At 68.3% G+C, this 57,671-nt stretch carries 40 protein-coding genes (2 of these 40 running past the window's edge); 18 read left to right on the top strand and 22 right to left on the bottom strand.

All coding sequences use genetic code 11. The annotated features are described in order from the left end of the window. The 5 genes in view from POL67_RS26915 to POL67_RS53725 are tightly spaced (at most 58 nt apart) and all read right to left on the bottom strand, a layout consistent with a single transcriptional unit that may run on beyond the window. Nucleotides 1–138 carry the 5' end (the start) of a hypothetical protein gene (locus POL67_RS26915; RefSeq protein WP_271922079.1) on the bottom strand. Its footprint begins 300 nt before the window's first position, so only the first 138 of its 438 coding nucleotides appear in the window; it begins with the start codon at nt 136–138; its stop codon lies beyond the left edge, outside the window. Between the two features lie 58 nt (nt 139–196). Beyond that, on the bottom strand, nt 197–1,204 hold the full coding sequence (gene meaB / locus POL67_RS26910) for a methylmalonyl Co-A mutase-associated GTPase MeaB (protein WP_271922077.1): 1,008 nt from the start codon (nt 1,202–1,204) through the stop codon (nt 197–199). Next, nucleotides 1,201–3,351, bottom strand: a complete 2,151-nt coding sequence (gene scpA / locus POL67_RS26905; protein ID WP_271922075.1) for a methylmalonyl-CoA mutase — start codon at nt 3,349–3,351, stop codon at nt 1,201–1,203. The genes meaB and scpA overlap by 4 nt, the downstream gene beginning before the upstream one ends. Then, nucleotides 3,348–5,054 carry a methylmalonyl-CoA mutase family protein gene (locus tag POL67_RS26900; protein ID WP_271922073.1) on the bottom strand — a complete coding sequence of 569 codons (1,707 nt, stop codon included), beginning with the start codon at nt 5,052–5,054 and terminating at the stop codon, nt 3,348–3,350. Before POL67_RS26900 ends, scpA begins: the two co-directional genes overlap by 4 nt. 14 nt (nt 5,055–5,068) lie before the next feature. Further along, entirely contained in the window at nt 5,069–8,527 is a 3,459-nt protein-coding gene (locus POL67_RS53725) for a methylmalonyl-CoA mutase family protein (protein ID WP_271922071.1), read from the bottom strand. Nucleotides 8,528–8,751: 224 nt separating this feature from the next. On the opposite strand from POL67_RS53725, the gene POL67_RS26890 reads away from it, so the two are divergent. The 5 genes from POL67_RS26890 to POL67_RS26870 all read left to right on the top strand — a co-directional run bounded on the left by POL67_RS26890 (nt 8,752) and on the right by POL67_RS26870 (nt 14,798). Next, nucleotides 8,752–9,696, top strand: a complete 945-nt coding sequence (locus POL67_RS26890; protein WP_271922069.1) for a class I SAM-dependent methyltransferase — start codon at nt 8,752–8,754, stop codon at nt 9,694–9,696. 1 nt (nt 9,697) lies between these two features. After that, nucleotides 9,698–10,855, top strand: coding sequence for a glycosyltransferase family 4 protein (locus tag POL67_RS26885; RefSeq protein WP_271922067.1), 1,158 nt, complete (start codon nt 9,698–9,700; stop codon nt 10,853–10,855). A gap of 144 nt (nt 10,856–10,999) precedes the next feature. Further along, nucleotides 11,000–12,703: a DUF3943 domain-containing protein gene (locus tag POL67_RS26880; RefSeq protein WP_271922065.1), complete on the top strand. Its 1,704-nt coding sequence runs from the start codon at nt 11,000–11,002 to the stop codon at nt 12,701–12,703. A 208-nt stretch (nt 12,704–12,911) separates the two neighbouring features. Then, a complete protein-coding gene (locus POL67_RS26875) occupies nt 12,912–13,235 on the top strand; it encodes a four helix bundle protein (protein WP_271922063.1) in 324 nt (107 codons plus the stop codon). A gap of 486 nt (nt 13,236–13,721) precedes the next feature. Beyond that, nucleotides 13,722–14,798: a hypothetical protein gene (locus tag POL67_RS26870; protein WP_271922062.1), complete on the top strand. Its 1,077-nt coding sequence runs from the start codon at nt 13,722–13,724 to the stop codon at nt 14,796–14,798. Between the two features lie 462 nt (nt 14,799–15,260). Here POL67_RS26870 and POL67_RS26865 read toward each other — a convergent pair whose 3' ends face one another. Next, complete coding sequence (locus POL67_RS26865; RefSeq protein ID WP_271922060.1) at nt 15,261–16,097, bottom strand: lipase family protein; 837 nt, start codon at nt 16,095–16,097, stop codon at nt 15,261–15,263. Between the two features lie 150 nt (nt 16,098–16,247). On the opposite strand from POL67_RS26865, the gene POL67_RS26860 reads away from it, so the two are divergent. Genes POL67_RS26860 through POL67_RS26850 form a run of 3 tightly spaced genes read left to right on the top strand, consistent with a single transcriptional unit; the run spans nt 16,248 to nt 17,796 of the window. Then, on the top strand, nt 16,248–16,607 hold the full coding sequence (locus tag POL67_RS26860; protein ID WP_271922058.1) for a hypothetical protein: 360 nt from the start codon (nt 16,248–16,250) through the stop codon (nt 16,605–16,607). 50 nt (nt 16,608–16,657) lie between these two features. Next, on the top strand, nt 16,658–16,987 hold the full coding sequence (locus POL67_RS26855) for a hypothetical protein (RefSeq protein WP_271922057.1): 330 nt from the start codon (nt 16,658–16,660) through the stop codon (nt 16,985–16,987). 20 nt (nt 16,988–17,007) lie between these two features. Then, nucleotides 17,008–17,796, top strand: coding sequence for a tetratricopeptide repeat protein (locus POL67_RS26850; RefSeq protein ID WP_271930899.1), 789 nt, complete (start codon nt 17,008–17,010; stop codon nt 17,794–17,796). 30 nt (nt 17,797–17,826) lie between these two features. Here the strand turns inward: POL67_RS26850 and POL67_RS26845 are convergent, their stop codons facing one another. Then, on the bottom strand, nt 17,827–18,594 hold the full coding sequence (locus tag POL67_RS26845) for an AAA family ATPase (RefSeq protein ID WP_271922054.1): 768 nt from the start codon (nt 18,592–18,594) through the stop codon (nt 17,827–17,829). 227 nt (nt 18,595–18,821) lie between these two features. On the opposite strand from POL67_RS26845, the gene POL67_RS26840 reads away from it, so the two are divergent. Together POL67_RS26840 and POL67_RS26835 are read left to right on the top strand one after the other, a co-directional pair. Next, nucleotides 18,822–19,952, top strand: a complete 1,131-nt coding sequence (locus POL67_RS26840; RefSeq protein ID WP_271930896.1) for a glycosyltransferase family 4 protein — start codon at nt 18,822–18,824, stop codon at nt 19,950–19,952. A gap of 35 nt (nt 19,953–19,987) precedes the next feature. Then, entirely contained in the window at nt 19,988–21,283 is a 1,296-nt protein-coding gene (locus POL67_RS26835; RefSeq protein ID WP_271922053.1) for a glycosyltransferase, read from the top strand. An 18-nt stretch (nt 21,284–21,301) separates the two neighbouring features. Here POL67_RS26835 and POL67_RS26830 read toward each other — a convergent pair whose 3' ends face one another. The 10 genes from POL67_RS26830 to POL67_RS26785 form a co-directional block, all read right to left on the bottom strand. Further along, entirely contained in the window at nt 21,302–22,432 is a 1,131-nt protein-coding gene (locus tag POL67_RS26830) for a hypothetical protein (RefSeq protein ID WP_271922051.1), read from the bottom strand. Nucleotides 22,433–22,461: 29 nt separating this feature from the next. Then, nucleotides 22,462–23,214 carry a class I SAM-dependent methyltransferase gene (locus POL67_RS26825; RefSeq protein WP_271922048.1) on the bottom strand — a complete coding sequence of 251 codons (753 nt, stop codon included), beginning with the start codon at nt 23,212–23,214 and terminating at the stop codon, nt 22,462–22,464. Nucleotides 23,215–23,490: 276 nt separating this feature from the next. Beyond that, nucleotides 23,491–24,669 carry a lipid-transfer protein gene (locus POL67_RS26820; RefSeq protein ID WP_271922046.1) on the bottom strand — a complete coding sequence of 393 codons (1,179 nt, stop codon included), beginning with the start codon at nt 24,667–24,669 and terminating at the stop codon, nt 23,491–23,493. 77 nt (nt 24,670–24,746) lie between these two features. Further along, on the bottom strand, nt 24,747–27,788 hold the full coding sequence (locus POL67_RS26815; RefSeq protein ID WP_271922045.1) for a peroxisomal multifunctional enzyme type 2: 3,042 nt from the start codon (nt 27,786–27,788) through the stop codon (nt 24,747–24,749). Nucleotides 27,789–27,906: 118 nt separating this feature from the next. Further along, on the bottom strand, nt 27,907–28,947 hold the full coding sequence (locus tag POL67_RS26810; RefSeq protein ID WP_271922043.1) for a ferritin-like domain-containing protein: 1,041 nt from the start codon (nt 28,945–28,947) through the stop codon (nt 27,907–27,909). Between the two features lie 50 nt (nt 28,948–28,997). Beyond that, complete coding sequence (locus POL67_RS26805) at nt 28,998–29,411, bottom strand: DUF302 domain-containing protein (RefSeq protein ID WP_271922041.1); 414 nt, start codon at nt 29,409–29,411, stop codon at nt 28,998–29,000. An 84-nt stretch (nt 29,412–29,495) separates the two neighbouring features. Beyond that, nucleotides 29,496–30,188 carry a hypothetical protein gene (locus POL67_RS26800; RefSeq protein ID WP_271922039.1) on the bottom strand — a complete coding sequence of 231 codons (693 nt, stop codon included), beginning with the start codon at nt 30,186–30,188 and terminating at the stop codon, nt 29,496–29,498. Next, complete coding sequence (locus tag POL67_RS26795) at nt 30,185–30,925, bottom strand: DUF5995 family protein (RefSeq protein ID WP_271922037.1); 741 nt, start codon at nt 30,923–30,925, stop codon at nt 30,185–30,187. The genes POL67_RS26800 and POL67_RS26795 overlap by 4 nt, the downstream gene beginning before the upstream one ends. 34 nt (nt 30,926–30,959) lie before the next feature. Next, nucleotides 30,960–33,029 carry a potassium transporter Kup gene (locus POL67_RS26790; protein ID WP_271922035.1) on the bottom strand — a complete coding sequence of 690 codons (2,070 nt, stop codon included), beginning with the start codon at nt 33,027–33,029 and terminating at the stop codon, nt 30,960–30,962. 273 nt (nt 33,030–33,302) lie between these two features. Further along, nucleotides 33,303–34,505 carry a hypothetical protein gene (locus tag POL67_RS26785; protein WP_271922033.1) on the bottom strand — a complete coding sequence of 401 codons (1,203 nt, stop codon included), beginning with the start codon at nt 34,503–34,505 and terminating at the stop codon, nt 33,303–33,305. A 24-nt stretch (nt 34,506–34,529) separates the two neighbouring features. On the opposite strand from POL67_RS26785, the gene POL67_RS26780 reads away from it, so the two are divergent. Both POL67_RS26780 and POL67_RS26775 read left to right on the top strand, forming a co-directional pair. Continuing rightward, complete coding sequence (locus tag POL67_RS26780; RefSeq protein WP_271922032.1) at nt 34,530–35,540, top strand: pepsin/retropepsin-like aspartic protease family protein; 1,011 nt, start codon at nt 34,530–34,532, stop codon at nt 35,538–35,540. Between the two features lie 757 nt (nt 35,541–36,297). Next, on the top strand, nt 36,298–39,483 hold the full coding sequence (locus POL67_RS26775) for a hypothetical protein (protein ID WP_271922030.1): 3,186 nt from the start codon (nt 36,298–36,300) through the stop codon (nt 39,481–39,483). A 173-nt stretch (nt 39,484–39,656) separates the two neighbouring features. Here the strand turns inward: POL67_RS26775 and POL67_RS26770 are convergent, their stop codons facing one another. Next, nucleotides 39,657–41,120: a hypothetical protein gene (locus POL67_RS26770; protein ID WP_271922028.1), complete on the bottom strand. Its 1,464-nt coding sequence runs from the start codon at nt 41,118–41,120 to the stop codon at nt 39,657–39,659. A gap of 88 nt (nt 41,121–41,208) precedes the next feature. On the opposite strand from POL67_RS26770, the gene POL67_RS26765 reads away from it, so the two are divergent. From POL67_RS26765 to POL67_RS26740, 6 genes are all read left to right on the top strand, one after another. Further along, the gene (locus tag POL67_RS26765; RefSeq protein WP_271922026.1) at nt 41,209–43,287 is read left to right on the top strand and encodes a hypothetical protein; all 2,079 of its coding nucleotides are present in this window, start codon (nt 41,209–41,211) and stop codon (nt 43,285–43,287) included. After that, complete coding sequence (locus POL67_RS26760) at nt 43,284–45,332, top strand: hypothetical protein (RefSeq protein WP_271922024.1); 2,049 nt, start codon at nt 43,284–43,286, stop codon at nt 45,330–45,332. Before POL67_RS26765 ends, POL67_RS26760 begins: the two co-directional genes overlap by 4 nt. Further along, nucleotides 45,308–48,274 (top strand): CHAT domain-containing protein, encoded by a 2,967-nt coding sequence (locus tag POL67_RS26755; protein ID WP_271922022.1) that lies wholly within the window; start codon nt 45,308–45,310, stop codon nt 48,272–48,274. The genes POL67_RS26760 and POL67_RS26755 overlap by 25 nt, the downstream gene beginning before the upstream one ends. A gap of 19 nt (nt 48,275–48,293) precedes the next feature. Next, a complete protein-coding gene (locus tag POL67_RS26750; RefSeq protein WP_271922020.1) occupies nt 48,294–50,912 on the top strand; it encodes a caspase family protein in 2,619 nt (872 codons plus the stop codon). 110 nt (nt 50,913–51,022) lie between these two features. Further along, nucleotides 51,023–52,666: a flavin monoamine oxidase family protein gene (locus POL67_RS26745; RefSeq protein ID WP_271922018.1), complete on the top strand. Its 1,644-nt coding sequence runs from the start codon at nt 51,023–51,025 to the stop codon at nt 52,664–52,666. Between the two features lie 590 nt (nt 52,667–53,256). Further along, nucleotides 53,257–54,204, top strand: a complete 948-nt coding sequence (locus POL67_RS26740) for a hypothetical protein (RefSeq protein ID WP_271922016.1) — start codon at nt 53,257–53,259, stop codon at nt 54,202–54,204. Nucleotides 54,205–54,526: 322 nt separating this feature from the next. Here POL67_RS26740 and POL67_RS26735 read toward each other — a convergent pair whose 3' ends face one another. The 4 genes in view from POL67_RS26735 to POL67_RS26720 are tightly spaced (at most 38 nt apart) and all read right to left on the bottom strand, a layout consistent with a single transcriptional unit that may run on beyond the window. Then, nucleotides 54,527–55,318 (bottom strand): N-acetylmuramoyl-L-alanine amidase family protein, encoded by a 792-nt coding sequence (locus POL67_RS26735; protein WP_271922014.1) that lies wholly within the window; start codon nt 55,316–55,318, stop codon nt 54,527–54,529. Nucleotides 55,319–55,328: 10 nt separating this feature from the next. Further along, nucleotides 55,329–56,096 (bottom strand): hypothetical protein, encoded by a 768-nt coding sequence (locus POL67_RS26730; RefSeq protein WP_271922012.1) that lies wholly within the window; start codon nt 56,094–56,096, stop codon nt 55,329–55,331. A gap of 38 nt (nt 56,097–56,134) precedes the next feature. Continuing rightward, the gene (locus tag POL67_RS26725; RefSeq protein WP_271922010.1) at nt 56,135–57,280 is read right to left on the bottom strand and encodes a hypothetical protein; all 1,146 of its coding nucleotides are present in this window, start codon (nt 57,278–57,280) and stop codon (nt 56,135–56,137) included. Nucleotide 57,281: 1 nt separating this feature from the next. Continuing rightward, nucleotides 57,282–57,671 carry the end of a type VI secretion system Vgr family protein gene (locus tag POL67_RS26720; RefSeq protein WP_271922008.1) on the bottom strand. Its footprint extends 1,854 nt past the window's final position, so 390 of the gene's 2,244 nt are visible here — the last part of the coding sequence; its start codon lies beyond the right edge, outside the window; the stop codon is at nt 57,282–57,284.

Below are 57,671 nucleotides of genomic sequence, written 5' to 3'. Positions count from 1 at the left end.
GGAGCCCGCGACCTCCGACGAGAGGTCCCTCACCTCCGGGAAGCCGTGCTCGAACTTCGGGAAGACGTCGCAGACGTCCAGGGACGCTCCCCGGACCTCCTGCAGGAAGTCCGGGGCCTCGGAGACGACATCCCCCACCCTTCAGGCAGAGCTGCTTCCGAGCAAGCCTACCCGAGCCCCTTGCGAGGGACCTGCGTCAGGAAGGCCTGGTCGCGGCGGTGAAGGCCGCAAACAGCTCATCCGTGGCGTCCGGCGCCGTCATGCGCCCTGCCACGACATCGGCCTCGATGCGCGCGAGCCGCCGCTCGACCTCGGGGTGGGCACGGAACGCCCGGTCGAGCCGCTCGGCGATCAGCGACCACATCCAGGATCGTTGCTGCTCCGCGCGCATCGCCGCGAGTTCCCCCGAGGCTTCGAGGACACGACGGTGCTCTTCGACCACCTCCCAAAGCGCGTCGAGCCCCTCTCCCGTCAAGCCCGACACGGCGAGCGCGCGGACCTTCCAGCTCGGGCGCCTGCGCGGCAGGTAACGCAGCGCGGCCCGCAGATCATGAAGCGCTGTCCGAGCACGCAACGCGCCGTCGCCGTCGCACTTGTTGACGCCGATGGCATCCGCGAGCTCGAGGACGCCCTTCTTGATCCCCTGGAGCTCATCGCCCGCACCCGGCAACGCGAGCACCAGGAGGAAATCGACCATCTCGCAGACCGCCGTCTCGCCCTGCCCCACGCCCACGGTCTCGACGAGGATCACATCAAAGCCGGCGGCCTCGCAAAGCAGCATCGTCTCGCGCGTGCGCCGCGCGATGCCGCCGGGCGTGAGCCCGCTCGGCGAGGGCCGGATGAATGCTTCCTTTTCGAGCGAGAGCCTCGCCATGCGGGTCTTGTCGCCGAGGATCGAGCCCCCGGAGACCGAGCTCGACGGATCGATGGCGAGGACCGCGATCCTCTTGCCGCGCGACAAGAGGCGCATCCCGAGCTCGTCCAGGAACGTGCTCTTTCCGACGCCTGGCACGCCCGTCACGCCGACCCGCCGCGCCCCGCCCGTCGCGGGCAAGAGGCGGGTGAGGAGCGCTTGCGCGAGCGCGGCGTCCGTTTCGTCGCGGCTCTCGACGAGCGTGATCGCCTGGGCGAGCACGGCACGATCTCGCTCCCGAACGCCGCGCTCGTAAGCCTCCAGCGAGAGGCGCGGACGCCTTCGCGTCATGGCTCCTCGTCCATCTCCAGCCGATCGAGCAGAGCGCAGGCCGCCTCGGCGATCACGGTGCCCGGACCGAAGATCTCCGCGGCGCCCGCCGCGCGCAGCGCTGGATAGTCGTCGGGGGGAATGACACCCCCGACGACGACCAGGATGTCGGGACGGCCGAGCGCCGAAAGCGCCGCGCGCAGCTCCGGGACGAGCGTGAGGTGGCCGGCGGCGAGCGAGCTCGCGCCGATGACGTGCACGTCGTTCTCGACGGCGGCGCGCGCCGTCTCCTCGGGGGTCTGGAAGAGCGGACCGATGTCGACGTCGAACCCGAGATCGGCGAACGCCGTGGCGATCACCTTCTGGCCGCGGTCGTGCCCGTCTTGCCCCATCTTGGCGACGAGGATGCGCGGCCGCCGTCCCTCCCGTTCGAGGAACGCCTTGGTGCGCATCCGTGTCGTCGCCACCGCGGCGGAGCTCTCTCCCACCTCGCCAGCATACACGCCGGAGATGGCGCGAATCTCGGCCTGATGACGCCCGAACACCTTTTCGAGCGCCATCGACATCTCTCCGACCGTGGCGCGTGCCCGCGCGGCGGCCGTCGCCAGATCGAGCAGGTTCCCTCCGCGGCCGGCGGCGCAGGCCGTCAGCGCTTCGAGCGCGCGCTCGCATGCCGCGGGGTCGCGCTCGCGTCGCAGGCGTTCGAGCCGCTCGATCTGCGTGCGCCGGACGGCCGCGTTGTCGACCTTCAGCACGGGGACGGCCTCGTCGCTCGTCGGACGGACGCGGTTCACGCCGATGATGGCCTGCCTGCTTGCGTCGATGCGCGCCTGGGTACGCGCGGCGGCTTCTTCGATGCGGAGCTTCGGCACGCCGGCCTCGATGGCCTTGACCATGCCGCCCAGCGCTTCGACCTCGTCGATGTGCTGCCGCGCGCGCGCGGCGAGCTCGTGCGTGAGACGCTCGACGTAGTAGCTGCCGCCCCAGGGATCGACGGGCCTGCACGTGCCCGATTCGAGCTGGAGCTGGAGCTGGGTGTTCCGCGCGATGCGCGCCGAGAAGTTCGTCGGGAGCGCGAGCGCCTCGTCGAGCGAGTTCGTGTGCAGGCTCTGCGTATGACCTTGGGTCGCCGCCATGGCCTCGATGCACGTGCGGATCACGTTGTTGTAGACGTCCTGCGCCGTGAGCGACCAGCCCGAGGTCTGGCAATGCGTGCGGAGCGCGAGGCACTTGTCGCTCTTCGGCGAGAACCGCGACATGAGCTCGGCCCAGAGGAGCCGGGCGGCGCGGAGCTTCGCGACCTCCATGAAGAAGTTCATCCCGATCGCGAAGAAGAACGAGAGGCGCGGCGCGAATGCGTCCACGCTCATCCCCGCGGCGATGCCGGTGCGCACGTATTCGAGCCCGTCGGCGAGCGTGTATCCGAGCTCGAGATCCGCGGTCGCGCCGGCCTCCTGCATGTGATAGCCGGAGATGGAGATGGAGTTGAACTTCGGCATCTTCTGCGAGGTGAACGCGAAGATGTCGGCGATGATCCGCATCGAGGGCGCGGGCGGATAGATGTACGTGTTCCGCACCATGAACTCTTTGAGGATGTCGTTCTGGATGGTGCCGGCGAGGCTCGAAGGCGGGACGCCCTGCTCTTCGGCGGCGACGATGTAAAGCGCGAGGATCGGCAAGACCGCGCCGTTCATCGTCATCGAGACGCTCATCTTGTCGAGCGGGATGCCGTCGAAGAGCAGGCGCATGTCGAGGATGGAGTCGATGGCCACGCCCGCCATGCCGACATCCCCCGTGACCCGCGGATGGTCGCTGTCGTATCCGCGATGCGTGGCGAGGTCGAAGGCGATCGAGAGGCCCATCTGCCCCGCGGCGAGGTTCTTGCGGTAAAACGCGTTGGACTCCTCGGCCGTCGAAAACCCCGCATACTGACGCACGGTCCAGGGCTTCTGGACGTACATCGTCGGATACGGGCCGCGCACGAAGGGCGGAAAGCCGGGGAGCGTGCCGAGGTGCCCGAGGCCAACGAGGTCGTCGGCCGTGTAGATTCGCCGGTGGGGAATCCCTTCCGGCGTGTCCCACATATCCGCGGGCATCGCGGCCGGCGGGGAACCGTCCGCCTGCACTGCGTCGAAGTCGAGCTCAGCGAAGTTGGGGAGACGGCTCATGACGGGACGCCGAGGAGTTCGGAGAGGAGGGTCACTGCGTCGCAACCGACGAAAATGAAGCCGTCGACGCCGGCCTCGCGCAGCGGCGCATCGAGCCGGGAAGGACGCCCGGCGACGAGGACACGCTTGCAGCCGGCGGCCTTGAGCGCACGCGCGCGCGGCGCCGCCTCGGTCGCGTAACGCTCGTCGGTGCCGCAGAGGCAAACGATGGGGGCGGTCTCGTCCGTCGTGCTCTCCCGCGTGCGAATGCCGCCCGCGGCGAAGAAACCGGCGGCGAAGCCAGCGCGTGGGCGTGACTCGGCGAAGGGGCCGAGCGTGACCAGCAGCGCTTCGGGCGGGGTCTCCGTGGCCTCCGCGCGCGCGCGGAGCGCCTCGAACGCCGCTGCGTCGCGATCGGCTGCGAGCGCGTGCGCGACGCGTGGAGGCGCCTCTGCCCCCGGCGCGGGGCGCGGGAGCGTCTCGTCGAGGTTGGCGAACTCGGACACGCCGAGAAGGGGGACCTTGCGTTTCGCGATGCGCTCGCGCCACGTGCGCGAGACGGCCTCGAGCCTCGCCGCGAGGCTGCCGCTCTCCAGCGCGGATGGGATGCCCCCCTCTCGTTCGAGAGCCCGGAACCGCTGCCAAGCTTCACGCGCGAGCGCGTCCGTGAGCGTCTCGAAGGCATACGAGCCGCCGGCAGGATCGGCGACCTTGCCGAGGAAGCTCTCCTCGCGAAGGACGAGCCCCGTGTTCCGCGCGACGCGACGAGCAAGCGCGGAGGGGACGCCGAAGGCCTGATCAAATGCGTTGGGCGTGACGAGATCGGCGCCGCCGAGGATCGCGGAAAACATCTGGGTCGTGACGCGCAACATGTTCACCCAGGGATCACGCGTCGTGAGCGTCCGTGAGGAGCACACGGCGTGGACGCATGTGCGCGGCGCGCTGGCCACGCCGACGGCCGCGAGGAGCTTCCGCCAGCACGTCCGCAGCGCGCGGACTTTGCACAATTCGACGAACGTGTCCCGACCGACCGCGATTTGCACGGCGATCTGGCGCGCGGCCCGCTCCGGCGAGAGCCCCGCTTCGAGCAGCGCATCCAGGTACCGCGCGCCGGTGGAGAGCGCGACGGCAATCTCGTCCGCGGCGTCCGCGCCGGCGTCGTGGTACGGCAGCGTCGAGACGAGCACCGAGGTCGCCTCCGGCGCGCGTGCTTCGACGAATTGCGCGACGCCCCCGAGCGTCGCGAGATCCTCGGCGAGGGTCGCGAACGGCGCGGCGCCACGCGCGCGGTCGGCGAGCGGGTCCATGCTCAGGGCGAAGCGCGACGCGACCACGGGCGCGAGGGCGGTGACGTTGCGCTCCACGGCCTCCATCGAGGAGGCCTCCTCCCTGTCGAAGACAAAGAACGTCTGCGCGAAATCCGCGGGGGCGAGCGCAGCGGCGCACGCGTCTTCGAGCCTGAGCCAAAGCGCGTCGGCGCCCCCTTCGACATCGGCCACGAGATCGGCGGCCGCCGCGCCGCGCTCCTGACGCATGCAGATCCGGAACGGCGGCGCGGAGAGATCACGCGTGGCGCGCGCGGAGGCCGGAGCCTCGGTGTAGAGCGGCGCGATCAGGATCCGCTCCATCGCCTCGTGGACGAGGGAGGCCTCGAACGAGCGGCCTCCAAGCTCTTTTTCGACTTGGGCGCGCCACGCGGCGACCGTGACAGACGGGAACTCCATGGCCGGCTTCTCCTTCACATGTTGCGCCGGTACTGGCCGCCGACCTGATAAAGCGCATGCGAGAGCTGGCCGAGCGTGCAGACCTTGCACGCCTCCACGAGCGCGTCGAAGATGTTGCCGCCGTCGAGCGCGGCGTGCTTCACGGCCTCCAGGGCGGCCGGCGCCACGGCCGCGTTTCGCTTCCAGAAGGCGTCGCGCGCCTCGATCGCATACTCCTTCTCCTCCTTGCTCGCGCGGATGACCTCGGGCGGCGACACCGTCGGGGAGCCCTTGGGATCGAGGAACGTATTGACCCCGATGATGGGCAAGGCTCCATTGTGCTTCAGCGTCTCGTAGTAGAGCGACTCCTCCTGGATCTTGGAGCGCTGGTACATGCGCTCCATCGCCCCGAGCACGCCGCCGCGCTCCGAGATCGAGCGGAACTCGTGGAGCACGGCCGCCTCGACGAGATCCGTCAGCTCCTCGACGATGAACGAGCCTTGCGTCGGGTTCTCGTTCTTGGCCAGGCCGAACTCCTTGGTGATGATGAGCTGAATCGCGAGCGCGCGCCGGACGCTCTCCTCGGTCGGCGTCGTGATCGCCTCGTCATACGCGTTCGTGTGGAGCGAGTTGCAATTGTCCTGGAGCGCGAGGAGGGCTTGCAGGGTCGTCCGGATGTCGTTGAACGCGATCTCCTGGGCGTGAAGTGAGCGTCCCGAGGTCTGGATGTGGTACTTGAGCTTCTGCGAGCGCTCGTTGCCGCCGTACTTGTCGCGCATCGTCTTCGCCCAGATACGCCGCGCCACGCGCCCGATGACGGTGTATTCGGGATCCATGCCGTTCGAGAAGAAGAACGACAGGTTCGGGGCGAAGTCGTCGATGTGCATCCCGCGCGAGAGGTAATATTCGACGAACGTGAAGCCGTTCGACAGCGTGAATGCGAGCTGCGATATCGGGTTCGCCCCGGCCTCGGCGATGTGGTAGCCGGAGATCGAAACCGAATAGAAGTTCCGGACCTTCTTGTCGATGAAGTATTGCTGGATGTCTCCCATCAGCCGTAGCGCGAACTCGGTCGAGAAGATGCACGTATTCTGGGCCTGATCTTCCTTGAGAATGTCGGCCTGTACCGTGCCGCGGACCGCCGAGAGCGTCGCCGCCCGGATCTTCTCGTAGACCTCGCGGGGCAAGACCTCGTCGCCGGAGACGCCGAGGAGCATGAGCCCGAGGCCGTCGTTGCCGGCCGGCAAGGCCCCCTGATAACTCGGGCGCGGGACACCACGCTGCGCAAAAATCTCGGTGATCCTCTGCTCGACCTCCGCGACCTTCCCCTGGCTCCGGATCCACTTCTCGCAGCCCTGGTCAATCGCGGCATTGAGGAAGAAGCCCAGCAACATCGGCGCCGGGCCATTGATGGTCATCGACACGGATGTCGTCGGATCGGACAGATCGAAGCCCGAGTAAAGCTTCTTGGCGTCGTCGACATTGGCGATCGAGACGCCGGAGTTGCCGACCTTGCCGTAAATGTCGGGCCGATGATCCGGATCCTCGCCGTAGAGCGTGACGGAGTCGAACGCCGTCGAGAGCCGCTTGGCCGGCAGGCCACGCGACACATAGTGAAACCGCCTGTTCGTGCGCTCCGGGCCGCCTTCGCCCGCGAACATGCGCGCCGGATCCTCGTTCTCCCGCTTGAGCGGGAAGACGCCCGCCGTGAACGGGAACTGCCCCGGCGGCGCCTCGCGAAGGAGCCAGGTCAGGAGATCACCCCAGTCCTCGTATTTCGGCAGCGAGACCTTCGGGATCCGGAGGTGCGAGAGCGACTCGGACACGAGGTCGAGCTCGATGACCTTGTCTCGGACCTGGAACTGGTACTTGGCCGCCGCATAACGTCGCTTGGTGGCGGGCCACTCGTCGAGGAGCTTCTTGCATTCGGGCGCGAGACGTGACTCGAGGTCCCGATAAAGCTCCACGAGCTCGCCGAGGAAGGGCGGCTCTCCCTCGATGCGCTGCGTGACCAGCACGGTATCGGCCGGGCCGGTCGGCTCCACGATCTCGAGGTGCTTCTTGCCGACGTTGGCGCGGAGGGCCTCGATGGTGCCGCGGAGCTGGTACATCCTCCGGGCGATCGCCGCCTGGGCGCGCGTGAAAGCGTCGTAGGCCTCGCACGTCTCGACGATCTCGGCGAGGTATCGCGTGCGTTCGGGGGGGATGACCCAGCGCTTCTCGCTCATTCCAGCCGTGAGTTCGAGCCGCGATTCGAGCGGCGCCTTGGTCTTCGCGGCGAGGGTCTCCACGATCGTCCGGTAGAGCCTGTTCATCCCCGGATCGTTGAACTGCGAGGCGATCGTCCCATACACCGGGACGTCCTCGTCGGCGACGTCGAAGGCGTTGTGGTTGCGTCTCCACTGCTTCTTGACGTCGCGCAGCGCGTCGAGCGAGCCGCGCTTGTCGAACTTGTTGATGGCGATGATGTCGGCGAAATCGAGCATGTCGATCTTTTCGAGCTGCGTCGCCGCGCCGTACTCGGCCGTCATGAGGTACAACGAGACGTCGGCATACTCGGTGATCTCCGTGTCGGATTGCCCGATGCCCGACGTCTCGACCACGATGAGATCGAAGCCGGCCGCGCGGCACACCTCGATCGACTCGCCCACGTGCTTCGAGAGCGCGAGGTTCGATTGGCGCGTCGCGAGAGACCGCATGTAAATGCGTGGATCGTCGATCGCGTTCATGCGGATGCGGTCGCCGAGCAGCGCGCCGCCCGATTTGCGCTTCGAGGGATCGACCGAGAGCACGGCGAGCGTCTTGTCCTTGCTATCGGCGAGGAAGCGGCGCACGAACTCGTCGACGAGGCTCGACTTGCCGGCGCCGCCGGTGCCCGTGATGCCGAGCACGGGCGCCCGTTTCGACCGCGCGGGGAGCGCGGCGAGCGCAGCACGCAGCCTGTCGCCGGCCTCGGGGAAATTCTCGGCGATGGTGATGAGCGAGGCGAGCGTGGCCGGCCCTCGCTCGGAGAGGCGCGCGAGGTACGGCTCGAATTCTGCGCTGCGCTTCTCGAAGTCGCATCGCTCGATCAGATCGTTGATCATCCCCTGAAGGCCCATCGCCCGGCCGTCGTCGGGCGAATAAATGCGGGCGACGCCGTACGCGTGGAGCTCCTCGATCTCGGAGGGCAGGATGGTCCCGCCGCCTCCGCCGAAGACCTCGATGCGAGCGCCCGCGCGCCGCAGGAGATCGATCATGTACTTGAAGTACTCGACGTGCCCGCCTTGGTAGGACGTGATGGCGATCCCCTGCACGTCTTCCTGAATGGCGCAGTTGACGATCTCGGCGACCGAGCGGTTGTGCCCGAGATGCACGACCTCGGCGCCGGAGGCCTGCATCAGGCGGCGCATGACGTTGATCGCAGCGTCATGGCCATCGAAGAGCGAGGCCGCGGTGACGATGCGAACGTGGTGGCGTGGCTTGTAAGGGATGACGGCGGTGCGGGGGTGCACGAGATGGAACCTTCCTCAGTTGCCCGTGGCGCCGACGGGGGCGAAGTTCGGCGGGTGCGGAACGCCGCGGGGGACCACGCGGAGGGCGACGAGCAGCGCAGGCAGCATACGGTTCCCCTTCTAGGCGAAACCTCTCATCGAGACAACCGCCTCCCCTCGCCCCCCACGGCGCCCCCCCACGTCGGTTTGACGCGCTTCTCCGTTGCTGATACGTCGCCGCCCGCATGGAGGCCGTTTCCTGCATCTTCTGCGGTGACCGAGGGACGCGCCCGTACCACGCCGAGAACGGCTACGAGGCCGTCGCCTGTGACGGCTGTGGCCTCGTCTTCGTCACGCCGCGGCCCACCGAAGGCGAGATGAAGCGCCTCTACGAGGGCCAGGAGACCAAGGTCGACCTCGGCCGCCAGATCCGCAACGTCGAGCGCGCCGTCTACGAGGCGCGCCGCGCCCTCGACCTCATCGGCCGCCACGCCGCCTCCGGCCGCCTCCTCGAAATCGGCAGCGCCGCCGGGTATTTCCTCCGCGAGGCCCGCGCCCGCGGCTTCTCGCCCACCGGGATCGACATCACCGGGCCCTTCGTCCGCTACGCGACCGAGGTCCTCGGCGTCGACGTCCACGAGGGCACGCTCGGGTCGGTCGAGCTCCCGCCGGGCAGCTTCGACGTCGTCTACCACCGGAACGTCCTCTCGCACCTCGCCTACCCGCTCGACGCGTTCCGCCAGATGCACGCGCTCCTCCGCCCCGGCGGCTTGCTCGTCTTCCAGACCGGCAACGTCGCCGAGCTGCCGGGCGCGCGCTGGGCCGGCACGAACGAGCTCGATCTGCCCGATCACCTCTACCACTTCGGCGAGAAGCAGCTCCGCTTGCTCGCCGAGCGCACCGGCTTCGAGATCCTCGACGTGCAGCGTTACGCCCTCCTCCTGCACGAGCCCGCCCCGCGCGCGGCCCTGCTCCGCCTCCAGTCGCTCTTCCGCACGAAGGGCAAGCCCGCGGCGAAGGCGAAGAAGGACAAGGCCGCGCCTTTTGTCGTGCCGACCGAGGTCCCGCCGGCGCGGCTGCTCCAGGCCCTCGAGGTCTTCGTGGACGGGTACATCACCTACGACCTCGGTGCCGTGGCCGCCAAGGAGGGCCGCCGCGCCACGCTCGTCGTCGTCGCCCGGGCCCGCTGACGTGCGCCCCGCCGCGCCTCCCCGCATCGTCCTCGACGCCCGCGTCCTCCGCGGCGCGCCCGGCGGCGTCGCCACCGTCGTCGCCGCGCTCGTGGAGCACCTCCCTGCCCTCGCGCCCGACGTCCCCTTCGTCCTGCTCCGCCACCCCGACGCGCGGGGCCCGCTCTCCCGCGCCCCGAACGTCACCGAGTGGCTCGTCTCCGGCGACCCGAACCACCCGGACTCCCTGCTCCGCCTCGGCGCGTGGCTGAAAAAGCGCCTCGGCCCGGACGATCTGTTCCACGCGCCGTACCGCGTCCTGCCGCTCGGGGCGCCCCAAAAGAGCGTGCTCACGATGCACGACGTCATGCAGATCGTGTGTCCCGAGCTCGTCTTCCCGAACCCCGTGCTCCGCGTGCTCCTCGCGCCGTACTGGTCCGCCGCGATTCGCTCCTCGATCCGCCGCGCCGGCCTCATCCTCGCCGTCAGCGAGCACAGCAAAGACGACACGATCCGCGTCGATCCCTCCTCCGCGCCGCGCGTCCGCGTCACGCCCCTCGGCGTCGATCCCGTCTTCGCGCCGCTCGACGCCTCCGAAGCCCTCGCGCGCACGGAACAGCTCGTTCCCGCGGGTCGCCGGTTTTTCCTGGTCCTCGGCGGCGGCTACCCCAACAAGAACCACGCGGCCGCCGTGCTCGCGTTCGCCCGCGCCTTCACGACCGCCGACGACCTGCACCTCGTCATCATCCAGCGCGAGCGCACGTTCCCCGCGGATCTCGAATCGGCGTTGCGCGAGACGGGCCTGCTCTCGCGGGTGCACGTCCAGAGCCGTGTCGACCTTTCGGCCCTCGTGGGCCTCTACGCCCGCGCCGAGGCGTTGATCTTCCCCTCGCTGTACGAAGGTTTTGGTTTGCCCGTGCTCGAAGCCATGGCGTGTGGCTGCCCGGTCGTCTGTTCGAGCCTCACGTCGGTGCCCGAGGTCGCGGGGGATGCCGCGCTCATCCGGGATCCGCGTGATCTCGACGCGCTCGCCGGCGCGCTCCGCGCCGTCGCCAAGGACGAGGCCCTCCGGCAGGATCTCAAGGCCCGCGGCCTCTCGCGCGCGGCGCGGTTCCGCTGGGAGGACACCACCCAGCGCACGCTCGACGCCTACCGCGAGATCGCGCCCTGGATCCCCTGACGAGCGAGCTCCGCTGACCGGCCCGCGTCTTGCACTCCTCCCGTGCGAGGCGTCTTGGAGACCGACGCACGAGCGAGGCACGGGAGCAGGCAGGCGGCCGCGCGCCGTTGTCGTCGTCTTCGCGGCGCTCGCGCGCCCGCGCTCGTGACTGCGCTCGTGACGCTGCTCGCGTCGATCGTGCAGGCGGCCGACCCCGAGCCTCCGCCGCCGCTTCAGCTCGATCCGATCCCGGATCCCGTGTTCGACCCCTTCGCGAACGCCGTGCGGGTCGACCGCGCGCCTTCGCTTGGCCCTCCGCCGTTTCGGCTCTGGTTCTCGCCGGACGTCCCCTTCGGCGCGCGTGTCTTCCCGGGCCCGGGGAACACGCCTCCGCTCGTGCTCCCGGGCGCGGGTTTTTCCTGGGAGCTCGATCCCCACCCGTGGCGCGTCATGCGCGCGCCGTGCTTCCGGTATCGCCTGGCGGCAGGCGCCACGATCCTCGCCCTGATGACCTACGGCCTCACCGATTACTGGGTCCACATGAGCGACAACGTCGTCGATTGGGAGCTCTCGTGGTCGACGCCGAGTTTTTACAAGAAAGCCTGGACCCTCGAAGCCGTGCGGTTCGACACGAACAAATTCGAGACGAACACCTACACGCACCCGGCTGCGGGCACGATGACGTACCTCGCCGCGCGCGGGGCCGGGCTCGGCGCGGGCGAGTCGTTCCTGTTCTCGTTCGCGGGCTCGGTCTTGTGGGAGTACCTCGGCGAGTATCGCGAGAAGGTCAGCTTGAACGACCTCATCCTCACGCCCCAGGGTGGCTTTGCCGTCGGCGAGCCGCTCCACCAGCTCGGCCTTTTCTTCGAGCGCGGCGAGGACAACCTCGCGAACAACGTCCTTTCGCTCGTCTTTTCGCCGTTCCGGTACCTCCACCGGCGCCTCGAACCTGGGCACGCCGCGCGCGCCCAGGCGCGGGGTGATCTCGGCTTGCCCGCGGACACCTGGCATCGCTTCGACGTGCTCGTCGGCGTGAGCGCGGAGGCCGGACGGGACGGCCTGCGCTTCTCGCAACGCCGCATCGGGGTGAGCACGGAGATCATCGACGTCCCGGCGTTCGACCACCCCGGCGTGAGGACGAAGCGGCTCGATGCTGGTGACGTCACGAGCGTCCGGCTCGTCGGATCCGTCGATGATCAGGGCGTGCAGCAGCTCGACTTCGTCACGCGTGTCCTGCTCGGCGGCGTTTACGACCAGAAAGTCGCGCCCGACGGGCGCGGCGGCCGCCGCGGATACGCGATCTTTGCGGGCCCCTCCAGCGGCTTCAATTACGCGAAGCACCGGCAAGAGGGCATGGCGGAGGACAAGCTCGGCGTCGCGAACGCGCTCGGCGCCACGGTCGACCTCACGCTGCACCACGGGGACGCCCGCGCCCGCGCCAGCGTGGACGTGTACGCCGATTTCGGCGCTGTGCATTCGATGGCCGCGTCCGCGTACATCAAGGGGCGTGGCGACGCGGGCTTGAAGACCGTGGTTGCGGATAAACGTTATTACTTCGCGCTCGGCGGGACCGTCCGCCCCACGCTCTCGCTCGCATATCGACGCTTCGAGCTCGGCGCGCAGCTCACGTACGATTTTTTCGAGTCGATCGAGGGGCTGGATCGGTACCAGGAGCGGGTCACGAATGACGTTCACCTCCGGGACCGGCGCGCCGGCGAGCGCGTTTGGCTTTCGTATACGCTGCCGGGTGACAAGCAGCGGCTCGCGTGGGTCGAGGTCGAGCATCTCGATCGGTGGGGCCGTATGGGCGCGTTTCGGGCGTCGCACGCGAGCACGAAGTTTCGCGCGGGGATTACGTTTCGGTTTTGATGGGGCGCGCGGGGGCTTCCGCTTCCGCTTCCGCTTCCGCTTCCGCTTCCGCTTCCGCTTCCGCTTCCGCTTCCGCTTCCGCTTCCGCTTCCGCTTCCGCTTCCGCAGCGGGTGGGACGCGTATGCAATGGGCCTCGTCCGGGGTCGGCTAGCTTGCCCGCGTGCTCGGGCCCGGGACAAGGGTCCCCGGTCGGGGAAGGAGGAAGCAATGGCTCTCAGAATCTACAGCGTGACGATCGAAATGCTGCGGCGGTTGCGGCCGATCATCGAGAAGATCGGCAGGAAGGATGCGAATCTCGCGGAACAGCTAAGGCGCGCAGCGACCAGCGTGCCGCTCAATCTGCACGAAGGGGCGTATTCGCAGGGGCGAAACGAGCGCGCGCGGTGGCATACGGCCATGGGCTCGGCAGCAGAGGTGCGCGCGTGCTTGGATGTTGCAGAAGCGCTGGGGTACGTCGAAACAGTGGATGATGGACTGCGCGATTCGCTCGACCCTATCATCGCCACGTTGCATCGGCTGGCGCGGCGGTGAGGCGCACAGCGGGCCGTCCCTCGGTGGGCGGCCCGCGCGGGCCGCACGAATTGGATTCGGTCGTTCCTGACGTCTACCTCCTCCCGGAACACGGCTGGGATTTCCGCGGAACCTCCTCCAAGCTGCGTTGTCCGCATGCGGCCGATGAGCCGCTTCCCATTGATGTTCGCTCCGCTGGTCGTGTCCCTCGTCTGGTCCTGCGCACACGCGGACACGAACGGTTCGCAGGCCATCCTGCCCACGGCATCGAGCCCCCCCTCTTCCTCCGCGCCCCCGTCGCCTCCGAGCCCGTCGAATGCGCCGAGGGACGCGCTCGAGATCACACCCGTCGATCCAAACAGTCCCACGCAGTGGCGGATCACGAACCGGACCGACACCCCGTTGCGCCTGCACCTCGAGGGCCTCGGCTCGCTTCGCAGCCACGGATGTCACCGTCCTTTCGAGCAACAGGGAATCGACGGTCGTTGGCGCTGCATGCCAGCGAGCTTGCGTACGCAGGCGTCCGCGCGCCCGGTGCTCCAGCCCGGAGCGAACCTCACGCTCCGGATCGAGATGGATGTCTCCCAGAGGGGGACGGACGTCGTGCTGCCGCAGGGTCGCTACCGGTTCGCCGTCACCGCCGATCCGGTCGACCCGAAGGGGGCATCGTCAGGTGCGGAGACCGTGAGCCGGGCGGTCTTCACGCTCGATGGGCTCTCGGAGCAGGATGCGCGCGAGCTGGGGCGACGAGTCAGGTTCGCACAGGAGAACAACTGCACGCAAGGGACGGAACTCGCTCAGCGTGCACTCGCGTGGACAGCGCCCGCGAGCATCGCGCTCGCAGCGATGAAGTTGCCCGGCGCACCCTTGCTCCGAGCGAGATACTGGCGGCTCGTGACCGAGCGACCCGAATCGATCGACCTCGTGCGCGACGCGCTCTCCGCGACGAAGCATCAGGACTGGAGCGTCGCGGGAATCGCGGCGCACACGCTGTTGCAACGGAACGGCGAGGTGACGCACGACGTGCGCGAGGCGGCCCTCACCACGCTGGCGAACGTGCTGCGCGACGCCCGCAAGATCGATCCGGTGATCCAGGATGCGGTCGGGCTGAGCGACTGGAATCCTTCGCTCTTGGCCCATGTCCAGACGCGGATCGCACGTGGGAGTTCCACGGAACTCGCTGGGTGGGCGACGGCGCTCGCGTGCCCTCGTGTACCCTACGGACAAGAGCGAGCGCTCGCTCTCCTGGTATTCGCGATGCGCCAGCGGGCGCAGGGTCAGAGTCGCGAATTGGCTCAGTCTCTCCGGCAACGGGCCAATGACCTGGAGACGTTCCTTCGAGGCCGTCGGGACGCGATCGATCGTGATCTCGTCGTCGCGCGCTCGGGGCCGCCTCTGGAGACCGGGGAGGTGAGTCGTGCCCAGGGTTGCGGCCGCATCGGTATCGCGGAGCGACCCGATCCCATCTGTCGCGACGTGCCGATCGACGAACACGATCCACTGCTGAGGTTTCTTCACGCGCCGATGGTGTTCCGATTCGAGGCTCCCCCGTCCTCGCAGGCGCCATCGCCTCAGGGCCCGTAACCGCGCAGGCGAGACAGCATCTGCACCGAGAGCAGATTCCGCACGTTGACCTCCGCGCGGGGATCGCCTTCCGGTTTTGATTCCACCCCCCTCTCCTGTCGGAGGTGGAAGCACCTCCTGTCGGAGGTCGATCCACCTCCGACAGGAGGTGCTTCATCGACTCCCGGAGGCCCTCGTCTGCCTTGGGGAGGTCTCTCACCTCCGGGAAGACATCCACCACCTCCGACGAGAGGTCCCTCACCTCCGGAAAGAAGCCCGCAACCTCCGACGAGAGGTCCCTCACCTCCGGGAAGAAGTCCGCGACCTCCGACGAGAGGTCCCTCACCTCCGGGAAGCCGCGCTCGAACTTCGGGAAGACGTCGCAGACGTCCAGGGACGCGCCCCGGACCTCCTGCAGGAAGTCCGGGGCCTCGACGAGGAAACGCGGCTACGCGTCCTCGGCCTGCTCGCTGCTAGCAGCCTTCAACCCGACATGCACGCGTCGACATTGGGGTTGATCGGTGCCTTGGGATTGAAGATGGCGTACGAGTAGGAGCAGCAGGCGTTGTGCATGTTCGCTTCTTTCCCGTCGTACACCGCGGTGAAGTCGACCTCGGTACCCACGTGCACATAGGACCCCGCAGGGCTCTTGGGGACCGAGTCGGCGGTATTGACGAGCCGGTACGTGGTGATCTTCAGGTCCTTGTAATACCAGGCGAACGCCGCGTTTCCCACGCGAGGGCTGGCCTGGTTGTACATCTGGACCGATAGACCGAGCGAGCTTGCCAGCGGCACCGCGAGCGTAGCCAGCGCCGAGCCGAGGCTGTGGCCGGTCACCGTGAGCGTCCCCTTCAAGGACGCGAGCTCGCCTTTCAAGCTCTCGAGCAGGCCGTTATACACCGCGTAAAAACCGGCCTCGACCTGCAGGCCGCTCGAAGTGGGCGGGGTCGGCGCGGCATAGTCCGTGAGCTTGCACTCGCCGTCCATGCCGAAATCGGCCCCCGACTGAGAGCCCCGGAAGACGAGGTACTTCTTGCCCTTGTAGGTGGCAACGAAACAGAAGGGCTCCGTCTGACTGCCGCCGTACTTGAAGGTGCTCCAAATGAGCTCGCCGAACTCGACGTCCTCCACCTTGTAGAGATCGCGCGTCACGGGGCACGCGTTGTGCGGCTTCCACTTGAAATCGGCGGGCGCGGGTTTCTTCGCGGCGATCCACTGCGCACACATATCGGAGGCGACGTTGATGAGGAACGAGCAGACCTGGGCGGTCGTCAGGTCGTAGCCGTCGGGCAGGTGGATGGCGTTGTCGGACGCGGACATATTTCTTTCTCCTCTTTGGGTGAATCGGAGAGAAATTTTCGTCCACGAGGGCGGGCTGGGCCAACTACCCCGCCCGTCCGCCCGCGTCACCCCTCTTCCACCCCACCCCGACGGCCAGGTATCCTCCTCCGCAAGCGAGGGGGTGAGCTCATGAGCACGCGGGGGCGGCGGCTTGCGGGGGCGACGTTGTTCGCTACCTGCATGGCGGTGTGCGTGGTGCCGATGGGATGCGGGGCGAGCGACGAGTACGCCGCCGTGCCCGAGCCCCTGACGGAGGGGTCGCTGCCTGCGAGCACGGTCCGCGCGCTTCAAGCGTGCGTCGAGGAGCGAGCGGGGCGGCTCCAGCGCCACGCGTACGAGATCGAGTTCCAGGTGGTGCTGCGGGGCGACCGGGTCTCCGAGGTGACGCCCAAGGGCCCGCGCCTCGACGACGCCGGCCTCGAGCGGTGCATGATGGCTGCGCTGCGGACGATGGCGGACGCGGGCTACACGCCAAACCCGACGAGCTGATCTCGCGCGGCGGCTCCCTGCCAACACGAGGCCTGCTGGCGAACGTCTCGGTGATCTCGCAGTTGATCCGGCTCGTCCCGGTGGTCGTCTCGGCGTCCGGCGTGACGATCGTCGTGGGCGTCGCGGTCCTCGTCGTGGCGGCGGCCGTGTCCTTGCCGAAGGAGAGAAAGCCGACCAAGAGGGAGTGCGACAAGGAGTGGGAAGAGGCAAGGAAGAATTGCAGGGAGCAGCTGAAGCTCCCGGGCCGCAAATGGGGACGCGGCATGACGGGAGGCTACACGGACGTGGAGGAGTGTGCGAGAGGCCTCGTCTCCGAGCCTTGCAAGGGTAACGAAGTCGATCATGGAAACAACATCCCTCGGCCGGGAAGGAGATACTGATGCGTCAAGATTTGGACCGTGTGATCAGGAATATAAAATATCGTATTCGCAAGAGCGATCCGACAGGATTCGAGGATGCAGTCAGGCTCGTCGAGCAGTATCCCGAGGACCCGCACGTTTGGGACACGCTCGCGTACGCCCACAGCAGCAGCGACGACTACGTCGCCGCGATCGCAGCCATCTCGCGGGCGATAGAGCTCAACCCCAAGGACCCCGCGCTGTTCTTCGATCGAGGTGAATACGCGCTCCAAACAGGCGACCACGAGCGCGCCGTGGCCGACTTCGGCCAAGGGCTCGTCCTCTGTGACGAGCCCAGATGGGAATACTTGCGCGAGGTACTCCACTTCCTGCGCGCCGAGGCCTTCGTCCACTTGGGCAAAAAGGCCGAAGCGCTGGCCGACCTTTCGCACGTGCGGGATGATTATAGGTATTGGACGACCGAGCTCCGGTCGAAAGCAGACCTCTTGGTGATGTGCGGGGAAAGCGTTCCGCCGCTCAAAGAGAAGGAGGAGGCGCCTCTATCGTCGCCCATGCCCGAGTCTCCCGACGAAGAGGAGATCGCGCTCGGGAAGGAGCTCGGGGAGGCCGGCCTCGCGGCGGTCGACGCGGCGCTGCTCAAACAGATGACCCATCGGTACCTGAAGGCGGCGCGCATCATCGTCGATGCGCTCGACTTTGGAAGTTATCCGCTCGACGACACCCACGTCCGTCTCTTTGCCCGCCGGCTCATCGCCCTCGCGGAGGCCGGGACCATCGAAGCGCGGGGAAACCTCCTCAACCCGCGGCGCAGCGAGGTGTGCCTTCCCTAGAAGCCCTGACCCCGCCCGCCCGCCACCCGCCTACCCCTCTTCCTTGTCTTCCTCGAACAACGCCCGAAAGAACCGCTCCCGATGGAGCAAAAACTCCTTCGTGAGCCGATAATGCTCCGTCTCCTCGTACGCGACCGTCGCAATGCCGTTCTCCGAGAGCTCGTAGAGCAGCGCCTTCGGGTAGGCGAGCAGGATCGGCGAATGCGTCGCGATGATGAACTGCGCCCCTGCCTGGGCCAGGACATGCAGATGCCCGAGGAAGCGGAGCTGCCTCCCCGGCGAGAGCGCGGCTTCCGGTTCGTCGAGCAGGTACAGGCCGTCGGGGCGAAACTTCTCTTCGACGAGCGTCAGAAATGCCTCGCCATGGGATCGCTCGTGGAGCGAGCGGCCGCCGTACCACGCCTCGATGCCCAGGTGCTCGATGTGGGTGGCCACATTAAACGTGCTCTCGGCGCGGAGAAAAAATCCGTGCCGCTCGCGGCGCGCGCTCCGGACCGGACGCAAGGCCCGGTGCAGCTCGGACTCCGAGCTCTGCGTGGCGAATCGAAAGTTCTTCGAGCCCCCTTCCGCATTGAACCCGAGCAAGAGCGCGACAGCTTCGAGGATCGTGGACTTGCCCGACCCGTTCTCCCCGACGAGGAACGTCACCCTCGGATCAAACGCGAGGGTGTCGAGCGAACGAACGGCCGGGATGGTAAACGGGTAGACGTTCGTGTCCTCCACGCGGTCGCGGATCAGCGTGATCGCTCGAAGAAAACCTTCCGAAGGAGGGAGCTTGGTGGGCTTCGAGCGCTTCATGCGAACACCGGCGTAGCAGCGCGCACGGGGGAAAAACAAGCGTCCGTCGCGCACGCCGGAGGAGGACGGCGCAAGAGACCGTCCGCGTCGAACTTGCTTCGCCCTCCGCCGCGCTGGTACCGTCCCCGCGCGATGAGCCTCCTCCTGGCGCACCGGCGCGCTGTTCGTGCCGTCCGCAGGCGCATGCGCGGCGGCCTCGGGGGGCCCGAGCTCTCCGCCGGTTCGTGATGCACGTCGCCGTCGATGCCCGGTACATCTGCAAGCGGCCGAGCGGCATCGGCGCCTACGTGCGCGCCCTCGTCGACCGCCTCCCCGCCCTCGCCCCCGGAGACCGCTTCACCTTCTGGCGCCACACGAGCGTCGAGGGCCGCCTCTCGACCGCGCCGAACATCGACGAGCACCGCGCGATCGGCACCCCGAACGAGCCCTTCTCCCTGCTCTTCCCGCGCCTCTTCGGCCCCACCGACGGCGACGTTTTCCACGCGCCGCACAACATCCTCGGCCGCGGCATCCGCTCGGCCGTCGTCACCACGATCCACGACATCATGTGGCTCGACGCCCCGCACTTCGCCGAAGGATCCGCCTTCCGCCGCACCTTCCGCGTGCCCTTCTTCCGCGCGGGCCTCCACGCCTCGCTGCGCCGCTCGACCCGCATCCTCACCGTCTCGCGCGCCTCCGCCGACGCCATCGTCCGCTACGACCCCTCCGCGAAGGGCCGCGTCGTCGTCACGCACAACGCCGCCGATCCCTGGTTCGCCCCGCCGAAGGACCGGGACGCCGCCCGCGCCCGCGCCGCCCACGTGCTCGGCACAGACGCGCCCTACTTCGTCCTCGTCGGCCAAAACGCCCCCTACAAGGGGCACGCCCTCGCCCTCGAGGCCTTCGCCGCTGCCGCCACGCGCGGCGAGCGCCTCGTCCTCGTCCAGCGCCTCGACACCGGCCGCGGCCTCGACGCCCTCGCGCAGAGGCTCGGCATCAAGGGCCGCCTCGTCATCCGCCCCACGCTCCCGCGCGACGACCTCGTGGCGCTCCTCCACGGCGCCCTCGCCCTGCTCCAGCCCTCGTTCGCCGAGGGGTTCGGCATGCCCGCCCTCGAAGCGATGGCCGCAGGCTGCCCCGTGATCACCAGCGACATCGCCCCCCTCGTCGAGGTCACGGGCGACGCCGGCCTGCATTTCCCCCGCGGATCGGTCGAGGGGCTCGCGGCCGCGATGCGCCGCGTGGCGAGCGACCCCGTCCTCCGCGCCGAGCTCGCCGCCCGCGGCCCCGAGCGCGGAAAGACATTTTCGTGGGACACGACGGCCCGGACGACCCTCGACGTCTACCGCGAGGCCGCCGCACTCGGCCCCCGCCCTTGACAAGACGCCCCCGCTTCGGAGAAAGCCGTCTTCGCGTGCGCTCGTTCCTCCTCCTCGCCCCGTACTTCGCGCCCCAGGCGGCCGTCGGCGCCTATCGCTGGGTCAAGCTCGCTCGGACCCTCGTTCGTCGCGGCTTTCGCCCCGTCGTCGTCACCGGCACCTTCCCCGACGCCGCCCGTGATCCCGACCTCCTCGCCGCCGTCCCGCCCGAGGTGTCGGTGCACGACGTGTACCTCGATCCGCGCTTGCTCCAGGCGACGGACGCGCTCCGCGCCCTCTCGGCGCGCCTGCCCCGACCGAAGAAGTCCCCCGGGCCGCTCCGCCCCATCGAGGGCCTCCGGCCCTTCCAGTCCGTGACCGACCACTGGACGATCCACGCGCTTCACGGCGCTCGCGAGGCCAAGCGGATCGCCCGCCAGGAGGGCGTCTCCGCGGTCGTCGTCACAGCCGGCCCCTTCTCGGCCGTCCCTTCCGGCGTCTCGGTCGCCCGCGCGCTCGGCCTACCCCTCGTGCTCGACTTTCGCGACCCCTGGGGCCTGCACGAGTCCGGCGCCGCGCCGCCGCAGGGCGCCGCCGAGTGGGGCCGCCACCAGCTCGTCGCCGCCCTCGAACGCCGCATCCTCGCGCGCGCCGACCACGTCGTCCTGAACACGCGCCGCGCCCTCGCCGCATACCAGGAGCGTTATCCGTTCCTCGTCGGCAAATCGTCATTCGTCCGGAACCATTTCGACGCGTCGCTCTACGACCCCGCCCCCGCGTCGCCCGAGCCGCCCTCGCGGTTCACGATCCTGCACACCGGCACCTTGCGCGCCGAGACACGCGTCGACGACATCGGCCAGGCGCTCCGCCGCATCATCGACCGGGAAAAGCTCACGCCCGCGGATCTCGTCCTGCGGCAGATCGGCCGCGCCACGGCGTACGAGCACGCCGAGGTGGCTCGCATGGGGCTCTCGGACTTCGTCGAATTCGCCCCGCCCATCCCGCAGCGCGCCCTGCTCGGCGAGCTCCGCTGCGCCCACGTGCTGCTTTCCATGGTGGATCCGCGCGTCATGTTGCGGATCGCGGCGAAGACGTACGATTACATCGCCTCGGGCATGCCGATCGTCTCCATCACGGAAAACCCCGAGGTCGACGAATTGCTCGCGCACCGGCCCGACAACAAGCGCATCCGCCCCGGCGACATCGACGCGCTCGTCGCGTCCCTCTCGGCGCATTTCGAGCGATTCCGCGCGACACGCGCCCTGCCCTCCCCCGTCCCGGCGCCGAGCGAGTTCTCCTCGGAGACGGCGGCCGACAGGTTCGCCGCGGTGTTCGAGCGCCTCATGCGGTAGGCCACGCGGCCCGTTTCCTCAGAATCGACCGCCCAGGTGCGCGCCGCCGCCCGCGACGTGCCCGTGGTGCCCCACGAAGGCCGCGATCGTCGCATGGGCCCCGACGTAGGCCGTTCCCAGGTTCAGGTCGAGGCCGGACGAAGCGAAGAATTGCAAATCCGGCTCGGTCGCGTGGAGCTTGACGAAGCCGTTGTACGAGGTGTGAAGCATCGTCCCCATTCCTGCGCGGAGCCAGGGATCGAGGAGGGCGTCCGTCGACCCGTGGACCTCGGCGAAATGGATCAAGCCGAAGGAGTTGTACGTGCAATCCTCCGAGCTGTCGTCGCCGGTCGTGTAACACGTGTGGCCCGGCCGGGCGACGAACGGCAACACCACAGACCCGCCCAGCCGGAAATGCGGGACCACTTCGTACGAAACATCGACGCCGTAGGTGAACGTGGACCCGTCGCCCGCGAGCGTCCTTCGGTATTCGACGAAGGGGCCCACCTTCCACCGCTGGGGGCGGGGGCGGTGCGCGAGAGGGTAACGTTCGTCCTCGGTCTCCGGGGTCTTCGCGGGCGAACGTTTGGGGCCGTCGAACTGACCACCGATGCGCGCGCCGCCGCCCGCGAGCTGGGCCTGCTCGCCGGCGAACGCGGACGCCTCGACGTAGCCGCTCAGGAACACCGGGCCCACGTTGATGTCGAGGCCGGCGGAGGCGAAGGCCGCGATGTCGGGCAGGGTGAATTTGATCTCCAGGCCGTCGTACCGCGAGGTGTGGACGAGATGTCCGATGCCAGCGCGAATCCACGGATCGATGTTGAACCCAGGAACCGCGTGGAGCTCCGCGAAGCCGCGGAGCCCGTACGAGTTGTAGCTGCATTCGCCGAACCCGTACGAGGGGACGAAGCAATAGTCAGGCGCGGACGCCCATACCGGGAGCACCAAGGCGCCGCCGATCCGGAGGTGCGTCTTCGCCGCGTACGAGAACTCGACGCCGTGCACCATGGTGCCGCCGTTGTTCTCGAAGGCGCCTGAGAGGGTCCCAAAATGGGCGACTCGAAAGCGGGGAACGTGTGTCTTTCTGGTGGCCCGCGGCGGTTCGGCCGACGCCGCCGAGGTGATCGCCCCGGCGGCGAGGAACCCAAAGAGAAAGACGACGCTTCGCATGGCATGCCCCCGTGGAGGTCTTCACATTGTCAGATCCTCCGCGCCTCGGCCAGGAGCGTCAGCCCGCTGTCCGGTCGCCGCGCATGATCCTCGGCGAAATCCGAGATGATCTTGCCGAGCGTCCCGAGTGCCGCATACCCGATCCCGTGCAGCGGCATGAGGAAAGGCGGCAGATCGTCGAGCTTCCACGAGAGCCGCGCCAGCGCGAGCGTGAGCGGCGTCGTGAGGATGTAATGGTACCGCTCGAGCTCGAGCCCGGCCCGGCCGAGTTTTTCGCGCAGGTGGTCCACGGTATAAAAGTTGTTCACCGCGTACCTGCGCCGATGCGCCTCGCGCTCCGCGTCCGTGACCTCGGGGTTCGACAGGCTGTCGGCCGAGAGAAAAAGCCTGCCGCCGGGCCGGAGGACGCGGTTCACGTGTTCGAGCACGCGGTCCTCGTTCCGGAAATGCTCGATGACGCAGAACGAGATCACCTTGTCGAACGAGTCGCGCTCGAAGCCGAGCTCCTCGGCGTCCATGAATTGGTAGTCCGTCCGCTCGCTCCGGTGCTTGCGTTGCGCCTTGGCCAGACGTTTTTCGTGGATGTCCACGCCCACCACGTGCGCGCCCCGCGCCGCGATGCGGGCGTCGTAATACCCGTCGCCGCAGCCGATGTCGAGGACCCGCTCCCCGGGCTGCGGATCCAGCCATTGAAGCAGCGTCGAGCACTCCTCGATGCGGCGGAAATGCCAGTGGGAGAGCGTCTCCATCATCGATACCATGGGGGTCGTCGTTTCGTTCATCTCGACCTTCATGCAGAGCAAGATGGATGCCGGATGGCTGAAACTGCGCAATTCCCCTGGAATCGTGCGCCTCGCCGTCCACGCGCGCGGGCAGCACCCTGCTTTGGTGTCGCGCGCACGCCACGGCGCGTCTGTCCTGGTGTCGCCATTTCTCGACAGGGGCGCTCGGGTCCGGGTGTCGTCTCCCCGCCACAGGGGGCGCGCCGGGCCTTCGAAACGACGAAGGCCGCGCCCTTTCGAGCGCGGCCTCCTTCGTCCCGGATGGTTTCGGGTCGGTCAGTCCTTGCGGTACATCGTCACGACGCAGGCCCCGCCGAGGCCCAGGTTGTGCTGGAGTGCGACCTTCGCCCCCTCGACCTGGCGCGCGTCGGCCGTGCCGCGGAGCTGCCAGACGAGCTCGGTGCATTGCGCGAGACCGGTCGCCCCGAGCGGATGGCCCTTCGAGAGCAGGCCGCCCGACGGGTTCGTCACGTACTTGCCGCCGTACGTGTTGTTCCCTTCCTCGATGAACTTCTCCGCCTCGCCCTCCTTGCAGAGGCCGAGCGCCTCGTACGTCACGACCTCGTTCGCCGTGAAGCAGTCGTGCAGCTCCACCACCTGCACGTCCTCGGGCCCGAGCCCCGATTTCGCGTAGACCTGGTCGGCGGCCGCCTTCGCCATGTCGTAGCCGATCATCTTGATCATGCTGTCGCCGAAGCTCGACGCGTAATCCGTCGTCATCGACTGCGCCGCGATGTAGATGGAGCCGGAAATGCCCTTCTTCCGGGCGAAGTCCTCCGAGCAGAGGATCGCCGCCGCCGCGCCGCACGTGGGCGGGCAGCACTGGAAACGCGTCAGCGGGTCGAAGACCTCGGGCGAGGCCATGATCTGCTCGAGCGAGAGCACCTCGTTGAACAGGGCAAACGGGTTCTTGCTCGCGTGCTTGCGGGCCTTCTCCGCGACCTTGCCGAACGTCTCGCGCTTCGCGCCGTACTTCCAGCGGTACTCACGCCCCGCGCCGCCGAACATCTGCGCCGTCGGCGGCGACTGGTTGAAGCCCTGCACGCGGTTCATCACGTCCGCGTGTTTGTCCATCGGGCTCGTCCGATCGCCCCACTTCGAGCCGAGCGCGCCCTTCTCCATCTGCTCGAACCCGACGACGAGCACACACTCGGCCAGGCCCCCCTCGATGGCCTGCCGGCCGAGGTAGAGCGCCGTCGAGCCCGTCGAGCAGTTGTTGTTCACGTTGATGACGGGAATGCCCGTCAGGCCGACCTCGTAGACCGCCCGCTGCCCGCACGTGCTGTCGCCGAAGACGTACCCCGCGTACGCCTGCTCGACGTCCTTGTAATCGACGCCCGCGTCCGCGAGGGCCGTGCGCGCGGCCTTCGCGGCCATCACGTTGTATTCTTCGCTGGCGCCGGGCTTCTGGAACTTCACCATTCCGACGCCGATGACGTTGACTCGCCTGCCCATTTGAGCCTCCTTCTGCGAACGCGCGTAGTCTTCGATGGGGGCGTAGCTCGGACAAGCCGAGCTACGCCCCAAGCCCCTTAACCCAAGAGCCCCTTCAAGAAATGCAACCGGTTCGAGGCGACCCGCACGTCGCCGTCGACCCGCAGGCGGCCCGTCTGGAAGAGCCGCGCATCCTGCTCCTTGCCCGCCACGAACGCGACGAAGTCCTCCGTCGAGAGCGTGAGCACCGCCGCCGGATTCGTCGCCCGACCGATCGCCACCGTCGTCTTGCCACCCGTGAAGTCGACGTGCCAGTCGCCCTCCGTCAGCCGGAATTCGATGACGGCGTCGACCTCCTTCGCGAGCTCGGGCGACTTCGCCAGACGCTCCTTCAGCGCATCAAAGACCGCCGCAGCGCCCGGCCCCTTCGGCGCCGCAGCCGCCTGCGGAGCCGCCGCGGCCTTCACCTCGCCGCTCGCGGCCTTCGCCTTGTGCGCGGCGATGGCAGCCTTGGCCTGCTCGGGATCGATCTTCTTCATGAAGCCGAGCTTCTGCGAGGCCATCACGTTGCCCGAGATCTTGAGCTTGCCCTCGAAGTAGAGCTTCTGCGGATCGGCTTGCCCCGTGGCCATCGCGAGCCAATCCGACGACGCGATCTCCAGCACCGTATCGGCCTTGTCCGCGCCCGCGCCCTGGAAGACCGCGCCCTTGCCGTTCTTCAGGTCGATCGTCCACGTCGCGTCCGGGCCCTTGAGCTCGAACTGGAAGATGGTCTTCACCTTCTCGACGACCGCCGGGTTTTTCTCGACGTAATCGCGGATCCCGATGAACACGTCGCCGGCCAGATCCTCGGCCGCCTTCGCGGGCGCCGCCGCCGCCGGAGCCGCCACCGAGCCGCCGGCGGCCTTCGCCTTGTGCGCGGCGATGGCAGCCTTGGCCTGCTCGGGATCGATCTTCTTCATGAAGCCGAGCTTCTGCGAGGCCATCACGTTGCCCGAGATCTTGAGCTTGCCCTCGAAGTAGAGCTTCTGCGGATCGGCTTGCCCCGTGGCCATCGCGAGCCAATCCGACGACGCGATCTCCAGCACCGTGTCGGCCTTGTCCGCGCCCGCGCCCTGGAAGACCGCGCCCTTGCCGTTCTTCAGATCGATCGTCCAGGTCGCGTCCGGGCCCTTGAGCTCGAACTGGAAGATGGTCTTCACCTTCTCGACGACCGCCGGGTTTTTCTCGACGTAATCGCGGATCCCGATGAACACGTCGCCGGCCGGATCCTCGGCCGCCTTCGCGGGCGCTGCCGCAGCCGCCGCCGCCGCGGGCTTCGCCTTCGGCTGCGGAATCTCCTTCCAGAGCGTGATCGCCGCGTTCGAGATGACGACCTTGTCGCGCTCCTTGACCTTGCAACGGAACACGATGCGCTCGTCGTTCTCCTTCCACATCTCGGTCACCACGGTCTCGCCCGGGAACACGCTGTCCGCGAAGCGCACCTTGATGCTCTTGAACTTGCGCGCGTCGCCGCCCGCGAAGCTGTGGATCACGTGCCGCGCGGCGTAGCCGAACGTGCAGAGCCCGTGCAGGATCGGCTTCGAGAAGCCGAACGCCGTGGCGAAGCTCGGGTCGGCGTGGAGCGGGTTCCAGTCGCCGGAGAGGCGATACAAAAGCGCCTGGTTCTCGGGGATCTTCTGCTCGATCGTCGCGTCCGGCGCGCGCTCCGGCGGGACGTTGATGTCCGACGAAGGCCCGCGCTCGCCGCCCCAGCCGCCCGCGCCGCGGATGACGGCCGTGCTCTCGTTGCGCACGATCTCCTCGCCCGACTCGTCCGTGCTGCGGATCTCCGTGACGACCAGCGCGTTCTTGCCCTTGTCCCAGATCTCCTTGATCTTGGCCTTGTGCGTGAGCTTCGCGTGCGCCGGCAGCGGGCGCGTGAGCTCCAGGTACTGCTCGCCGTGCAGCAGCCGATCGAGCCCGTAGTTCATGCCCGGCGCGGTCTTGCCTTGCTTCGCGAGATCCATCAGCGCCTTGAGCGCAGGCACCACGCCATACGTCGGCAGCGGGGCGAACCCCTGCCCGTGTAGCTCGTAGACGTAGCGCAGCTCCTTGTCGTCGAGCGGGTTCTCCGCCGCGCCGACGCCGAGCGCGTAGATCGAGAGATCCCGCTCGTCGTAGCTCGAATGAACCGCCGGATACTCGTAGCCGAGCGCCTGATCGACGTCGATGAGGTCATTGCCGCCCTTGGCCGGGCCGGCCTGCACGTTCGCCATGACCGGGCCCATCGACTGGTTGATCTCGGCCGGGTGCGTGGTCTTGTCGAAGCCGGCGATCGCGCCCCAGCTCTTCTGGATGTCCTCGAGCTTGATCTCGCGCCCGAGCCGCACCGTCTTGCCCTCGGCGCGCTCCCAGCGCAGCTTCGCGAAGAAGCCGCCGCCGACCTCGAAGAGCCCGCCCGTCTCCGTCGAGCTCTCGTGACACAGGTAGGCCACGAGCGGGCTCACGTACTCGGGCTTGAGCGCGTCGATGAGCTCCTTCGGCAGCACCGTCTCCGTCAGGCGCGAGCCGGCGAGCGGCGCGATCGTGTTGACGAGGACGTTCTTCTTCTTGCCTTCGAGCGCCAGCGTGTTCGAGAGGCCGACGAGGCCGAGCTTGGCCATCGAATAGTTCGCCTGCCCGAAGTTGCCGTAGATGCCGGCCGCCGACGACGTGAAGATGATGCGGCCGTAGCCCTGGTCGCGCATGTGCGGCCACGCCGCGTGCGCGACGCGGAAGCTGCCGAGCACGTGCACGCGGTAGATGAGCTCCCAGTCCTCCTCGGTCATCTTGTGGAACGTGACGTCCCGCAGGATGCCGGCGTTGTTGATCACGATGTCGATGCGGCCGAACGCGTCGATCGCGCTCTGCACGATCTTGCCGCCGTTCTCCACCGAATCGTAGTTCGCGACGGCCTCGCCGCCGGCCGCCTTGATCTCGGCGACGACCTTGTCCGCCGCCTCGGAGCTCGTGCCTCCGCCGTGCCGGCCGCCGCCGAGATCGTTGACCACGACCTTGGCCCCGCGGCTCGCGAGCAGGAGCGCGTGCGCACGCCCGAGCCCATTGCCCGCACCGGTGACGATCGCCACTTTTCCATCGAAACGAAGCTCGTTCGCCATGAGCTGGATCCCTCGCGCGAGAAAGTTTCGCGTACGAAGTATCCGACTTTGGGAGCGTCGTCAATGGTTGTGTGGACGAGAACGTGCGAAGGACGTTCGCCAGGGTCGGAGCGCTCGGTCAGCGCGCGGCGTCGGAGCTGTCGAGGGGCTGGAACGCGGGCACGCCCCCGGCGGCCCAGACGGCGACGATCTTGCCGGGCAGGTCCCACATCGGGCCGAGGTCGAGGTCGGCGCCTCCAGCGAAGCCCTTCTCCAGCGCGTACAAGAGGGCCGTGTAGGTCTCGTTCAGCGCCTTCTGCGCGGCGTCGAGGTCCGCGCCCCCGCTCGTCGGGTACGTCTTGAACGCGCCGCCCGCGTTCAGCATCACCTGCACCATGCGGAAGCGGCCGAAATGGCTGAAGCGGTCCTGGACGTCGGATCCGTCCTCGGGCCGCAGGTCCGGCTCGATGAAGGGGCCGATGCTCCCCTCCCCCTGGTCGACGATCGCCTTGATCGCCTTGTCCGCCTGGGCCCGCGCCGTCTGGCTATCGCCGCCGATCGTCGCGGAGAAGCCCGTGTAATCGTCGCCCGGGTATTTCGGATCGGCGAACTCGCTCTTTTGCCGGTGATCGGCGTTCGGATCGTAGAGGCTGCTCCAGAGCTGCTCCACGCCCTGATCGATGGCCTTGTAAAACTGGCCGATGGAGTCGTAGACGTCTTCGGGCCCGTTCGCGGGCCCGTCCGATTTCGGCTCCGGGGTCTCGATCGCCGTCATCAAACGAAGCTGCGCGTCGTTCACCGGCCCGAGCTGCACCGGCACCTTCCCCCCGATCCAGGGCGGGAACCCCCGATCGTACCGCGGCGCCCACGGGCCCGTGAACTTCGGCGAATCCCCCTTCCCGGCGAAGAGCGCATTGTAGAGGTTCGCGGCGATCTCGAGGTGCAGCATCTCCTGCACCACGACCGAATAGATGTCGTTGAACGCGAGCTGCTCGCGGCTCCGGTTCGGGTTCTTCGGGCTGCGCACGGGCGTGAGCGTCGGCGGGGTCGAGGCGGAAGTGCCCGGCACCTGCAACGAATACGCAGCCGTGAGGTAGATCGGGATGGTCCACAGCTCCAGGTACACGGCCTTCTGGAGGTGGTCCCGGAGGGCGTCCGCGGTCCAGGTCCTGCTCGTCATGAAAGAAAGCTCCTTTCGGCGCCGAAGGTACCGGCCGAAAGAAGCTCCCGTCAAGCGGCCCGGCGGCTCACCTTCGCGAGGCAATAAAGCAAGTGGTTGAGCTTCGTCCGCGCTTCGGCCGCGACCTCGCGCAGCGCCGCCTCCTCGTCGTCGGCGAGCGATTCCAGCGGATCCATGATCACCACGATCGTCCGGGCGTCGTCTTCCTCGTACACGGCGAGATTGCAAGGCAGGAGAATGCCGACATCTGGATCGGCGAGCAGCGCCCGATGCGCGAGCACGGGGTTACACGCGCCGAAGATCGTGTACCGCCGGAAAGGCACGCCGAGCCGGGCGCGCAGCGCCTCGTCGATGTCGATCCGCGTGAGGACGCCGAATCCGACGTCCTTCAGGAGCTGGGGGATTTTCGCCAGCGCCTCGTCGTACGGGAGGTCGAGTGAAGCGCGGAGATTCGTCCTGGCCATGGGCTCCCCCTCTCCCCGGAACGTGGCGCGCCGCGCCGGCGATCGAAAGGGGACGTACGGCCCATTCGAGGACGCGCTCGCTCGTCAAGCGCCCCGCGCCCGCGCGATCGTCTCCCGAGCAGCCGCGACGAAGCGCGGCGGGAACCTCGCCGGGTCGAGGAAAAACGCCTCGATGCTCGGCACCGCGTTCGGCATGCCCGCCCGCTCGTCGGCCACCGCCGCGACGAGGAGGTGCCCCGTCCCCCGCGCGCGCCACGTGTTCGGCAGCCCCGCGGCCGCCGGGAACGCCTCCGCGATGGGCCTGCCCGCGCTCTCCGGCAAGAGCCCCACCCGCCGCGCGCGCAGCCCATCCGCCGCCACGAAGAGCGCGCGATAAAAGTCACGTTTCTCCGGCACGGCCCGCGAGAGCTCCCGGCCGAGCACCCGCAGGTGCTGTTCGAGCAGGAGGCTCGGCATCCCGCGGTTCGAGAGCACCCCGGCGAGCCACTCGACCTGCCGCTGGATCGTGGCCTCCTGGTGCTCGGGCAACGTCGCGAGGAACGCGCTGTCGCTGCGCGTGAACCGGACGCCCCGCTCGCCGTACCGAAACCCGTAATAGGGCGTGAGCCGCAGGGAAAGCTTCCCGGCCCGGAGCGCTGCGTCGACCTCGCGCGGATCGGTCGGCATCGGCGTCATCCCGGCCTCGGGGTTCAGCGGATGCAACCAGGTGGTCTCGGCCGCCTCCCGCCGGCCCCCGCGCGCCTTGCCCCCACGTGTCCCCATGCCTTCCGTGTTCACGTCCCTGGTTCTCCCCCGAGACCCCGCGGAAGCAAGAGCCCCCGACCGGCAAACCCCGCCATGCGGTCGATCGTCTGGAGGAAGCCCTCGTAGAGCAGATCGTTGCCGCGGATGGCCCAGAGCACCTCGGCGTTCGCCCACGCGGCGTCCCGCGCCTTCCGCACGCTCCATATCGCCATCATGTTGTCCACCCGGCCGAGGGCCTCCTCGACCTCCCGCAGGACGCCCGTCGCGAGTTTTTTCGTCGCGACCTTCTCCGCGTCCTCCAGGATCTCGTTGATGACGAGGTAATCATCAAAAAACCCCGTCCCGCGCCGCGGCTCGATGCTCTTGCGGGTGCACGTCTCCACCACGGCGATCGCGAGGTCGTGGTTGATGTGCGCGTTCATGCCGCAGAGGGCGTGCTGGAGCCGGGCGATCGAGCGCTCGTGCCGGGCCTCGAAGAGCGGCTGCCAGGCGCGCGGCGACGAGCCCGGGGCGCGGAGCTCGGCGACGAACGCGTCGAAGTAGAGGGCCGCGAACACCACGTCGAGCTCCTCCAGCAGCACGGGCGTCGAGAACCGCCCCCGATCGAGCTCCTGCCGGATGCGGTCCGTCACGAAGGAATAGAGCTCGTTGAAGGCGTGGACGCCGTCGGAGCTCGGCAGGGCGCCGTCGATCATCTCCATCACGGCGAGCACGTCGTGGATGGAGCGCAGAGGGCGGGACAGGATTCGTTCGGCGAGGGATTCGCTCATGTCCCCCGAGGTTACCCCAGGGGACACGCGGGCATCAAAGATCGAGCTGCATGCCGAGCTCGACGACGCGCTCGGGCGGCAGGTTGAAGAAGTTCGTCGCCCCGGTCGCGTTGCGCGACAGGAAACCGAAGACGGTCTCCGACACCTTGTCCATCTTCCCCCGGCCCGTGGCGAGCAGGGTCTCCCGGCCGAGGTAGTACGTCGTCTCGTCGGGCTCGATCCGCAGGCCGAGCTTGGCCTTGGCCACGGCGAGCAGCACCGGCACGTTCGTGTCTTCCATGAAACCGGAGCGGAAGATGATCCGGTAGAAATCGTCGGCGATGAGCGAGGCCTCGACCCGCTGCTCCGGCGGCACGCGCGGGATCCGCTCGGGGATCACGGTCACGAGCAGGACGACCTTCTGGAGCGCCTTGCTGCGGCTGACGTGGTGGAGCAGGACGGGCGGCGCCTCCTCGGCGCTCGACGAGAGGAAGACCGCGGCGCCGTCCACGCGGGCGGCCGTCTTGCCGGTGCGCAGCTCCTCCAGCACCTCGGAGAGCGGCCGGGTGCGCTTCTTGAACTCCTGGCCGAGCAGCGTGCGGCCCTTCCGCCAGATCGCCATGCAGACGAAGATCATCGAGGCGATGAGGAACGGCACGTAACCGCCATCGAAGAACTTGAGGAGGTTCGCGCCCAGGAACGCGAGATCAAACGTGAGGAAGAGCAAGAGCAGGGGCAGCGCCTTCGCGAGCGACCAGTGCCAGCGCTCCCGCACGACGACGAAAAAGACGATCGACGTGATGGTCATGGAGCCAGTCACGGCGAGGCCGTACGCCGAGGCGAGCTTCGACGACTCCCGGAAGGAGAGGACGAGCACCATACACGCGGCGAACAGGGCCCAGTTCACCTCGGGGATGTAGATCTGCCCCTCGGTCTCCGAGGAGGTGTGCTTGACCTGGACACGCGGGAGGAAGCCGAGCTGGACGCCCTGCCGCGTGAGGGAGTAGGCGCCGGAGATCATGGCCTGCGAGGCGATGACGGCAGCCGCCGTGGCGAGGGCGACGAGCGCATACGTGGCCGGGCCCTTGGGGACGAGGGAGAAAAACGGGTTCGCGGCGGCCTCCGGGTGCTGGAGGAGGAGCGCGCCCTGGCCGAAGTAGTTCAAGGCCAGCGACGGCATGACCATGCCGTACCAGGCATACGTGATCGGCTTGCGGCCGAAATGCCCCATGTCCGCGTAGAGCGCCTCGCCGCCGGTCACGCAGAGGACGACGGAGCCGAGGATGACGAACGCATGCCACTTGTTGGTGAGGAAAAACGTGACGGCGTACGCGGGGTTCATGGCCGCGAGGACGGCGGGGTTCTTGACGACGTAATACGCCCCGAGGCCCCCGAGCGTGAGGAACCAGAGGATCATGATCGGCCCGAAGACCTTGCCGATCCCGGCGGTGCCGCGCTTCTGGACCCAGAAGAGGCCGAGCAAGATGACGACGGAGATCGGCAAGACCGCCGGCTTGAGGGAGCTCGCGCCGACCGCGAGGCCCTCGACCGCGCTGAGGACGCTGATGGCCGGGGTGATGACGCCGTCGCCGTAGAGGAGCGAGGCCCCAAAGAGCACGAGGCCCGCGATCCACCCGATGTGCGTCTTGTTCTTCGGCCGAAGCTTCTCGGGCACGAGCGCAAGCAGCGCCATGGTCCCGCCCTCGCCCTCGTTGTCCGCCCGGAGGACGAAGGTGAGATATTTCACCGCGACCACCATGGAGAGGGACCAGAACATGAGGGAGAGGAGGCCAAGCACGTTCTCGGCGCTGGCCTGGACCCCATGGGGCGCGGTGACGCACTCCTTGACAGCGTAGAGGGGGCTCGTGCCGATGTCGCCAAAGACGACGCCGAGCGCCGCGAGGACGAGCCCGGGGAGCGCGCCCGGCGCATGTCCGTGTCCATGTCCATGTCCGTGTCCGTGGCCATCCCCGCCGTGCGCGTGTCCGTCGGCATGGGCACCGGGCGCAGCCGCGCCGGGGGCCGCAGCCGCGGCTGCGGCGTCCGCGGCAGCATCGGCCGCAGCCATGGCCGCAGCCTCGGCGTGGACCTGGAAGGCACCGACGATGCTTGGCTCGTCAGCCATGGCATGAGGCGGCTCGGAAGCGGCAGGCAAGGCTGCTTTTGGGGCTGGAGTCTGATCGTCGTTCATCGCGGGAGGCGACGCTACACCCAAGCGGGCGGGGGCGGAAGCGGGGGCCGCCTGTGACGTCGCGCCGGGGCGCTGCCCCGGGCCCCGCGGGGGCTGTCCGCCCCTCGACCCGGACCAGGCACGGCCTGGACCGAAGGTGGAAGAACTGCGCAGCGCGCAGTTCTTCCAACGGGCCGGTGGCAAGACCTTGGAGGTGGATGTCTCGAATTAGGGCTTGATGGCGTAGAGCTTGCCGTTCCCCAGGGTGCGCAGCCCGCCCGCGTTGTCCGAGCGGATACGCGTGATCCAGAGCGGCTCGTTGCTGCAAAAGTCGGTCGTCGTGTCTTTCAGGAAGACACCGGACGCCGAATAGCCCCGCAAGAAGCTGCGAGGAACCTCGAGCGTTCCCGCCGCCCACACGTCCCCCGAGGGGAGCACGCCGAGGCCGACCAACGTATTGTCCGTTGGGTCGTCATCGGGGTACGAAAACGCCTGCTCCCAGAGATGCGCGCCGTTCGGGGAGACGCGATCGAGCCAGAACATTCCGCCACTCGCCACGCCGGCGCTGTGGAGAGAATCGTCGGGCCCCAGCTCGAAGGCGCGCAAGTCGTGCCAGTTCGCGTCGGGGAACGGCAAATCGAGCGACCAGAGCTGCGAGCCGTTCGCGTCGAGCTGGAGCATGCAGTTCGCAGGGCAATGTGTGCCGAGAGAGACGCGGTTGTGCGAATCGCACCGCAGGAAGACCTGCCATTCGTCAACGATGTTCGGGGCGGGCGCGGTCCAGAGGGGCGTGTTGGTGTCCGTCACAGCCGTCACGGAGCTATCGCCGTAGTTGACGAGATGGCCGTTCGGGCAGATGGCGGTGTGGACCGGCACGAACGGAGGAGCCTCCCTCCACAGCTCCTTCACGGGGTTCGCCGGATCCCCGGTCTCCTCGAGCAGGACCCGTCTTGGAGAGCAGCTCGAGGGGTCGTCGACGGCGCATTGCACGCCGGTCACCATGATCTTGCCCGGAGGGCCGACGAAGAGATGATACCAGCCCTCGGCGCCCTCGCCCCACGACGGCACGGACCATACGAGCTCGCCAGCCGCGCTGTATTTGCGGACGAACACCCCATCACCGGTCACGTACGTGTTGCTGCTTGAATCGACGGCGATGTCGTAGGGAAGAAAGTCCGTGAGCTTGATCCCCCAGAGCACCTGAAAAGGCGCATCCGGCGCTTGAGGACAATCGATCCCGACGCTACCGCCGCCGCTTCCGCCCCCGCCCCCGCCGCTTCCGCCGACGCCTACGGTCACGCTGCCGGAAGGATTTCCGCCGCCACTGCCTGCCCCCGTGACGCTCGCGGTCTCACCGCCCGGCGCATCGGCGCACCCGCAGAACAAGAGGACCGAAGCGACCGAAGCGCCCCAACAGGCTCGGCGATTCATGCAGCCGATACTACACTCTCCCGTGTGGATCTTCGCCTCGCTTCGTTGCTGCTCCTCTCCTCTGCGACCGCCTGCGCCCCGGCCGCCCCCGCGCCTCCCTCGCCCAGCGCCCCCCCTTCGCCACCTGCGCTCCCCTCGCCCGGCAGACCGCTCCCGCTCCCCACGCGCTTCGTGGCCGACCGGTTTTTCGTGGAGCCCATCACCCCGAGCGGCGCCCGACTGCTCCTCTACACCGATACCGGCGGCGGACTCTTCCTCACCCGCAGCGCCGTCGAGCGGCTCGGCCTCCCGACCGAGCAGATCGCAAGCGACGAGGGGCTGGCCGAGGGCGTCCGGCTCCCGCCCTTCAAGCCTGAAGCTTCGATTCCCCCGGTGACCGTGCTGGGGGGGCACCTCGGCGTGGCCTCGAAGGACAAGGCTGCTTGTGAACGTGAGAGCAGCGACGGCATGCTCGGCCAAGCCTGGTTCCAGGGCCGCACGTGGACGTTCGATTACCCGGGCCGCCAGCTCCTCCTCCGCGCCACGGGTGATCTGCCGGCGCACGACGCGGCGCACCGGGTCGCGCTCGGCTTTCCCGTGAACGAAGCCGGCGAGCGGGCGACGAACTTCCCGCGCATCCAGGCGCAGATCGACGGCCAGACCGTGGATCTCCTCTTCGACACGGGCGCGACGGTGAACCTCACGGATCAGGCGGCAGCGGCGCTCGCGGACAGCGGGCCTCCGGTGCGCGCCACGAGCTTCATCGTGCAGTCCACCTTCGACCGGTGGCGCCAGGATCACCCGGCATGGCGTGTGATCGAGGGCGCCGACCTTTGCGTCCGCGGGGAGCCGATGATCGAAGTGCCGCGGATCACGGTCGCGGGCCACGAGGTCGGGCCGGTCTGGTTCGTCCGGCGGCAGGACAAGAATTTCCACGAATGGATGTCGCAGTGGATGGATAAACGGGTGGACGGCGCGCTGGGCGGGTCCGCGCTTCACCCCTTCCGGGTGACCGTCGACTACCCGAGCGCGGTCGCCGTGTTCGAGCGGCCCTGACGAAGCCCGCGCCGATGGCCGAGCACGTCAGCAAGGTTCCGAGCACGCCGACCTGTCGCCGCGCCCGTTCCAAGCTCACCTCCCCGTTCGCCGACCTGTCGCCGCGCCCCGTCCAAGGTGACCTTCCCGTTTGCGGACCTGTCGCCGCGCCCGTTCCAAGGCAACCTCCCCGCTTGCCGACCTGTCGTCGCACCCGTTCCAAGGCAACCTCCCCGCTTGCCGACCTGTCGCTGCGCCCGTTCCAAGCTCACCTCCCCGTTCGCCGACCTGTCGCCGCACCCGTTCCAAGGCGACCTCCGCGCTTGCCGACCTGTCGTCGCGCCCCTTCCGAGGCGACCTCCGCGTTTGCGGACCTATCGTCGCGCCCCTTCCGAGGCGACCTCCCCGCTCACCGACCCCTCGTGGCGCCCCCTCCGCAGGCGCGCCGCTTCCTTTCGGATCGCCCCAACTCCGCGCCCCCACGAAGCAGCGCAGAATCCAGGTCAACCGTGATAGTCCTTCTACGATGCGCCAACCTCTCCAAGTTCGCCGTCTTTGCCGTCGTACCTGCCTTGATCTCGTGCTGCTTGGCGTAGCTGCTGCGACGCTGGGGGCTTGCGGGAACGGCTCGGCTCCTTCCTCGTCTGTGTTGCCTCGGAAGGCTGAGGGGCCTGCGCGTGTGTCTGCGCCGATCGATCTCGATGCGGGCCTGAGAGCGTCTCGACTTGCGTTCAAGCATGAGGGATCCTCGTTCGTCGGTGCGGGCTCGGCGCACCGCGTGACGGCGACGCCGGGTGGGTTCGAGATCGTGCCGGTCGTGCCGGATGCGTCTGCGCGTGCGGGGGCGCCGCTGCGTGTTGGGAATACGTCGATCAGGCGTGGTGGGAAGCGGATTGATTTGCCGGCGCGGGAGGCGCGGATCGCGGCGGATGGGACTGTGGTGGTGCCGCGTGGGGATGTGGCCGAGCACATCGAGAATCGCGCGGGGGGCGTGGAGGTCTCGTATGCTTTTGTGCGTGCGCCGGAGGGTGCGGGGGATGTGCTCGTCTCGCTCGACATCACGGGGCAGTCGTTTGTTGGCGAGACGCGAGGCGGGCTTCATTATGTGGATCCGGTGACGAACCTTGGCATGAAGTTCGGCCAGGCTACGTGGATTGATGCGGAAGGAAAACGGACGCCTGTGCCTGTGATGGCGGAGGGCGGCCACCTCGTGATGCGCGTGCCGGGCGACGTTGTTGCGGCGTCGGCGTATCCGGCGGTGCTTGATCCGCTGATCTCGCCGGAGTTTGGGGTGGACATGCCGATCGCCGGGTATGGCGCGGGCTACCGGGCGCGGCCTGCGGTGGCTTGGAATGGCTCCCATTACCTCGTCGCTTGGCACTCGAGTGATGGCATCTTCGGGGGGCGCGTCGCGGCGGATGGCACTTCGATCGATCCCGCTGCGCGCCCGCTCTCCACGATCCCGAATGCGATCAAGCCGGCGATTGCGAGCCATGGCTCCGGGTTTTTGCTGACGTACCAGAAGGGATATACGTGGCAGCTCAACAGCGACGGCCTCTATGGGCAGCTCCTCGACGCGAGCGGGCAGCCCGTGGGGATGCCGATGCAGCTCTCGACGAGCCAGACGATCCAGCGCTGGAGCCGCGTGGCGTTCGACGGCATGAATTACGTCGCTGCGTGGACCGACGGCAGCGATTGTTACCACGCGCGCGTCACACCTGCGGGCGTCGTGCTCGATCCTGCGGGCGTGAAGACGTCGAGCTGTAGCGACATGGACGTCGCGTCGAACGGCAAGGGCTCGCTGCTCACGTGGAGCACGTCCACGGGCATGCTCTACGCGCGGCTCGATCAGCAGGGCAATTCCCTCGATCCCGCGGCGGGCCTGCCGGTCCTCCCGACGAACCCGGACACGAGCGCGGGCAATGCGGCTTGGGACGGGCAGAACTACGTCATCGCGTATTCGCTCGATTCTGGCTCGCGGATTGGCGCGACGCGCCTCGACCCGCAGACGGGCTCGATCCTCGATCCCATGGGCATCATGCTCTCGAACGCCGGCTCGGAGCTCTACCAGATCGACGTCGGGAGCGACGGCACGCAGGCGATCGTGACGTGGAGCCAGGTGAACCCGGATGGTTCCGGGTATCCGGTGCGCCGCGGGCGTGTCTCGAAGCAAGGAACGGCGCTCGATCCGGGCGGCATCGTCGTCACGCAGCACGGCGCGCGTTCGGCCGTGGCCTCGAATGGCGCCGATACGTTCATCGTGTGGGAACGGACCATCGGAGACGACTTCTTCCCCGATGGAATCCACCTCGAAGCGCAACGCTTCGCTTCCACGGGCGCGAAGCTCGACATGGTCCCGTTCTATCCGGCTCCGGGGAGCAACGAGCAGACGGCGCCCGGCGTCGCCTGGAATGGCCAGGACTTCGTGGTCGGCTGGCTCGACGATCGTGATGTCGTCGCGGTCCGGCAAGAGAACATCTACGCGGCGCGCGTCTCGCCGATGGGCGTCTCGCTCGATCCCACGGCGATCCGCGTGGAGAATGGCCGGTATCGAGCCAGGGACCCGTACGTCCTCTTCGATGGAAGCCATACGGTCTTCGTCTGGTCCGAGGACGCCGCGCTTTATGATGCGTACATCGGCGCCGTGAAGGCGGCGCGCTTGAGCGGCGCGGGCGTCCTGCTCGACAGCACCGCGATCGCGGTGGGTACCTCGCAGGATGGTTTCCCTTCCTTCACCGCGTCCGCCGGGATGGGCAATACGTTCGTCGCGACGACGAATTTTGACTTTGATGCGGGCGAGACGACCGCCCTCTCGATCATGTTGAGCTCGTCCGGGGTGCCGTCGGCGCCCCAGGCGCTCTTCCCTCACGATTTTGAGCGGCGCGCGAGCGCGTCTTTCGACGGACAGAACCACCTCTTCACGTTCCCGTCCGGCGGCAGCATCGTGGCGCAGCGGGTCGACGCGCTCGGCGCGCCTGTCGACATGGCGCCGTTCCCGATCGGCACGGCGGGCACGGTCGAGGGCCTCACGGCCGTCTTCGATGGGACGAACCATCTCGTCTTGTGGGTCGATGCCGCGGCGAAGGCCCTCGTCGGCGTGCGGGTGAGCCCGGCCGGCGTGGTGCTCGACGCGGCGAGGGTCGTGATCGTCTCGCAGAGCGGATGCAACTTGCTCTCGCTCGACAAGCGCGGCGCGACGGTCGATGGCGGCCGGGCGATGGTGGCGTATCGAACGTGCGGGGCCGTCAACGGCGAGGTCGAGATCGCGGTCCTGGACAGCGCGCTCTCCGTGCTCGCGACGATCCCGATCACGGCGGACAACCAGCGGAAGTCCGCGGCCGCGCTCGCTTCGACGAACATGGGCAAGGTGTTCGTGGGGTATGCGGCGTACCAGGCGTCGCCCCTCGGCGCATACCGCGTGCGCGGGCGGATCGTCGATTTCACGTCGTGCACCACGGACGAGGATTGCAGCGGCGGGCAATGCGTCAGCGGGTTCTGCGTGAATGAAACGACGTCGGGCGCGGGCGGGAGCGCAGGCGGCGGCGGAGGCGGAGGCGGCGGCGGAAGCGGCGGCGGCGGCGGAAGCGGCGGCGGCGGCGGAAGCGGCGGCGGAGGCGGAAGCGGCGGCGGCGGCGGAAGTGGCGGCGGAGGCGGAAGCGGAGGCGGAAGCGGCGGCGGAAGCGGCGGTGGCGGCGGAAGTGGCGGTAGTGGCGGGCTTGGCGGCGCCGGGGGGAATGGCGGCGCAGCGGGCGCGGGGGGCGCGTCGAGCTCTTCCGGCGTAGGTGGCCAGGGCGGGACGGGTGATCCGCCGGTCGTCACCGGCGATGGCTGCGATTGCCGCGTCTCTCCGGGGGAATCGAAGCCGCTTTGGCGCCTGGGCGCCGCGGCTTCCCTCCTCCTCCTCGCGCGCCTTCGCCGCACGACGCGCCGATCCTCCAAGCGCGTTCGGTCGCGTCCATCCTGACGCGTCAGCACGACGTCGCTGACGCGACTCCAACGCGTCAATTCCCGTGGGGCGCGGTTTCACGCGCTGGAACGCTCGCGCTCCTCGGGCACGGCGCCTGCAAGGCAGGCTCGTGACCCGATGCCCATGCACACGACGCCGCGCGACACCTGGCAACGATCCCCTGCGGATCGTTACGAGAAGAGCTCCGGCCGCAACCGCGCTGCCGGATCGCCGAGCAACACGTATCCCTGCGCGTCATTGCGCTCGATGAACGCGCTCGCGAGCTCCTCGTCGGAGATTCCCGTCGGAGCGCTCGTCGCGCCGCGGCGTCGCTCGTCCACGATGCCGAGCAGATGCGAAGAGAGCGTGGCGTACCGACGGCTGAAATCGGTCGTCGCGAGGCCCACGGGCAGCCCCGACAGGATGGCACGGAGGCTCGCGCGAAACGGCTGGATCTGGGCGCTCGTATCCGCCGGCTTGATGGAATACCGCCACGCGCGGTCGATGTGGCCGATCACGGCCAAGGCCCCTCCGCCAGGGTGCGAAAGCAATCGTCGCGGCAGAGGCGACACGAAGGGACGCTCGGCCAGAGACGACGCAGCGCCGGCTCCGGGGAAGAGAAAGCTGTCCTTCTGGGGGGTGCCAGCGGTGAAACAGCCGAAGAAAAACGCGACGAGCCCGTGCAGGCGGGCGTCCGCGCCGATATCGTCGGCGAGGAAGCAGTGCTCCAGCCGGATGGGCGAGCCGATCGGCCAGTCCTGGCAAAGAAGCGCGCCCTGCGCCCTTGCTTGCCGCGGGTGTCCTTTGGACCAGCAAACGCCGTGAGAGGCCGTGAACAACATCGCCGGCGGGCGCCGATCGGGCCCGCGATGCAACGTCTGGAGCAAGTTTGCCTTGGTCCCCCCGGCGTCTACGTGGGCCGTCACGCGAAACGAGGGGGAACGGCCCCGCCTCGTCCCCCGCCTCCCTTCATGGCTCGGTCCCGGCGATCCGCCTTCGGATGCAAGGGGCCCGAGCAGCATGTCGGCGCTGAGCTCCGTCGCCGGATCCTGCCGAGGACCCCATAACACCACCTCGCCCTCCTGGAGAGGCTCCCCTGCGCGCTCGTACGCGAGAAGCGAACGCGCGTAGCTCGCGTAGTCCGCGGGGGTCGGGAGGTCGAGCCGGCCGACGGCATGGTCGATGTCGAGGAGGTACTGGAACTCGAAGGGAATGGCGGACGGGTCCCCGACGAGGAGCAGGTAAAACGGGACCTTGGACTCGTCAAAATGGCCCGGCGCGAGGTCGTGTCGCGCGAGCCATCGGCGGAAGGAGTCCGTCGCGGGATCAAACGTGAACTCCTTGAACAGGTCGCCGGCTTGTTCGCGGCGAAGCGCGAGCAGAGGTTCGAGGGCCGACCGGACCTCGGGAGAGGTGTCTTTCGCGAAGATGACGCCCCAGCCCATCTCGGCGAGGTCCGCCAGAATGGGCGCGAAGCGGGGATCGGAGGGGCTGCGCGCCGAAGCGCCCGGCCCCGGGACGCCCGGGAGCATCAAACTCTGCCGGGCCACCCGGGCGATCTCGGCGATCGTCGGGGGCGGATCGAGCGCGTAGGCCCCGGTCTCCCCATCGATCCCATTGCAGAAGAGGTGCTCGTCACCGGGTTCGGTCGTCATGGGCATTGCTCTTGCACGTTCGCGCTGTCGAGCGCCTCGGGCCGGGGTTCTTCCTCTCGGGGTCCTCAACCAGCTTGAGGTGTGCCGCATGGACCATTACGCTGATCAGATGGGAAAAGCAACGCAGCGCGACGTGGACGACGACGCTGCTGGGGGTGCGTGGCCGATCTTTTTCGCGCCCAGCGTCGGCTTCATCCAGTGCTTGGACCCCTACACGATCCTCGGGATCGCCGAGGATACGCCCCAGCACGAACTCGAGGCGCAGTTCCCCCACGCAGACGCCCGTCGGGAGGCGGTCAGCATCGACCACGCGGCGATGTGGATCCTTTCGGATTCCGCGCGGCGCCTCGCCTGGCATCTCCTCCGGTGCCCCAAGAAGCCCCCCAGCGCATGGGCGTTCGTGTGGGCCCGCTTCAACGGCCGCGCGCGGCGAGCCACAGCGGCCTACCTGCTCGACGAGGCGGTATGGCGCGAACTCAACGGCTTCCACGAGGAGGAGCTCGACGCGCTCTGGTCCAAGGTGCACCGCGCATTCGACGTCCTCGAGGTGAGGGCCGACGTGGAGGCCGATCTCTGCGCCCTCGCGGCACGGCTCGGAATGGACAACCCCGCGGCGCTTGCCCAGCGCGTCGTTCGTGCGCTTTCGGACTTCCTCCCCAGCATGCATGCGCTGCTCGCCGCCCTGTCGAAAAACGAGGTCCGGCAAGCCCTTCATACGTGGCATATTGCGGCAAACAAGAGGGGGTTGCCGTTCGTCTCGGCGTCCCTCGGGCACATCGCGTATCTCCGGCGTGCTCCGCTCCGGGCCGCGCTCGGCCGCGCGCGCGCGGCGGCCAAGCGCAAGCAGATCGTGACGGCCCTCCAGGGGTATTTGCAGGTCGCGCGGGGCCTCCATCCCGCCGAACACGCAGCGCGGCGCCGCCTCGCGTTCGAGGTCGGCGAGCGAGGGATGAAGCTTCGGCCCTTGATCACGTCGCTTCCGCCATCTCGAGCGTTCGAAGCGCTCGAGCTCGTGCGTGCCCTCGGGGAAACCACGGCCTTCGACGCCAGGATGTTGTCCCTCGTGGGCACGATCCATGCGTACCTTGCTCATCACGCGTCGCGCCTCGAAGACCTCGACCGCGCGACCCTCCATTTTCTGAGCGCGGGTGTATGCGACCCCGACAACCCCTTTTTGGCGGAGCTCGATGATGATCAGGTCCTGCACTTGACCGCAGCAGGGCTCACGTGGTCGGTCTCCGGCCCCCACGGGCCTCACTTCCTGCAGATGCTCGACCAGGCGAGCGCGGTCCTCGCGCACGACGAAACGAATCACCCCGCCGCGATCGACCGGTACCACCGCGACTGGGCCGACTGCGTCGACCTCGTCATCCGCCTCGACCTGGATCTACCCATCCGACCGGCCCTCGCTGCGGCCTTGACGCTCGGGAAGGAGCTGCGAGAGGGGCGCGAGCGTGGTCAGGCATTCTCGATCACCCGCTGCTGCATCCAGGGCAACCATCCCGAGCTCGTCGACGTGCCCTGGTCGCACATCGAGGTGGCGATGGCCACGGACGCGCCGCTCACGGTCGCGTCGCTCGCCGCCGCGCTGCCGGCCCCCCCGCCGCCGCTCGAAAGCCTGGATCCTGGCGCGGCGATGGTTGCCCTCGCCGGCGAGCGGCTCCGCGATCGTGCGACGAACCATCCCCATCGTTTTCGCATGGCCACGTCCCTTCGGCTCCTCGGAGGCGCGACGAGCCGTCGCCGCCGGGTGTACAAGACCCTCTCCGCAGGGGTCGGCGAGTTATCGCTCGAATACAAGGCGTACCTCGTGATCTGCATGGTTTTGTGCCTGGCGTGCCTCGGGCGCGCCTCGTACATGGCCGTTCGAGGGGTTCTGCGGGATGCGGCGTACGAGGACCTCTGCATGGCCGCCACGGCGGAAGACACCGCGGCCATGGGAGACGCAGCGCGGACATTCCTCGATGACACGCCACAGGACGTCTTCGACTACCGGACCCTCGACGTCCTCGAACTGCACGCGCGCGTCCTGCTCCGCGAGATTTCGCGCGCCGCCCGCGAGCATCGGCAGGCCGACGTCGAGCGGCTCACGGCCGAAGCCAGGGCGCTCGAAGCGCGGGCCAGCGTCGAGGCGAGCGCGTGGAGCTCTTTCGGAGGTGGACAATGAGCGAAACCAAGGACAAGTGCGAGGGGCTCCTTCTTCGCGTCGTTCTGTTCGGGGCTATCATCAGCGCCTGTTTCTCCTCGTGCTGGGGCGCGTCCTTCGCTCGCCCCGAGCCGCCCGAGGTCCGAGCCATTCCTGCGACAGAGATCGACACGCTCGTCGTGGATATCGACGACGCCGTTCATCACCTGCGCGGGCAGCCGACCGAGATTGCCAAGGACACGCTGCGGGATTGGGCCGTGTACGGCACGTTGATCCAGATGCGGCTCGACCCGAGCGCAGTCGCCCGGGCCAGCCGCGGGATCTTGCCGGCGCGGCCCCGCGCCGCCGCCGAATCCAAGGACCTCGCGCATGGATCGGGGCGCGTCGCTGTCGTGAGCGACGTGGAGGCGCTCGTCTTCGTCGACGAGAGTGATCCCGATGCGGCCCGCACGGAGCAGCGCTTGAGGGGCGAGATCCCGCACGGGCCGGGGGGCAAGCCGGTGACGGTGCACGCCTTCCGGATCTCCGCGGACGTGGCTGCCGCCGAGATTCGCGTCGAAAGGATCTCCTCGGAGCTCATGAAGCCCGACGCAGGCCCGGACGCGCATCACGCGTCCGTCCTGGAAGACGGTGTGCGCGACTTGCTTCGCGGGATCGCCGAGGAGCCGACCGTGGCCCTCGCCAAATTTGGCCGCGGTCGCTCCGGGGGGCGTTCCTCGGGGCATTCCACGGGGCATTCCACACAAGGCTCGAGTCACTCGACCTATGATGGATCGACGCACACCTCGACGTCGAACGTGAGCTCGGCGCCGAAGGTCCCCTGGAGGAACTGGACGGCCCCCACGCGCCCGCGCCACCCGCAGCCGGTGTCCGTGGACGTCGATACGAAGCTCGAGGATGAAACCTCGGAATCGAGCAAGACAAAGGTATCCATCGAGGCCCTCCCCGGAGAGCGGCTTCGGGTGACCCAGGACCGCCGGCGCGCGGGCGCCGCCGTGGCCGAGGAGAACGTCGCGATCCTCTCGGGCGGCCGCGCGAAGGGAGATCGCGTCAAGCTGCGGCTCACGCGCGCCGCGGGCGACACGAACCACACGAAGCCGGCCGAAGCGACGACCGTGGCCGTGCACGTCCTGACCCCTGAAGACGGGACCGCGTCCGTGAAGCCGCCGTCGGTCGATCCCGAGCTGCAAAAGGCGCTCGACAGCATCCAGAAGGACGACGGACGAGGGGCGCTGAAATCGATGCTCCAGGCCGTCGGAAAGGATCCCGTCCAGACGGCCGCCGTCGCGGAAGCCTTCCATGCCCAGGTGGTCGCGCGCGCCGATCAGCACCTGGCGCACGGTGCAGGTCCCGAGGCGGGATCCCTCTACGATCTCGCGGCCGAGATCGAGGACGGTGATTCGACGGAGTTCGAGCTCGGCCGCGCCTTGGCCGACATCCAGTCCGGTCGAGCCCAGCGCGGCCTTTCCCGCCTGGGGGACCTCGAGCGCCTGTCCCCAGAGGACCTTGCGAGGATCGAGGGCACGCCGATGCTCGGCGACCTCTCCGGGTACCTCGCGGCACGACAGGATCCCGCGCGCGAGATCCTCGGGGTCCCGGCTCGGGAGCTGACGCTCGTCGTCGACGGCACGGAGGTACGGAGCGCCCTCAAGATCACTCGTTTCCCCGCGGGCCAGCAAATCCAGATGGAGGACCGCGCCCGGATCGCGGCCTCCCCCGGGGACACGGTGTTTTACATCGACGATCGTATCTCTCTGAACCGGCACGACCTCGAGACGAGCGGGCACGGCAGCCTTGCCGAGATCGCGGTCTCGCCGGACGTGCAATGGGAGGACGTCGTCATGGCCGGGGAGCTCCACCTGCCCGGAATGCTGATCGATACGAGTGACGGAAAGCGCTACCGCCAGGTGACGCTGGGCGCGACGTCCACGGGAGATGGCCCGAGGTCGAGGCGACACGTCAGGATCCATTCCACGCACCCTCCTCACAAGGACTGCGACGCGGATGGGAATGGTCTCGTTTCCGAGGCGGAGCGCACGTCATGCCCCCCGTCGAGGGTCCTGTGACGGAGTACACGGGGCGGGCGCTGCCCGATCAGGCGCTCGGGGAGCTCTTCCGACACGCGGACGAACGCGAGCGCGCGCAGGATTTCGAGGCTGCGCTCGAGGCCTATGCCGCGATGTTGCAAAGCTTGCTCGATGGGGGGCGGATTGTCCCGGAGCACCTCTGCGATCGCATCGCGCGGTGCTGCTCGCGGCTCGGGCAGCCCAGGACCGCGGTGCGCCTGCTCGTGACCACGCGCAAGCGAATGCAGGCGCTGGGGCACGCGTATGGCGTCTTCCACGCGAACCTGAGGCTCGCGGAGACGTGCATCGAGGCTGTCGAACTCGCGAGCGCCGAGAAGTTCTTGGCCGATGCCGTCCTCGGACGACCCGAGCCGCTCGAGTCCCAAGGCCGGACCCCGGCCGCCTTGATCGAGCAGATCCACGCGCTGACATGGCCAGGTACGAGCGCGGAGGAGACCACGAAGGCGCACGTCGAGGCCTGGCTCGTGGTTGCAAGGTACTGGGCGGCCATCGGTCACTTCGCGCCGGCCATCGAGGCGACGAAGCGCGCCCGGGGGGCGGTTCGGCAAGCTCGTTTGCCGGGCAAGTTTTTCTCGGCGCCGGACATCGACGTATCGCTCGTCGAGCTTTGTCTGGACCGTGGGGATGTCGCGGCGGCCGAGGAAATCGAAGAAGAGGCACGGGCACACCCTTTCAAGGGCACAGGTCCCCACCCCGACGAGACGCCGTGGCTCGCGCTCGCAGCGCGGCGAGCGGGCCTCCAGGGGCGGCTCAGCGACGCGCGCCGGAGCCTCGACCGGCTCGTGGACCAACGCCGAGGTCCGCCGACCCGGCGCGACGCATGGATCACGCTCTTCCACGCAGGCCTCCTCGCCCAGCTCAACCGCCTCGCCGAAGCCGAGCGTGTCCTCGACGATTTCGAGGCACGCCTCGACGGCGGTCCCGTGCACGCCGCCCTCCGGCGCGAGGTCGCATCCCGCCGCCAGGCCATCCAGGACAAGCGCTCGGACGCATCCCAGGAGGAGGGGTTACCGTTCGTGCCGGAGCAGGTGCTCGAGGGCGAGGAGGAGGCGCCGCACGCCGAGCCGGGCCAAACGCGCCCCGCGGCCACGTCGCTCGGGGGGACGACCGCTCGGCAGAAAGAGCGCTTCACGGACGAATGGGCGCTCGGGGCCAATCGTGTCCTCGTCGCGCTCGCGGCCGGACGCCTCGAAGAGGCCTTCGATCGCCTGTCCGCGCTCGAAGACCTCGCGGCGGGCACGGACGCGCCACGCATCCGCACACGCACGCGTTATTATCGGGCGCTCTTCGACCACGCGCGTGGTGCATACGCCACCGCCCGCGACGCGCTCCTCCCATGCATCGACGAAGCCGCGGCGCAGGGCTTGCCGCTCGACAGGCTCCAGTATCTCGAGCGCCTCATGTGGACGTTCGCCCGCCTCGGCGCGGCCGGGGAATACGCGGGCCGTGCCGCGGAGGCGAAGGCGCTCCTCGATACCCTCACGTCGACGCTCGACCATGACGACCGTGTCTTCTGGATGCTCAACCGGATGTCGCGGCAGGACGAGTTCGTCGCCGCGCGCATCACCTCCTTGTCGTCCATCCAGCCTCCTTCGAGCCCGCTCCTCCCGATCGGCGCGATGCTGCATCGCTTTCGGCTCCGACGCGAGACGCTCGCGCGTTATCGTGAAGTGGCCTGCCTCAGCGGTTGGTCCATCGACCGCACGCTCTCGGCGTCGACGGAGGCACCTGCGCCCGTGCTTTCGGCCGTACCTCCGGAGCTCGCCACGGAGAGCCACCAGATCGAAGCCTGGGTCCGAGCACAGCTCGAACTCTCCCGCCGAACCACGGGGGCGAGGACGACCCGCACGGTGTTCCTCGATCGCTTCCTGCCTCTTCGACGGATCCCCCGGAAGGTCGCCATCGTGCATTATTATGCAGTGGCCGATCGGCTCTTCGTGTTCGTGCTCTCGCGGGGGCACATCTCGGTCACGATACTGCCCACGACGCGCGTGGAGCTCTACGAGGCCGTACGGGACGTGCTCTCCGAGATCGTCCAGCAATGGCAGGCACGGATCGGCGACCGACGTGTCCTCCAGGCGCTTCGCCGCCTCTCGAAAGGCATGGGCGTCGACCAGATCCTGGGTCCTCTCGCCGGATCCATCGAACACGTGATCCTGGTCCCTCACGACGTCCTCATCCATGCGCCGTTCGCCGCGCTCCTGTGCGGGGAACAGCGTCTTTGCGAGCTGTTCACGTTGAGCATCGCGCCCGGCGTCGGGTTCGTCGACCTCGCGAACGTACCGGGGCGGCGTCGGGCGCTCCCGGGGCGTTTCCTCGGCGTCGCCGTGCGCGAATACCCGGGCACGTCCTGGAAGCCCCTGCCCGGCGCGATCGCCGAGGTCGAGCGTGTGGCCGCGCTGGTCCCGGGCAGCGGCGCCGCGACCCTTCTCACGGGAGCTGCCGCGCAGCCGAAGGCGATCCTGGACGCCCTCGACGAGGCGGAGATCGTCCACTGGGCATGTCATGGAATGTTCGATAGAGACCAACCCCACCGTTCACGTCTCCTCGTGTCCGGCCCGGAGGGGACGACGGGAGAGGTCACGCTCGCCGATATCCAGGTCCGTGGGCTCCACAGGCTCGAACTCGTCATTCTCGCCTGCTGCTGGACCGCGAGCGCCGCCGTCCTGCCGGGCCACGAGGTGGTTTGTCTGCCGGCCGCGTTCCTGCGCGCTGGCGCGGGTGCAGCGATCGCGCCGCTCTGGGAGGTCGACGACGCCATGAGCGGCGAGTTCATGGTGGACCTCTATCGGGCGGCTGCGCGTTGGCCTTCGGCGCGCGCGCTCGCCGAGGTGCAAAGGAGCTGGCTCAAGGAAGATGCGCGGGGCCGCGGGATGGCCTTCCATTGGGCTGCGCATGTCCACTATGGCCAGGGAGCCTGATCCGCGTGTAGAGAGAAGAATGACCGCGAGCCGACGAGAGATGCTGGAGGACGAGGACGAGGTGCCGGAAGCGCCCGTTCGTTCGCCCGGATCGGGGCAGGACTATGCGCTCGTCATCGGGGTGAACCATTACCCAAAGCTTCGTGCTCTCCAGGGAGCCGTCGCCGACGCGAAGGCGTTCGCGGCGTGGTTGGTCGAGCCCGACGGCGGCCGCCTTTCGCCGGAGAACGTACGCACGGTCCTTTCGATGCCGGATCCGCTGTCGCCCATCGGACACGAGATCAACGACGCGCTCGAAGACCTCCTCGAATGCGCGGCCACGAGCGGCGGACGTCGCTTTTATTTCTACTTCGGCGGGCACGGATGCGTGGGCGACCGGGCCGCGGACATCACCCTTTGCATGGCCAACTGGTCGGAGCTCCGGCGCCGCGCGGCGCTCAGCTCGGAAGCGTGGCTCGACGTCGTGGTCCGCTCGGGGGCGTTCGACGAGGTCGCGTTTTTCCTGGATTGCTGCCGCATCTGGGCGATGCGGGCCGTGGGCCTGCCGCCGCACATCGATTTCGTACGGCCTGTCGAGCGCGCGCAGGCGACGCGTGTCTTCGTGGCGTACGCGACGGAGTTCCAGCGACCGGCGCTGGAGGTCTCGATGGACACGTCGGCCGAGGCGCGTGGCATTTTCACGCAGGTGCTCCTCGCCGGTCTCCGCGGGGAAGCCGCGCGCGCGGGGGGGGTGGTGACGGCTGTATCGCTGAAGGATCATCTCGAAGCGAGCGTCGCCGAGAGTGCAAAAAGCAAACGGCTCTCCCAGCGCGCGGAGGTCGTGAACGGCCTCGAAGTGGCGACGCGCTTCGGGTTCGCCCTGCGTCCGCCGAGGCTGAAGGTCGTCTTCATCGAGGCATGGACGTCAGACGTATACGAGGTCGTGCTGCTCGGGCCTGACGACGAGGTCGTGATGCGGGGAGATCCGCGGCATGGTCCCTGGGAGCTCGATGTTCCGGCAGGCGATTACGAGCTCCACGCGGGGAAGAACCGGTGGTGCTTCCATTATGCGCGGGAAGGTGGAATCACGCCGCAGGTCGTCCGGCTCGGCGGCATGGGCCGTAGAGTCACGCTGGGCTCGTTCTCCCCTCGTGACCCATCGAGGTCCATCGGGAGCTTGAGCTGGCCTCTCGAGGCATGGTTGCCCGCGCATCCGACGCATCGGATTCATCACGAGATCGCCGTGTGCACCGCATGGCTGGATCCCCTTCCCAAGATCACGGCGCGTGCAGCGGACATCGTCGACGCTCCGAGCATGCTGTTCGTCGTGTTGCTCGATGCGGAGATGCCGCCCTGGTCCGTGCGGCTCGGCGCCGGGTGGTCGATCCATGGGGAAAACGTGACCGTCGAGCTCGATCGTGAAAACACGTGGGACGACACGCGTGGCTGGTCCGTGTTCTCCGCGCGGCTCATGCCCGGTTCGTACTGCCTGCGCTGGGCGGGAAAGCGCGACATCGCGGTCCGCCTGTTCCCAGGGTTCACGACGCAGATCGTGATCGATCATGCCGCGTGGAAGCCACGGTTCGAATCCCCGCGGATGTTCCTGGTTCCCACCGATCGGGACGTGCATCGTCCTCCTCCCTTCGACGTCGCCAGCGCGGTGGAGAGCGGGCTCGGCCAGCTCGCTTCTGCGCCCGGCGAACTGCCGCCGCCTCTCGCCAAGGTCATGACGGGCGCGTCGTTCGACGATCCCATGCTCGGCCTCCTGGGAGCCCACCTCTTGGCCCGCGAAAAGACGCCCGATCCGACGCGTATCGAGGCCCTCGCGGATCACGTGGCGTCTTTGCTCGGGCCCTGCCCCGACGTCCATGCCTTGCGATTGCGTGTCGCCCTGCTCCGTGGGGCGGACCTGCCGCGAGGGACATGGTCCGAGCCGCCCCTCCTGCGCGAGGGGCTGATCACGTTCGTCGAGGCGAGCCATGAGGTTCCGGAGCTGATCGCGGCGGGCAGCCTTCTCGAACATGCGTGCGTGGAACGTCTCGTCGATTCCGCCTTGTCGAGCTGGCCGACGCGACGTGAGTCCGGCGCCAACGAGGACGATTGGCTCACCGCAGCCATTGCCGATGCGGAGAGAGAGCGCGCCCTTCCGGGGGCGGCTCTCGACGCGCAGACCCTCGCAAAAGAGCTGGGCGTGCCCACGCTGGCCGTACGAGCGAGGCTTGCTGCGCTCAGGAGCGGGGGCCTCACGCCCGCCGCGGATGCGCCGAACGACGAGCGAACCTCGCCCGACTACTTCACGGCGGCACGCCTCAAGGAGGCGGGCAAACGCTGCTGGGACGGCGACTTCAAGGGGGCGCTCGCGCTCGCCGAGGCCATCCTCGCCGCCGACCCCGAAAACCTCACCGCGCGCCATTACGCCGAGATCTCTTGCGAGAAGCTGCAACGAACAACCTTCCTGGTTCCCCGGCTCGTGGGTTCGTCGGATGCCGCCGCCCGTATGGGCACCGACGACCGTGCGGCTTGCGTCATCGACGCCATCGATGGCGAACTTCCCCTCGGGGACGTCGTCGACATCTCCGGATTGCCGCCCCTCGACGCACTACGAATCATCCAGGAGCTCGTCGTCGCTGGCGTGATCGAAATGACCCGCGTGGGATGAACCGGTTCTTGGCTCTCCCTTGCTGTTGTTCCTAGAGCCTCCATGCCGTCACGCGCAAGCCCGTGACATGACCCCGCCCGGACGCCAGCTATGCCGCTGGGAGGGCGCGTATGGCACGGACACCACTCTTGCGATCGCTGGAGAAGCTGGCCTCGGAGCACCACGCGGCGCGCGCGCGAGGGCTCACCCCCGCCGCGCTGCGCGAGGCGCGCATGGCCGCTCGCGAAAAGGAGGCCCGCCGTGGAGTATCCCTCGATCGCCGCCGCTTCCTCGGCGCTACAGCCGCGGGGGCGTTGACCCTCGCGCTGCCGCGCGCGCTCCGCGCCGCGGAACAGCCCACCATCGCCATCGTCGGCGCCGGCATCGCCGGCCTGACCTGCGCCCTCGCGCTGCGCGATCGCGGCCTCTCGGCCACGGTGTACGAGGCCTCCGGCCGCATCGGCGGGCGCATGTTCTCGAACACCACGTCCTGGGACGCAGGGCAAGTCAGCGAGTGGTGCGGGGAGCTCATCGATAGCAACCACCGCACCCTGTTCGCCCTCGCGCGCCGGTTCGGCCTGACCATGGACAGCCTGGAGGGCGAAAAGCCGTCCGGCCTGGAGAACACGTACTTCTTCGACGGCCGTTATTACCGGGTCGCCGACGCCGAGCGCGATTTCGCGCGCATGTACCCCGCGCTCCTTTCGGATCTGCTCGCCGCGGGCGCGACCACCACGTACGACCACGCGACCCCCGCGGGGCGCGCGCTCGATCAAATGAGCGTATTCGACTGGATCGCCTCGCGGGTCCCCGGCGGGCACGCCTCGCCGCTGGGGAAGCTCCTCGACGTGGCCTACGTCATCGAGTGGGGCGCCGATTCACGAGATCAGTCGGCCCTGAACCTCGTCTACCTGCTCGGCCACCAGCCCGAGCCCGACCATTTCTCCATGTTCGGCGAGTCCGACGAGGCCCATCACATCAAAGGCGGCAACCAGCAGATCCCCCTCGCCATCGCCAAGGCGCTCGGTCCGGACGTGATCCAGCGTGGGCACCGGCTCCTCCGCCTGCGCGAGAGCCCGGCGGGGAGGCAGATCCTCACCTTTCAGCGAGGGCCCGGCACGATCGACGTCGTGGCCGACTGGGTCGTCCTCGCCCTCCCGTTCGCCGTCTTGCGCACCCTCGACCTGCGGGACGCCCATTTCGATGCGCGCAAACGCCTCGCCATCGAGGAGCTTGGCCGGGCGCACAACGGCAAGCTTCACCTCCAGTTTTCGCGCCGCTACTGGCGCGAGGAGGGCCCCTGGCCCGGCAGGAGTGATGGATCCACCTATGCCGATACCGGCTACCAGAACACCTGGGAGGTCAGCCGCGCCCAGCCCGGCGAGCCCGGGATCCTCGTCCTGTACACCGGCGGGGCCGTGACGGACGCGATGTCGACACGAAAGCCTTTCGCCACCGTCAAGGACGCGGGTGTCCTCGCGGACGCGCATGCGGGGCTCGGATGGCTGGAGAAGGTCTTGCCAGGAGGCAAGACGCACTGGAACGGGAGAGCGACGCAATCGATGCCACACCTGAACCCGCTCTACGAGGCGTCGTATTCGTATTATCGCGTGGGGCAGCGGATCCTGTTCGGCGGTCACGAGGCGGCGCGCCAGGGCGGTGTGCTCTTCTGCGGCGAGCACACATCGCTCGATTTCCAGGGGCACATGGAGGGCGCCGCCTCCCAGGGCGCACGGGCGGCGGAGGAGGTCGCGCAGCTCATGAAGGGAGGGTGATTCATTTGGAGGCGCCGCGCTGGGGCTTTGCCCCAGGCCCCACCGGGGCTATCCGCCCCTGGACCCGGACCAGCGAGGCGCTGGACCCAGGACGATGAACTTCGCTCCGCGCAGTTCATCGAACAGCCAGGGTCAAGACCGGCGACGATCCTGCCAACGACCACGGCAGCGCTGCAGGTTCAACGGGCCACGTGCCCGTCGCCAGCTCGAGACCCCCCTCCATGGTCTTGCCACCGGCCCGTTGGAAGAGCTGCGCATCGCGCAGTTCTTCCACCTTCGGTCCAGGCCGTGCCTGGTTCGGGCCTTTGGGCGAACAGCCCCCGCGGGGTCCGGGGCAGCGCCCCGGCGCGGTACCCGAAGCTCCCCGTCCGCACGTAGGAGACCGGTGAACGCCCGCATTCCCCCATCGACGTGCGCCGTCGCCCCTGTTGCCATCGATGGGGGCGACCTTGGCGACCCGGGCGACGGGTCGAGCGCGGAGGCGACTCCGCGTCCGTGATGCGCGCGGAGACCGAGCGCGGATCGTGAGAGGATGAGGCTCGTTTTGCCCTTTCCACGAGCGCCTTTCCCCATGTACGCTCCGGGGAGCCATGCAAACGCACCTGGAGAAGATCGAGGGACTCGAGAACTGGCAAGCGTGGGCCGGCGCGGGCGTGGGCCATTTCATCCGGGTCCGGCACGGGGAGCACCGCGAGGTGATGCTCTCGCGCTGGGACGTGCACACGATGCTCGAGAGCGCGACGGAAACTGCGTTTTCGACGCCGGGCACCGGCGGGCGGACGACGTACGTGCGTGGCTTCTCCGTGGCTCGTGGAATCACCGGCACGGGGCCCGTGGAGCTCGTCGTGCGGAAGCCGGCGGGGGCTGGGGAATGGATGCAGGAGCTGATCGCGCTCGGCGAGACCGGGACGGAGAAGCTCTTCCAGGTCGGGACGTGGGTCGTGCGCGTGGGGCCCCCAGATTATTATGCGCACATCGTGGCCTCGACGGACGAGGCGGCTGCTTCGTCGTACCGCGCGGGCGGAGACGATTACAAGGCCATGTACCTCGGCTCCTCGGGCTGCAAGGACAAGACCGCGGCGCTCCTCGGCTTCTTGCAGGGCGAGCCTCTGGTCGGAACGCCCCCCGAAATGGCGCGGCTTTGCGTGGCGATGTGCGTGTCGGAGGCGGCGCGCAACCATCGGACGTGGGGGATCAACCTGATGCTCCTCGACCTCTTGCGTCAGAACGCGGTGCCCGGCGGCTTCGGGGCCGTGATCCAGAATGAAATGCACCCGATGTCGAAGGGCGGGACGTACCAGCCGGGCAAGGTCGGGATGAAGGGCGGCCGCAAGTCCCGGGAGACGTGGGCGCACGAGACGGGGATCACGATGCTCTGGTTATCGACGTTCGCGGGCGTCCGCGCGGACATGGTGGACGGCAGCGAGCGCCGGTGGAGGGATCCCGTGAAGGGCGAGGCGTTCAGCGGGGTCGTGCGGGGGCGGCTCACGGACGCGCTGGTCGCGCGGTTCCGCAAGGTGGGCTGGGCCTGGGAGTGAATTCGCTGGGGCGTTGCCCCAGGCCCCAGCAGGGGCTATCCGCCCCTGCACCCGGACCAGCCAGGGGCTGGACCCAAGCTCGATGAACTGCGCTCCGCGCAGCTCATCGAACAGGCCCGGTCAAGACCAGCAGCGACGTGACCCACCAAGACAGCCGCGCTGCTGGTTCTGCTGGCAACTCGGCTTCTTCGTCGGCCTGTTTGAAAAACTGCGCGGAGCGCAGTTTTTCAACCCTGGGTCCAGCCCCTGGCTGGTCCGGGGTCGAGGGGGCGGACAGCCCCCCGCGGGGTCCGGGGCAGCGCCCCGGCGCGGCGGCTCCCCGTCACAGCGAATTTGCGAGGGCGCGTGCGACGGCGAGCATGAGCGTGCTGCGGTTTGCCGAGGCGCCGCCCCCGCTCACGAGCAGCGCGTCCACCTGGTGGTTGGAGATGAACTCCACCTCGATCAGAACCGATCGACACATCTTGCCGCTGTAACCGATGCCGGGGTCCCTCAGGATGCCCAGGCTCTTGTGCTTGGTGTCCGTGTCGGGCTTGATTTTTCGGTCCTTCGCGCCTGCGTCGATCCGCTTCATGGCACCGAAGAGCGCGGTCTGGACGGTCTGCGCGAGGGCCGTGTCCTCGCCCAGGTTCGCGTTGCCGTTGGAGCCGGCCTTGTAGAACGTCTCCGTCCCTCGCGCCGCCGCCGCGCCGCCGTTGAAATGGATGCTGAGGAAGATGTCGGCCTTGTTCGTTTTCGCGACGTTGACCCGCGCGCTCAGCCCTACATTGTTGTCCGAGGTGCGCGTCAAGATGACCTGCACGTCGGAATACCCTCGACCTCGGAAAATGGCCTTGCACGCCTCGCCGTCGAGGTGCTGCTTGAGGGTCTGCGCATACTGGAGCGTCAGGACCTTCTCCTTGACGCCTGATACGGCCGTCGCGTTGTTCGGGCTGCTCCCGCCTACCATGGCGGTCCCGCCATGACCGGGATCGATGACGATGACCCGCTTGTCCTTGCACGTGCTGCACGACTGCGCGGCCGGCTGGTTCGCGTCGGGGACGGTGGACGGCGAGGCAGGCGAATCTGCGTTCGAGACCGAGGCGGGCGTGGCGGGGGGTCTTGCTTGTGTCATCGACTTTCCCTTAGGCGAGCTCGTTCTCCAGGACCGCTTCGAACCAGACGGTGGCGCGACGTTCGAGCTTCTCGGCGACGACGTCCGGGCCGTCCTCGTCACGCCGCGCGAGCGTTTTGCTGATCCACGGAAACAGCGGATCGTCGTCGCACCGATGACCAAAGGCGACCATGAGCACGGCCATCAGCGCCACCGAACGGGGCTGCGTGAAGCCGTACGTGTCGCGGGCGCGCCCGATGGCGTCGCTGACGAGGAGCTGCATCGTCTCCGGGCCGCCATACGAGAGCTTTTCCGGCCAGACGTGCGCGAGGAGGCGCAGGATGTCTTGCTCGATCGTGTCTTGATGGAGCGGCAGATCGTTCGTTTGCGCGAGACGGAGGAGCCTCCGGAGCGCGCCGCGCATGTAACGGCTGTCCGCGCCGCCGACCTCGCGGAGGTACTCGCATACCTTCTCGTGCAAGGCGTCGGCCTTGAGCATCTCCTCGGCGAAATCGTCGCGCACGAGGATCTCGGCCATCCATGGGTATTGAGGGTCGGTCGGGAAGCCGCTGCCGAAGAGCAGCATGCAGTCGATGTAGAAATGCACCGGGCCGCGACGCGTGAGCCCGTACCGCCCCGCGCGCTCGATCCCCTGCTGGAGCGCGTAGCGCACTTGCTCCGGGGTGAGCGTCTTGCAGAGGTTCGGAGAGAACTCCTTGCAATGCACGATCATCTCGTCCTCGAAGGACTTCATCGCCGACTTCTGGAAGGCGTCCAGGGAGGCTTGGCGGATGATCATGATGGCTCCTCGGTTCCTCGCGTCGCGAAGTTACGCCCTCAAGCGATGATGACCCCATCCCGCGCGGTGATGTGCAGGTGGTTGCCGTGCAACTTCGAGTTTCCGTCGTTCTGCCGGTTCGGCGTCGCCGCCTGGTTGTCCCTCGTGTTGCTATCCATCTCCCACGGATCGAAGCATTGCTTGACCCCGGGGTTCTGCTGGAGCGACCTCCGGAAGCCCTGCACGTGGAGCGGTTGGTTCTTGTCGCGCTCCGCCTCGTACGCCGCCTTGTTCGCGTCGGTCTGCTTCGCCTGGTAGGCCTGCAGGAGCCGCACCTCCGTGGCATTGGCGCCCGCGGTTCGGAACATCCGCGTGCCGCCCACGTTGTTCACGTCCACGCCGAGCCCGGCGCGATGCGCGATCGAGCCGAGACAGGGACGCCAGTTCGAACTCATCGAGATGGCCGTCACGCTCGAATCCACGGCCGCCTTCAGGATCGCCGCGAACCCCGCGGGATGAACGCGCGGCAGGCCGTCCGTGGTGAGGCTGAAGCTCGTGATGTTGTCCCTCGGGTTTTCGGCGTCCGCGAACGTGAGCGTGGTCGTGAACGCGGCCTGGGTGCCCGACGCCGGGATCGTCATCGTCAACGTATTGCCCGTGAGGCCCCCGTACAGGGTCCGCAGGGCTGCGATGATCTCCGCGCGTGTCCCGGCCGGGACTGCGGCGTCGACATCCGCGGCGGTGAACTTGTGCGTCACCTTCATCCAGATGTCGCCCGTCAGCGGGGCATTGTATTTCTCGAGGTTTCTCTCGGTGGCCACCAGCACCGGCGTGTCGGGGTCGTTGTGTTTGCCCTTTTTCTCCCGGACCGTCACCCGGACGTTCCGATCCTTGGGCGTCACCGCGTACACGGCGTTCTTGCGCCGCCCGGGAGCGGCGTCGCTGTTCAGGAACAGGCTCACCTTCTGGCCGGAATTGACGGTGACGTTGATCGCGCCGTCCCCGCCGCTGACACGCGCGACCGAATTCCGGTATGCGGCCTGCACCTCGTCGTCGACGGCGACCGCGTAGGGAATGCTGAGCGTGCTCGATGTGGCCGAGGTGTTGAAGATGTAGGTCACGGTCCGCCGCGCGGCGACCCGATCCTCGGTCGCGGCCGGGTTGTTCTGCCGCGTGGTCGATACCTTGGGGTCTCCTGTCGCCATGTCAGCACCCCTCATCCATCGGAGCATCCGGGCCCGAGGGGAGATCGCCTCCCCATGTGACCTTCACCTGCTGCTCCTTCAACGTCCCGACGCGGATCGTATACCCCTCGTCGTCCGTACGACCCGTGTAGACGGTGCCGTCCTCGAGCTCGATCCGATAAGGCAGATCCGGGACCGGCTCCTCCGACCGCTCGTCGATCGCCCGGAAGCACTCCGTGTAATGATCGAGCTCGGGATCCTCGGGCTTCTCCGGCTTGGTTCCTTTGCCCTGACCGGGGGATCCGCCGTTGTTGATCGCCACCACCGTCCCCTCGATCGTCACCCCGCTCCCGTCGAATTTGAGGAAGCCCCCGGGGCCGCGCAGCGTGAAGGATTGCCCCCCCTCGCCGAC

This window comes from Polyangium mundeleinium, assembly GCF_028369105.1.
Classification (GTDB): domain Bacteria; phylum Myxococcota_A; class Polyangia; order Polyangiales; family Polyangiaceae; genus Polyangium; species Polyangium mundeleinium.
This window is presented reverse-complemented; position numbering and strand designations above follow the sequence as displayed.

Excerpts from the sequence above, each read along its gene's own strand:
- meaB (WP_271922077.1), bottom strand. The coding sequence starts at position 1,204 with ATGACGCGAAGGCGTCCGCGCCTCTCGCTGGAGGCTTACGAGCGCGGC.
- scpA (WP_271922075.1), bottom strand. The coding sequence starts at position 3,351 with ATGAGCCGTCTCCCCAACTTCGCTGAGCTCGACTTCGACGCAGTGCAG.
- POL67_RS26900 (WP_271922073.1), bottom strand. The coding sequence starts at position 5,054 with ATGGAGTTCCCGTCTGTCACGGTCGCCGCGTGGCGCGCCCAAGTCGAA.
- POL67_RS26890 (WP_271922069.1), top strand. The coding sequence starts at position 8,752 with ATGGAGGCCGTTTCCTGCATCTTCTGCGGTGACCGAGGGACGCGCCCG.
- POL67_RS26875 (WP_271922063.1), top strand. The coding sequence starts at position 12,912 with ATGGCTCTCAGAATCTACAGCGTGACGATCGAAATGCTGCGGCGGTTG.
- POL67_RS26865 (WP_271922060.1), bottom strand. The coding sequence starts at position 16,097 with ATGTCCGCGTCCGACAACGCCATCCACCTGCCCGACGGCTACGACCTG.
- POL67_RS26860 (WP_271922058.1), top strand. The coding sequence starts at position 16,248 with ATGAGCACGCGGGGGCGGCGGCTTGCGGGGGCGACGTTGTTCGCTACC.
- POL67_RS26845 (WP_271922054.1), bottom strand. The coding sequence starts at position 18,594 with ATGAAGCGCTCGAAGCCCACCAAGCTCCCTCCTTCGGAAGGTTTTCTT.
- POL67_RS26840 (WP_271930896.1), top strand. The coding sequence starts at position 18,822 with ATGCACGTCGCCGTCGATGCCCGGTACATCTGCAAGCGGCCGAGCGGC.
- POL67_RS26830 (WP_271922051.1), bottom strand. The coding sequence starts at position 22,432 with ATGCGAAGCGTCGTCTTTCTCTTTGGGTTCCTCGCCGCCGGGGCGATC.
- POL67_RS26825 (WP_271922048.1), bottom strand. The coding sequence starts at position 23,214 with ATGAACGAAACGACGACCCCCATGGTATCGATGATGGAGACGCTCTCC.
- POL67_RS26820 (WP_271922046.1), bottom strand. The coding sequence starts at position 24,669 with ATGGGCAGGCGAGTCAACGTCATCGGCGTCGGAATGGTGAAGTTCCAG.
- POL67_RS26815 (WP_271922045.1), bottom strand. The coding sequence starts at position 27,788 with ATGGCGAACGAGCTTCGTTTCGATGGAAAAGTGGCGATCGTCACCGGT.
- POL67_RS26810 (WP_271922043.1), bottom strand. The coding sequence starts at position 28,947 with ATGACGAGCAGGACCTGGACCGCGGACGCCCTCCGGGACCACCTCCAG.
- POL67_RS26805 (WP_271922041.1), bottom strand. The coding sequence starts at position 29,411 with ATGGCCAGGACGAATCTCCGCGCTTCACTCGACCTCCCGTACGACGAG.
- POL67_RS26795 (WP_271922037.1), bottom strand. The coding sequence starts at position 30,925 with ATGAGCGAATCCCTCGCCGAACGAATCCTGTCCCGCCCTCTGCGCTCC.
- POL67_RS26790 (WP_271922035.1), bottom strand. The coding sequence starts at position 33,029 with ATGGCTGACGAGCCAAGCATCGTCGGTGCCTTCCAGGTCCACGCCGAG.
- POL67_RS26785 (WP_271922033.1), bottom strand. The coding sequence starts at position 34,505 with ATGAATCGCCGAGCCTGTTGGGGCGCTTCGGTCGCTTCGGTCCTCTTG.
- POL67_RS26770 (WP_271922028.1), bottom strand. The coding sequence starts at position 41,120 with ATGACGACCGAACCCGGTGACGAGCACCTCTTCTGCAATGGGATCGAT.
- POL67_RS26765 (WP_271922026.1), top strand. The coding sequence starts at position 41,209 with ATGGACCATTACGCTGATCAGATGGGAAAAGCAACGCAGCGCGACGTG.
- POL67_RS26760 (WP_271922024.1), top strand. The coding sequence starts at position 43,284 with ATGAGCGAAACCAAGGACAAGTGCGAGGGGCTCCTTCTTCGCGTCGTT.
- POL67_RS26755 (WP_271922022.1), top strand. The coding sequence starts at position 45,308 with ATGCCCCCCGTCGAGGGTCCTGTGACGGAGTACACGGGGCGGGCGCTG.
- POL67_RS26750 (WP_271922020.1), top strand. The coding sequence starts at position 48,294 with ATGACCGCGAGCCGACGAGAGATGCTGGAGGACGAGGACGAGGTGCCG.
- POL67_RS26745 (WP_271922018.1), top strand. The coding sequence starts at position 51,023 with ATGGCACGGACACCACTCTTGCGATCGCTGGAGAAGCTGGCCTCGGAG.
- POL67_RS26740 (WP_271922016.1), top strand. The coding sequence starts at position 53,257 with ATGCAAACGCACCTGGAGAAGATCGAGGGACTCGAGAACTGGCAAGCG.
- POL67_RS26735 (WP_271922014.1), bottom strand. The coding sequence starts at position 55,318 with ATGACACAAGCAAGACCCCCCGCCACGCCCGCCTCGGTCTCGAACGCA.
- POL67_RS26730 (WP_271922012.1), bottom strand. The coding sequence starts at position 56,096 with ATGATCATCCGCCAAGCCTCCCTGGACGCCTTCCAGAAGTCGGCGATG.
- POL67_RS26725 (WP_271922010.1), bottom strand. The coding sequence starts at position 57,280 with ATGGCGACAGGAGACCCCAAGGTATCGACCACGCGGCAGAACAACCCG.